Raw genomic sequence first — 44211 nt, 5'->3', positions numbered from 1 at the left:
CGAGAGCGGTGTTGCTATCAGCAATATGCTGACCTACATCAACAAATGGCCCCACATCCGTTGGCTGCTTACCGTTGCCAATGACGTTGCAAACTCCATCTTCAAAGCACTGCGCGACAATACGGACGGCGCACAGGATAAATTCTGCTCCGAACTCGTCCGCATCATGGAAAAGTACCCTTGGTGCAGCGGTGTGGATATCGACTTGGAAAAAGGCGATGATTACTCCACCCGCGAAGCATCCACCGCCATGTTCGCCCATATCTACATCACCGTGAAAGCCTATGATCCTACCAAGGAAATGAATATCTGTCTGCCGGGTATGACTTCGGTCAACGGCTCGGTCGGCGGTGAGAACTGGTGCGTTTACGGTGACCTTGATAAATACTGCGATATCCAATATTTTCTTTCGCCTCTTCCGCAGCGTACACTCCCTGTTGTGTTTTCTTTGAAATCGAGTAGGAGGCTAATCATTAGTTGATTAGCCGACCTCTCACACCACCGTGCGTACCGTTCGGTACACGGCGGTTCAATCAACTTAACATTTAACAAACCTCTCGGTATAGTAGTCATACATTGAGACCAAGCCAAATGAGGCTAGTCTCTTATTGGTAATTACATAGTTTAGCGCACCTTCACTTAATCGAGCTACCCGTGCACCACTGTATGCTATTGCATAAGCCTTCTTACTATACATTCCTAACTTCATTAGGTTTTTCGCACGATTTTGTGGGGTTTTCCAATGCACCCAGATACACATACGCAATCTTCTACGAATTAGCGCATCCATATCTTTGCATAACCACTTCATATAACCAATTCCGAAATAATTGATCCATCCACGGGTTAGCTGGTTAATCTTTTCAATCTTATAGCGATTGCTGACACTCCAGTTTCTTCTCGTGAGCCATTTCATTTTCGTTTTGAGCTTAGCTATTGATTTTGCATGTGGTCTTGCCTTGTATTGTTGTGCTTGCGTGTCGAAAAAGAATCCAAAACCAAGATATTTAAGTCCATCTGGTCTGTCTACTTTGCTTTTAGTCATGTTGACCTTAAGTCCTAGTTTTTCTTCAATAAATCGTGAGATATTCCTCATAACTCGATTGGCAGACATTTCACTTCTGACCATAATGATACAGTCGTCTGCGTAACGTACAAAGTTTAGCCCTCTGGTCTCCATTTCCATATCTAGTTCATTCAGCATAATATTCGCCAGAAGAGGCGAAAGGTTTCCACCTTGTGGTGTTCCCACTATAGAATCCTCATACTCATCGTCAATCACGATTCCACTGACAAGATATTTTCTAACGATAGAGATGACATCTCCATCTTTGATAGTTCTACCGATAATGGTCATAAGTTTGTCATGATTCACTGTGTCAAAGAACTTTTCCAAGTCAATGTCTACAATCCAATCATTACCATCATTCATCATGTCTAACGCTGTTAGGATTGCTTGCTGTGCACATCTATTTGGTCTAAATCCATAACTGTGGGCATGGAATTGTTCCTCGTAGATTGGTGTAAGTACCTGTGCAATGGCCTGTTGTACGAATCTGTCTGTTACTGTTGGTACTCCTAGGTTTCTGACACCGCCATCAGGCTTTGGTATCTCCACTCTTCGTACTGGCTGAGGCTTATACTTTCTTGTCCTCAACTGTTCCTTGATGATTTCGCCGTTCTTTACAAGGTGTTCTTTAAGTTCTGTGTATTTCATTCCGTCCACACCCTCTGCACCTTTATTTCGTACGACTTGCAGATATGCTCTGTTGAGGTTATCGCTAGAAAGTATCTGCTCTATTAGACTACTTGTGTTCATGCATTCTTTCCTTTCCGTCTCGCTTGATTTGACCACCTTTTACCCGATTGGTTACGGCAGATGTTGCCATTTCTGCAATACGAGATATACTCAAACTTATTGATTGTTCGCCCCTTTGCTCCATTTCCATTACAGAAACTTCTTCACTACTATGGGCTCTGCTGACTTCTCACAGTTCGTTGTTACTAGGCAAATGAAACCTCTGTGAGACCTCCACGCTTAAGGTTCACGCTCTTTCTCCTCATAAATCCGCCGCATTTACTCTGCTTCTACAAATGTGGTAGTTATTAGACTTTGCTGTCTTTCGCCAGCTTATCTCTCGAAGCCTAGCCTCATATGCGATTTCTGTCCGTCGGACCAAGGATTTGCCTACAGCTTCCTTCAGATTCCACCTCACGATGGACACCCTTGCTGTTCAGCTATACATTTCCCACTACCTGGGCATGTTCAGGACTTTCACCTGCGAGAGCGCGCCCATGGCGCGCAAACGAAAAGACGGGCATACATGCCCGCCTTCTCCATGGTTATTTTTTCGTTTCATTTTTTAACGATCGTTTCTATGAATTCAAATTTTCTCTGCGTTTCTTTACGGTAATAATCAATCCCGTTCCGGAAAGAATTGACAGTATAAACAGCCATACAATCGGTGTGTTGTCCCCGGTTTTAGGTGCAGTCACATCCTTCTTATCAGTTCCACTCGATGGCTTGTCATCAGAGGAATCGCTATTGTTGTTATCATTCTGGTTGTTATTACTGTTATCAGAGGTATTTGCTTTGATGGTAAATGTGGTGCTTGCAGAATCATCCGTCCACAGGATTTCAACTGTATGGGTTCCTGCCGAAAGTGTATTCAGGTAGGAAGCTTTCAGTGTGATAATGGTAGAGCCTTCCTTTGCAGTGTAGTTGCTCTTGTCTATCAAATTTCCGTCCACCTTAACTCCGGTAAACTTGGAGAAGTCTCCGTTACCCCGGATGGTGATATTACCATCACTGTCATGCGTCCAACTACTGTTTGCTCCATCAATAATCTGATAGGTGTTATTCGGTGTGTCAGGATTATCGGAACCGCCCGCATCCTGTACGGTCAATGTTGCAGAATTACTCTCTACGTTTCCTGCGTTGTTTGAAACAACACACTTATACTTAAATCCGTTGCAGCTTATATTGACTGTGGATGTGGTATAGCTCGTTGCCGTTGCACCGTCAATGTTTACCCATCCTTTCCCATCATTTCTGTCTATCTGCCACTGATAGGTAAGATCTGTACCGCTTGCTGCTATGGTAAAGGACGCAGTCTCACCTACCTTCACTGTCGCATTGCCAGGCTGTGTGGTTATGCTTGGTGCAATCACATCCGGCACATCCGGTGTCTGGCTTTCCTGTTTAAAGGTAACTTCTATGGTGTGATCAGTATTCACATCACTAAAGGTGTAGCTTGTGGTTGCTGTCACTTCCGAACCATCCACCTTTACGTCCGCAATATAATATCCTTCGTTCGCCTTGATTGTATATGTAAGCTGACCTGCGGCAGATACCGTTGTCGTGCCACCGGGAGAGATTGTTCCACCGATACCTGCCGTTGCGGTAATCTTGTAGCTTGCTGTACCGCTCGGAGGCGTTATCGGCGCTGTATCCGCCGTAAAACTCCAACTTCCACGGAATACCACGGTTGTGCCGTTTAGGTTGCCGGCATCCCAGCCCGAAAAAGCCCATGTGCCGTTTTTACCATCCTTTTGTGCCTGAATGCGTGTTGTGGAGGTATATTTCTTATCCACAGCCGCCTTCGCCTGTTGCACACTCGAATAGGAGCTGCTATTTAGCGGCAGCGTTGCGCCTGTCGGGAATACAGAGCCCCAATTGTATTGCACCGTATAATTTTTTGTCACCGGCGGCTCGGGGCGTTCCTCAGACCTTTTATAAATATAACGAATCGTCATACCACTGTTCGGGACAGCATTTTCCATCCCCTCCGCTTTAACAAAAGTGTAGCCGTGCAGTTCCTGCGGCGGCTGCCAATCAACCTTTTTGCCTACCGGAACAGTAAAGGTAGTCGGCATGGTGTTTGGAACATCTGTGCCATCCTCCAGCTGATATTGGATGGTGACATTGACATAGCGCTGCTGCTCCGTATCATCATCAGCCAATACCTCGCCTGTCGCATGATCTACAATCTCAAAGCCGATGGTATCGCCGGATTGCAGAATGGCATTCTCCGGAATCGTGTAAACCAGAGAGCAGTTGACAAGGCCGGAATTAAAGTCGCTGCCCTCGTAATCCAACGCACCCTTTGTCCAGAATTTGCTTTTCTCTTTCCAAACAGGGATGTCAAACTCCTGCGTAGTGAAAACCTGCTCCCCATCTGTCGTGACCGCTTTTTCGCCGTTGGAATGTTCCACCCACAGGCGCAGGGTCACAGTCTTCGCTTGGGTATTCGAAAGATTTTGTATAATGGTGCGCAGCTCAACCTGCTGCCCCTTCATGCTGCTATAATCAAAGCTGTTTTTACTGCCGCCGCTTAATAGACGGCTATTCCTGTCATTTTGATAGCTCGCATATGCGGAGGAATTCGCTGCCTCAAAGGCAGAAGGATCTTTTGTGGGATTTCTGTAATCGCCGATATACTTTTTCACCTCAGGAACAGCCACATAAAGCGCAGGGGGATTTGTAATGAGCTGACTCATGACCTTTATGCCCTGTAGCTTGCACACATCGCAAAAATCATTCTGAAAGGTCTCTCGCATCAGACAATCCCTGCTGGAATTATAGGTATAAGGATAGTAGTCAAGATGCGGGCAGGTATAGGTATTACGGAAGCCAAGCAGCTGCTTCCACTTCACTTTCTTGGGATCTTTTGTTGCAGTCATATTCAGTGATGTAGTGTAATTCCACTCATCTACAGGAACAGTGCTATAATTATATTCATCTCCCAGATGGAACAGACCGTGTCCCAGTTCATGCCGCTGGGTAAACGCAGAATATGCGTTTCTCGCTGACGCAACAATATAGTGAATACCATATTGTTTATTATCATGAGAGCCACCGAAATACTCACCGCTATTCGCCAACACAACGAATTGGTTGATATTTTCATACACATAATCATACTGTCTATAATTATGATCCATCGTGTTTTCGTTTGGATGCGTTTCATTAGGAATATGTGCGTCATGAATCTTCTCGATAAACGCAGGGCCTATGATGCGCTCCAAAACATGGTTGCGCCAGTTCCCTTTGTTAGTAGAAATTCCTCCTTTGGCGGTCGCAGCAAAAAATGTGCTGGTACCGCCATAGCCATCCACCGATGCCGTGCAGAGTGCATAGACATTAAAGCGATCCGCCATGCTGCGATATGGCTCTATCTGCAATACCTCCCCCCACAGCTTTTTTACATCCTCGACAAACTGCTTTTGCTGGCTTTTGGTGTAGCCCTCGGCGCAGTACACAATCACCATGTTCTCCTTATCGCTGCGAGGCTTCTGGATTGTATACACCGGTACGGTTACATTTGCATATGCAGGATCCTCAGTGTAGAGGGTACTCATCTCCAGCTGTAGATACTCATCCGTGTTCACATTCCAGTCACCATTCACATCCTCTCGCACAGCGCCGGATATGCCAATGCTGTCATCCGGCGCATCCGGTGCGGAAACAACATAGGGGTCCTGTGCGCTCTGTCCTGTGCCGGATGATACGGTGTAATTTTCCGTATTCAGATAGAAGGCAGGACGAACGCCGTAATATCCCTTATAGGGTGCGTCACGCAAAATATTCCCTTGAGGGGTCACAAATCGCATATCATGGTTACAGGTTGTAATCGGTGTACGCAGCCAATAGTTCCATGCTACACCGCTTCTGTTTTTTGCGATATGGTAGCCGTTCAGGTTATCATTAACCGTTTTGAGCTGCTGAACATCCAGCAGAAAAACTCTATCCCAAATATATTCATAATGGGCACTGTCATACCCATCCGCTACCGTATCAATTGTGGTGTTATAGGGAAGATCAACACCGGCTGCGTCGATATAACCTGCCGTATACTCCGGATGGGAAACGATAGAACGCTGCTTCACCGTTCGAATCGCTCCCAGCTCATCCGAACGAAAGCTGCGAAGGAAACCCTCCTTTTGGTCATATGCTGCCGTTTTAGGATAGACAGAATCCTCTGTTGGCGGATTTCCGCAAAGCCATTTCACTTTTCCTGCTTCAGCGTTGGAATTGAGCCAAGAACGTATGTTGCTGTCTCTCCAGTGGTTAGAACCAAAATTATCTCTCCAGCTATTGCGCCGGTGCGAGCCTGTTTCGGCATTTTTGTTGGTTTTTGCATCATAGGGCATGTAATCACACAATACTCTATCCGAAAGCATCAATGGCCCATTGCTATCCTTCGCTACACAACGCCATACAATTGGCACTCCCCCATAAGTACCCATCTGAATGTAGTTACCAATTTCGATGGTTGGCTTGTTATCTGCCTCGATGGTTGGCTTGTTATCTGCCGCCCTAACCTGCAAAGGGCATAGCACCAAAATTACCGCAAGCAGCAGAGATACCGTTCGTTTGCCATATTTATGTTTGATAATATTCATAAAGTCCTCCTTTTGTCATTCTCTCCTGAGCGTCATTCACGGTCAGTAGGCTTCTACCCCCCATTTTTGACATATGTCAATTTATACAATTGCTGCATCATCGATATTCACCTCATTTCTACTTGAGTTATTGCAAAAAATAGGTCTTTCTGCGATAACCCCTTGTGCCAAATGCTGAAACACCTTCATAAAGATGTAATAGCTTATTTATTTTAGAAAAGTATCCGACAAAAAACTCTACACTTCCGACAAAAAATATATATATTTCTCGAATCATATCATGGCGATGTACATTTGTCAATGATGTGACACCTCAAGATCACCACAGTCCTGATACTTCTTATACATGTCATTGATATAAATCGTAGGCGAAATATTCCTGCCTTCCTCTCTTAAGATGATGCCATCAAGAGTCACATTCACCTTTTCCACGGGTTCTGCCACAAGCTCCATTCCTTTGAACTTCTCAGGCATATAATCCATAAACTTTTCTTTTACTACTTCCTTAAAAATCTCGTAATTCATCATATTACGGTTCCTCCTTAATCTAAATTGTCATACAAAATCCCTTCATCCTCGGGATTTTTGTGTTCTCTGTAACTGTTGTCTTCTTCGATTCCCATATCAAAAGTGGTATGAGATTTTCTTTTCTTTCTGTAATAATTCTTGAGAAACATGCACTTTCTACAGTCCTCACAGAATAATTCTTCCGGCGAAATGCCAAGTGCCTTTGCAATCCTGTTCAACGTTCCCGTCCTTGGAACTCTTGAACCATTTTCGTATTGGGCAATTCTTACATCACCTCTATTTTCAAAACCACTTTTCTCGCCCAGTTCCCTGAGTGTCATTTTTTGTCGTTTTCTGTAATATCTGATTCTTTCTCCTACCACTGTTTGTCCTCCAAATCAAAAAAAGCAGGGAACATAAGTCACTGGCTTACATTCCCCGCAAGGTTAATTGTTACTGTTTATTCTTTTTCTTTCTTCCACGAAGTCCTACTCCAACACCTTGATAAGCTGGAATGGCTGCTTGATAACCTGCTCTGCTGATGTTGTGCTTCTTGATACCTCTGCTACAAGGTCTCCCTCATAGTCGCATACTACATCGTGCTCCTCTTCGTCTAAAAGATACCCCTCTGATGGAGTGATTTCCTTTACATAATAATTTCCAAGGTAAAGGTTATTGACCTCAGTTTCGCCATTCTTATCTGTTGTAAGCGTTGCTACAAGATCTCCTGCCTTGAATACGACTCCTGTTGCTCCATCAGGATGCACGATATCGTTTCTCGCATAAAGACCATAAACTGCACCTTCAAGACTTGCATCTCCCTGGGCAACTGCCTTGCCTGATTCCTTGTCTACCTTGTAGATATGAATCTTTGCTGTAGTTCTGTCATTTACAAATGTGTGGCTGAATGATGCCTTTGCCTGTGTTTCAGGTAATACATTGAAATTGAAGCTGTACACATCTTTGCTGTTTCTGATATATGCATATGGTGCCTGTGTCTCTGAAACATAATATCCGTTAGAAATTGGCAGATCCACGCTGTAGCCTTTCCTTTTTTACTAAATGAATACGGGTAAGCTTGTATACAGAACCTGCCGCCTTAGCAATATATTCAGTTTCTTCAACACTTAATTCATATTCCTGAGTTACATCTTCGACCCTTATGTATCTTTTTATTACCTCTGCACCATGTAGGTAAGCCCTAACATCCGGCTGTAATTGTGTTACCATACTTTTCACCTACTTATAAAATTCATCATCAACTATGTGGAATGTCTCAATGTACTCATCAAATATCTTCAAATTCACAAGTACTAACTGACCTAACTTATAGATTGCCTTGGCGTCCTTAGCCATTTGCATAAACTTTGATACGCTCATATGATACATTTCTGCTCCTTCGCTATACCTTACAAATTTTGTATTACAATTCTTCTTAAATTCCTGATATGTCTTTGTGTGCTCCATATTAATCTCCTTTCGCTATTTCAGTTGCTCCTATAACGCAAAAAGAGGACATCTTCTAAATTTCTTTAGAAAATGTCCTCTAAGTAATACAATCTTTAATTTTTCAGACTAAGCAATCTGTACTAACCTGTACTAATCTTTTTTTGACTATGCCAAAAATTGGTCAAATCTTGGTCAAAACGCCTTGACCAACTATATATTTTCGTACATCCAAGTGCTGAAACCCTTGATTTTCCTGCATTCTTACTTATCAAGTGACTTCATTGTCGGGAATTTTTTTGATTGCTAAGCTAACTCTTGTATATTCTTGCAAACCCTTGGAAAATGGGCTTTCCCGGATTCTATATACTTGGATACTCTTGGACGTTTTTTTGACTTTTGTGCGTCCAAAAGATGTCATTCGCCTTAAAATACGTCTTTTTATTTTATGCATGTACTGCTGTGTCAAACACAACAATACTTAGCAAGTATAACATATTTGCCACAGTATGAATAGGTATATTTTTCAATCTTCAAAGAGTTCAATCGCAGGACTCTTTTCTAAAAAATATCCATATTTTTTGATAATTTCTCAATTACTGATTTTGTAACATCTGGGTTTGCTTCTGCATATATGTTCATGGTAGTCGATACATCAGCATGTCCCATTACCTCTTGAATTACTTTGATGTTGGTTTCATTCTCGCAAAATCTTGATGCAAACGTATGTCTGAAGATATGGCAGGAGAATCTCGGAATCATTACAGGTTCTCTCTTCTCCTTTTTAGCAGCCACCTCTTCTTCTGAATTATGTGTATCCACAATTCTCTTGATTGCCCGGTTTACTGCTGCTGGGTTATGTGGCATCCCAAATCGGTTTGTAAATACAAAATTGGTCATTCCATCCACATTCTCAACACAAAAGCCTTCCTGCTTCTGTCTCTCATATTCTTCCTGAAGCACATCATATACCTGCTGCATCATAGGTATTCTACGATTACCTGCCTCCGTCTTTGGCAAAGATACTCTAAACTCACATTTATATGAATCATCCACTCTCTGGTAATATGTTAAGCTATGATTGATATCAATGATTCGATTTTCCAAATCAATATCATCCCAGCGTATCCCAATTGCTTCTCCTATTCTGCATCCAGTTCCTAACAAAAATACAAAGAATGGATACCAGTGATAAAAGAACGGATTCTTTGCTACATACTCCATGAATTTTCTCTGCTGATCCACAGTCAACGCTCGCCTTGTTTTTCTGGCACCACCATTACGCTTTTTTACTTCACAGTATGCTCCGTCTACCGGATTCTTCCTTATGATATCATCTCTGACAGCAAGTTGAAATGTAGGTCTTAATACTGTGTTAATTGTCTCAAGCGTATTAATCTGTAATCCCTGAGTATTAATCAAGTCTGTATAAAAGAACAACACGTCTGAGTATTTCACATCTCTTACTTTCTTCTTGCCAAATGTATCACGAATAAAATGATTCCATGTATACAAATAATTACTGTAAGTAGTGCTACGCAATTCTGTTTTAGTTGATATGTACCTGTCAAACAAAAAGTTCACATCAGCCTTTCCTGCGACATATATATCAAGTCCATCCAACTGGTCTTTTTGTAACTGTTCTTCTCTTTCTCGAAGTTTTACCAAAGACTTTGCATAAATGGTTCTTTTCTTGCCTAATGGATCAATATATACATATGAGTATCTTCCGTCGCCTTTTCTGTAACCCTCACCCTTTCTTAATACTCTGCCTTTACCATCTTTTCTACAAGCCATTATTCTCTCCTTTCTGGAGAAAAGAGCCTGTTCTACTGATTAGCCTGTTGCTTCATTTGTAATTCAACACCCATTCTAATCAATTGCGAAATGGATAGATTATGAGTCTCAGCATACTCAACCATTATCTGGTATTCCTCTTCTTTGAATTTAACAGTCACCTTATGATCAAAAGGTTTATCTGCTTTTGGTCTTCCAGTTCTAGCCATCTGTATGCCTCCTTCATATCTTAATCATATTATACTTTTGGTCTGACCGAAAGTCAATACATTTTTTCTATCGTGGCTCATTTTTCTCCATACTTGTTTGTATTTCTTCTATACTAATGCGTCATTTCTCATAATTACTTATAAAACTCGTCATCTACAATGTGGAAAGTTTCAAGATATTCGTCAATAATATCCAGATTAACCAACACCAGCTGATTCACTTTGTAACATGCCTTTGCATCCTTCGCTAACTGCATAAACTTTGACACACTCATTGAATACATCTCTGCTCCTTCTGAATATCTGACAAATCTTTTATTATTAGTCTTTTTAGTTCTGCTGTCCATTTGCCAACTCCTCCATTACCATTTTGCGAGCTACAGGTAACAGATCAAACTGTCGTATCAATGCTCTGTCTATTTCTTCTCTCACGCCTGAATCCTCAATGACAGTTCCACTTTTTGCTCTAATGCAGCCTTTTGAAATTGTCTGTGCATCTTCAGGCATAAAATCAGAGATCTTACTTAATCCAAATCCACTCACATCCTTCGGATTTAAAATTACATGTACCGGGATATCCTTTAACTTACTGCTCAAAGGGACTACTGACACCTGCGGTGCACCATCATGATTGCTTGCATCACATGAAATAATTATTCCTGGTCTGATTCCGCCCTGAATGCCATGTGGATTTTTTCCAAAATCCGCATACACAACATCAAATTTATTATATTTACCATATCTTCTTTTTTCTGTTCGTCTACTCATATCTATGCTCCCTTCTTGATGTGCATATCCAATCTGCCCTCATCTACAGTCACCACAATGCCGCCTGCTTCAATAACCAATCCTACCTTAAAATAAGCATCTGCAACACTGCTGGATATAGCTGCCATATTCGCAACAACTACTCCACTGATTTGCTTTTTACGGATCATATTCACAATCTGATTCCACTGGCGATCAACATCTCTCTGCGAAAAGCCATTGCGTCTCATCTTTCCCACGATTGTATATTCTTTTCTCTTTACAAATTCATGTATATATTTGCTCTGCTTGTCTTCAAGCATATTTACTTTTTCCAATGGAGCCTGCACTGAAAGATATTCTATGCAATCCATCTTTTTAATCTTTCTTCTCATTCTCTGCCTCCTATGCTGACTTCAAAGCCTGCTCTATCATAAAATCAAATGTCTTTTTCAAATAATCCTGCTTATCTGCAGGTAACCGCTTTAGCCTCGAATCTAATGAATCCGGTGTACAGTCTATTGCAAGTAAGCTATTTGCGTCTGTTTCATAAACTTCCATAAGCATATACAAATTTTTCATGCTCAAGTTTCTTCCTCCTTGCTCCACCTGTCCAAGTGTCGAAACACTTATTCCAGTTTTAGCAGCAACCTCTTCAATGAGAAGTCCTTTGTCCTTACGGATATCACGAATCACCGGACCAATTTTATATCCTTCATATTTCATCGTCGTACCCTCCAATGTCCTGTGCCATTTCCCTAATCATCTCTACAGCTGCATCTTCTGTCTCGTACTGACCAAGCCACTTCCCACTTGAATCATGTACAACTGTTCCGAATGCAGTCTGTGTAAATCTGCAATCCTTCACAGCCGAGACTTGTTTGTCCCGACCGGAATGATTTTCTGTTGTCGCTCTACCAAAGGACTCCGTTAGCATCCAAAATCCTCTGCATGAGATACAATAATTGGCACCGGACCGACTTCAAGAGAATAGAGCCATATGCCCATATCTGTGATGGTCTTAACAAATTCTTCCAAATCATAAATGTCATCTGTGATCTCATTCAGGCTTCTGACTACTACAACCTCAAAGTCTTCCTCTTTAAGTGTTGCAAAGAAAGCATTCAGACCTTCTCTGTCATAGTCCCTTGTCATTGAACGATCACAATACGCATCATTGATTATTACTCCATTAGGCATTGCCTGATCACGCATATTCTCGACCATCTGGACTACATTAAGTTCTGCTCTGCGTGACTTTACAAATGCAATACCCTTTGCAAGCTCCTGATTATCTGTACCTTCGTTTCCTACTACGTTAAAATCTCTTTTATTCATTTTGTTGTCTCCTTTACGATTTCGTATTGGAGAGTTTTGGCGCCTCCACTCTCGTGGTGTGCTGTATCTCAAGCACATGATTATTGTATCCTGCCAGCCTTTAATTGCCGACCGTGTGTAGGCGACACTTATGTCGTGTAAACACGACAATTACTTTTCTACTGACACGCTTTTCATTGCCTTAATCATTGCAAGGCATTGCCTAACCTGCAATTCATCCATATCTGAAAGAACATCCATTGCCTCAGATAATAGTTCTGAATTTTCTTCATTCTTCCCATACATTATGAAATCAACAGATACACCAAGTACGATTGCCAGATTATCTAATGTCTGTGTCTTAAAATCTCCACCGTTTTCAATCGCAGATAATGCTTGTCTGCCTATACCTACTCTATGAGCTAACTCATCCTGTGATAATCCCATCACCTTTCTCCTATCAGCAATTCGTAATCCTCTCTCATAATCCTTTTCTCTTGTCTGTGCTTTACTGCTCATAAATCCTCCTTGCTGCCATTGGAAACGAACAAGTCGGATTACCTTTACCACACTAAAAAAGACGCACGAGGAAACCAGTATCATAAATACTGTTCGTTTCCCCTGCGTCTCTGGTGCTTCCATCTTTCGATGTGCCCTTATCAGGTGGGCTGTAATTTAATTTTCAATCGTTATATTCTGAAAGTCCCATTCTCAGAATGTTCCTTCATCATTCCCTCGGAATACTTCTTGAGTATCATCACTCGCTTGCATCTGTCACACTTAATTCCAATATTCTGAAGTGCCACAGCGGAATCATCACCGCATACAAAGTATTCCATCATTAACCTATTGCATTTTTTACATCTAATTTCTATAACATTTCCTTTGTTCAATTCAGTTCGCTCCTTATTCATACAAAATCATCAATCTACAATTCTGTACTCGTAAAGGAAAGGGAAATCACCTTTGCAAGCCTTTTGCCGGGAGTTCCGATGAATGTCTGCACATTCCCCGGCTTTGCTGATCTAAAGCCAACTGATATGAATTGTGCTGTCAGCACACATTCACATCAGGCTCCGGCTCTTTCCATAAACCACATATTTTTATCTTCATAGAAAAGGAATATTTCCTTTCCATCTACCACACAGGTATAACGCTCTCCAACACCGCCAGCCCTTGTACTGGCTGCTCTGCGCTTGTCTTTTACTTGTGTAATCTCATACTTTCTGCCATCTTCCCATGTTATCTCTTTGGGAATGAGCAGTCCGTCCTTTGAAAACTCTGCAAGTACATCAACATATACCTTATTGCTCAATGTAATCACCTTCCTTACAAGATTGCTATTGCTCTGGAAGCATCCATCTTCCTTGCTATATAGCCTTTTTCTTCTAATATTTTCAGATGTGCATAAACACTTGAAGTCGATGCCACCCCTACCATCCTGCATATCTCCCTGATAGTAGGAGCATAACCATTCACACGCTGATATTGCATAATGCTTTCATACACATTCTGCTGCTTCTCCGTCAATGGTGCTCTGTCTACCAGATCAATTCTTGCTGCTTCGCTCATGTTCCGCCTCCCTCTTTATCCAAAATACCCATGTGGATGTACTGTGTGTTCTTCTTTTGCATTGACTGCCGACAGAATCCTGTCCCGGTACATGAGTCCCCTCTGGATACTGTAAAATCCAAATCTTCTGCGTATCTCATCCACCGCCGAATCCATCTTCATCTGCTTTTCACGCTTCTCCACACTTGAGAACAAATCAATCTGTTCCCAATAATTATCTGTTACTAAGTCTGCACCTCGGACACCAACACTGCGGATTGGTTTGCTCCAGTTATAGTTTTCCTTAAATATCTGATAAGCATATGCAGCTATCTCTCCGGTGATATTAGTTGCATGGTCAATCTTTTTCTGACGGGTAAAAGAGAATAACTCATTATCCCTGACACTTATCTCAACCACTCTGCACCGGAATCCATTCTCACGAAGTCTTGCTGCAACACTCTCAGCCAGAATATAAAGAACAATCTTTACATCCTCATCGCATACTAAATCCTTTGGTGTCGTTGTGCTGTTTCCCACCGATTTGATTGGAGCGTGGGTATTCTCCAGCTTGACAGGTGAATCATCATAGCCATTAGCAAACGACCATAAGATACTGCCCATCTTTCCAAGGTGACTGTTAATCACTTCTTCATCTGTCCTTGCAAGATCACCTATGGTTTTGATACCAAATAATGCAAGCTTTCTGTTCGTACTTTTGCCAACGTATAGAAGATCTGCCACCGGAAGTGACCAAGCCTTCTGCTTAAACTCACTCTTATACATGGTTGTGATTGCATCAGGCTTCTTATAGTCTGAACCAAGCTTTGCAAATATCTTATTGAAAGAAACACCAACACTGACTGTAATTCCAAGCTCTGACTTCATTCTCCTGCTGATTTCCTGTGCAATGAGCAATCCATCTCCTTTAAGGGAGCTGCTCCCTGTCACATCAAGCCAGCACTCATCAATCCCATATGGCTCCTGTCTGTCCGTATATTCTGCATATATCTCATGTGCCATTCTTGAGAAACGAAGATATAAGTCCATTCTTGGTGAAACAAATGTTATGTCCGGACAGACCTCCTTTGCCTGCCAGAGTGCCATTCCTGTTTTCACACCGTACTTCTTGGCAATATAGTCAGCTGTTAAGACAATCCCATGTCTTGCCTCCGGATCACCGCCTACTGCCAGTGGCTTTCCTGCAAGCTCCGGATGATGCAGATGCTCAATCGAGGCATAACAACAGTTGATATCTGAATGAAGTATTACCCTGTCTCCCATCTGCATCACCTCCTGCATTTAATCTGTCACTACCATAACCTTTAGTCCAAGTATATGAGTAATGTTTCTTACAGGGCATAGTATAACCCCAAGAATAATCGACTGTCAACGGACACATGTGTCCTTTTTCTCATTATATTGGATTTTTAACTTGAATAATTGCTACTATTGCTATATACTATGGAGTGAAAAGAGACATTTGAAATCAACAAAATGAAAGAAAAGAGGCGTATGTATGTACTCAATCGGAGAAATCATTTCATCATATAGAAAAAAGAAAGGCTTGCTCCAGCAGGATCTCGCTGATGAACTGGCAAAGGAAGGCATCACTATTTCCTATAAAGCCATATCCAACTGGGAGAGAAATCTTGCTGAACCAAGCGTTACCATATTTTACAAAGTGTGTAGAATCCTTGGTATTACTAACATGTATGAAGCATATTTTGGAGTAAATCCTGCTGATCCCTTCTCATCGCTTACTGATGAGGGCAGGGAAAAAGCTATGGATTATATCAATCTGCTTCACGCATCCGGAATGTATGAAAAGCAGACTGCTAAGATAATTCCATTCCGAAGCATTGATATTTTTGAAAATGCAGTATCAGCCGGAACCGGTAACTTCCTTGTAGACGGACCGAAAGAGACTGTACGCATAGATGAATCTATCCTGCCGGAAGATACTACTTTCGGTGTCCGCATTAGTGGTGACAGTATGGAACCTGAATTCCATGATGGTCAGATTGCATGGGTATTACAACAGGAATCTGTTGCTAATGGAGAAATCGGCATATTCGCTCTAAACGGAGAAGCCTATATTAAGAAATTACAAAACGATAAAGACGGAATTTTTCTTATCTCTCTTAATGAAAAGTATGCACCTATCAAGGTTAGTGAAAATGACCGCTTAGACATATTTGGAAAAGTTCTTGGAAAATCTGATGCTTCTGCTATTACAGGACATTGCCGATAAAATTGCAAGTCCTTTTTATCGGACACATTATTTTGCATAATTGACAATAAGAAAATATCTATAGCCTAGATTGAAAAACTTAACGCAACAAAAAAGTTAGTAAACAGAAAAATTTGTTGCATTAACTTTTGCAGAAGGGAGGTATTTTATGTGATATGATTCGAGGTGATTACTATCTGCGGTTAGGAGTTAAATGAGTAATTACAATCGAATAACATTTAAGGAAAGAGTAAGAATTGAAGCTGGTATTTATGCCAAGGAATCTTTTAGTCAGATAGCGAAAGAGATTGGTAGAAGCACATCAAGTGTTACCAGAGAAGTGAAGCAAAACAGAATAATGGTCAAGACACCGTATTCTTGTGGAACGGATTGCATTTATCCGCCAAGTTGTAGAAAGACAGGCCTTTGCGGTGATGAGTACTGCAGCAAGAGATGTTGGACTTGTATGGACCATGATTGCACACAGTATTGTGACAGGTGTGTTACACATACTTGTAAAAAAACAGAAAGGGCACCATTTGTATGTGATTCATGCAACGAAAAGAATAAGAAAGCATGTAAGTATAACAAGTACTATTATCTTGCAGAAAAGGCAGATGCAAAGGCAAAAAAGGTACGTTCAGAGTCACGTGAAGGAATAAGACTTAGTCAGGGTGAACTTCAGACATTGGATGAAATTTTGTCGCCACTTATTCTTCAAGGACAGCCATTATCACACATATGTAATACACATAGTGATGAAATAAAGGTATCTGAAAGAAGTATCTACAACTATATCGATGCTGGAGAATTGACCATAAGCAACCTGGACCTTAGACGTAAAGTAAAATATAAAAAGCGTCGAAAAAAGCAGACGGAAATTAAGTGTAATAAGTTCAATTACAGACAGGGAAGAACGTACGAAGATTTTCAAAAGTATATGGAGGAACATCCTGATACAGCTGTGGTTGAAATGGACACTGTTAGAGGACTAAGAACAAAAGAACAGGTGCTACTTACCATCATGTTTAACAATAATTCAGTCATGTTAATGATACTGATTGAAGAAGAAGCGATGGATCCGGTAATAGAGGTATTTGATAAGCTTACAAAGGTATTAGGGGTTAAAAGATTTAGAAAACTGTTTCCGGTGATACTTACTGATAACGGACGATGCTTCAAGAATGCATTAGCTCTCGAATATACAAAGAGTGGTTCACCAAGAACCAAAATCTTTTATTGTGATCCACAGGCATCATGGCAGAAACCTCACATAGAAAAGAATCACGAATTTATAAGATATGTCATTCCGAGAGGTAAGACCTTTAAGGGATATACCCAGGAAGATATGACGCTGATCGCAAATCATATCAACAGTACAACGAGACCGGGACTGGAATATAAAAGCCCATATGATCTCGTAGAGACTGAAGAAATGAAAAAACTGTTGGAAGTGCTTAAAATGTCCCCAGTCGCCGCAGACGAGATATGTTTAAGTCCAAAGTTACTTAGTAAAGAATAAGAATGAAAAGCAGATAGTTAATCATCCATAATCAGTACGAAGTGGGTTGCATTAACTTTTGCAGAAGAAAATGCGAGCCGCTATTTTGGCATGTAAACAATTAAGCTTTTTTCAACAGTTTTAATCGAATTATATCACATAAAATACCAGAAAAACAGAAAATACAATGTTGAATGTATTAGAAAACCTTTTGATTTTGCACTGAGTTTTTCATTTAAAGAAATATCTATAGAACTGAAAGAAGGGATTTTTATGGCGGTTACTAATAATATCAGAGAAATCCGGGAACAGCGTGGCATTTACCAGGATGACCTTGCCGCTGCTATCGGATACAGCACCAAAACGGTCGGCAGGATAGAACGTGGGGACAGCACCCCATCTGCCGAATTTATGCTGCGGATATCAAAGTACTTTAATATGCTGGTCGAAGATGTATTCCATGTGGAAGATTGAGCTGGGTATTTTATCCAGCTCAATCTTCCGCTCCCTGTAAATGAGAATTTGTCCGCTCCTTTATATAAAATAATTCCATTTTTCAGAACTACTAACTATTTTTCTTATCTAAATGACATTGATTATCTAATTAACTACATTATTTTCTGTCTAAAATATCCATAAATTCGTCACCTGTAATTGTTTCCTTCTCATACAGGTACATAGCCAGTTCGTCCAGTTTTTCCCTGTTTTCAGCAAGGATTTTTCTTGCTTTTTCATGCTCTGCTTTTACGAGCTGCACGACTTTTTCATCAATTTCCTTCTGTGTATCTGCAGAACAGGAAAGAGACGTATCGCCGCCAAGATACTGGTTGGTCACGTTTTCCATTGCCACCATGTCGAATTCATCTGTCATGCCGTAGCGGGTGATCATCGCTCTTGCAATTTTTGTTGCCTGTTCGATATCATTGGAGGCTCCGGTCGTGATCTCACCAAATACGATCTCCTCTGCCGCACGTCCGCCTGTAAATGTAGCAATCTTATTCTCAAGTTCTTTTTTCGTCATCAGATATTTATCACCCTGCTCAACCTGCATAGTGTAGCCGAGTGCACCTGAGGTACGCGGGATGATCGTAATCTTCTGGACCGGAGCTGAATGACTCTGTAATGCAGCTACCAGAGCGTGTCCGATCTCATGATATGCAACAACCTTCTTCTCTTGATCTGAAAGAACCGCATTCTTCTTCTGATATCCTGCAATAACCACTTCTATACTTTCTTCGAGATCAGATTCATTTACAACGGTCCTTCCACTACGGACAGCACGTAATGCTGCTTCATTTATAATATTGGCAAGCTCCGCACCGGATGCCCCCGATGCCATACGTGCAATCGTATGCAGGTCAACATCATCAGATGCTTTTATCTTCTTTGCATGAACCTTTAAAATTGCTTCACGGCCTGCAAGATCCGGCAGTTCAACCGGCACACGTCTGTCAAAACGTCCCGGACGTGTCAGTGCCGGATCTAACGACTCCGGACGGTTCGTTGCAGCAAGAATGATGACACCATTATTTCCTTCAAATCCGTCCATCTCTGTAAGAAGCTGGTTTAAGGTCTGCTCCCTCTCATCATTTCCGCCCATTTGTCCGTCACGCTTTTTACCAATGGCATCAATTTCATCAATAAACACGATACATGGTGCCTTTTCCTTTGCCTGTCCGAAAAGATCTCGAACTTTGGAAGCTCCCATACCGACAAACATCTCAACAAATTCTGATCCGGACATTGAGAAAAATGGTACATTTGATTCACCCGCCACTGCTTTTGCAAGCATTGTTTTGCCGGTTCCCGGAGGTCCTACAAGAAGGACACCTTTTGGCATAGACGCACCTACATCGGTATACTTCTTCGGATTGTGAAGATAATCAACGATCTCTGAAAGGTTTTCTTTCGCCTCATCTTCTCCTGCAACGTTTGAAAAACGGATTCCCTCACTGGATTGCACATAAATCTTCGCATTGCTTTTTCCCATTCCAAAAGCCATCGAATTTTTTCCTCCGGCATGCTCCATCAGTTTCTTCGCCATATAATTTCCCAGTGCGATAAAAAGGATCAATGGCAAAACCCCGGTCAGCAGGAAGCTGATGATCGGTGACATCTGCTTATCGATATCTTTTGCGAATACTGCTCCACATTCATATAGCCTGTCCGTCAGGTTCGGATCGTTCATCAGACCTGTTTTATAAATATTTTTTTGATCTTTATCTGTAAAGATGATCTGATTGTCATTAACTTCTACTTCACCAATATTCTTCTTCTCGATCATGCTCATAAAAGTTCCATAATCCGTTTCCTTTACCTGATGCTCCATAAGGATTGGTGTGACAACCAGATTAAATACGATCAGCACTATTAACACAATCCCATAATAATATGCCAGTGGTTTTTTCGGTGTTTTAACTTCTTTCATGGTCTTTCCTCCTGTTGTTCTGCGTTATGCTTTCTCCGTGCATTTTCGTATTATTTATTCTGCCATCTGACTTCGCCCTTGGACAGAAGCGGATAACAGATCAGCTGATCTGAATCCAGATTTTCCGCATGCATGTCAACCGCTGTGATCTGATGATTATCATAAGTCGTATAATAATAAATACCTTTTGCTGTATTACAACAGGACGTGTATATCGTGATCTCATATTTGCCTTCTGTCACCTCACAGCATCCACGCTGCTGATCTACGGATCCTAAGATATGGAAGAACTGGCTTACACTCTCATCCTCTTCTTCACCGGAGTTCGAATTTAATTTTGTAAAGGCAACTTTCACAAATCTTGACTGGCTGGAAAGATCTCCAGGTATTCCCATTCCACCCATTCCTCTGCTATATGCATCAAGCTGTAATACTCCTGCAAAAGTACTCTCCGGCTGTTTTCTGGATACTCCGGCATAATTATTCAATGCAAACATCTGACTCGGGAATGGTGGATTATTGGTAAGCACTCCTACCGGATTATCATATACATGCAGCCCATCCTTCATAGACTCAACAACGATACAGGAGTCTTTGTCTGCAATGATCCAGTGAAGCTGTGCTGTCGGCAGCTGTTCACTGAATGCTGTACCTGTCAGTCTCATTGCTGCCAGCTTCTCTCTCGCCTCTGCTACAGTAGCACACTGTGTAAGGATCCATGGGATGAACTCGAACTGTGCCACCTGGCTGACTTCTGTTTCATCTTCCGGCAAAGCCTCTTCATATGCCGCATTGCCGACAAAATTAAGACCTGCCATTCCAAGGCCTTTTTCATTAACAGCATCATAATAAAGCGGATAACCTTCTGCAACAAATGCCATTCCGATCAAAGCATAATGGCTTTTTATCTTCCCGGCAAACCGGAAATCAAATTCGTAATTTCTTGGCGTTATCGTGATCTGTTCCCCATAGGAAAATTCATAATCAAGCGTTCTGCCCATATAAAAATCTTTTGTTTTGTAAGTTGCTGCTGTACACATATCGAACACCTCTTCTTTCTGCTATAATAGTCCTGCAAACAATCTCATAAACAACTGTACGAGCCGTAAATATGCACTCCGTCCTGTGCGGTACTTTTCGGTCACTTCCCTGCATTCATTCATGGTTGCTCCCAGATCATCTCTTATATCCAAAACTGTCTGACTATCCGCCATAAAACAACCATTTTCAAAGTGGTGATAAAGCAATGCCATTCAGTTAAGCATCATTTTAGTGGTTTTCTGTCATAGAAAGCCACTGTTTTTATACCTAAAAACTTTAAAAATATTACAAAAAACAGTTGATAAGTAAGCCAATATATGTTGCGTAAGCCTTGATTATAAACATATTTCAAGGAGGCTCATTATGGCTGATTTTTTCTTATCTAATTTAAAATCCACACTCGACAACTGCATCACAGAACTCGATGAAATTCACTCCATGTTCTGCCGTAATCCGGAAAGTGATTTTACTAGGAACCGCAAACTTTCTTTCCGCGAGTATATTCAGTTTATGCTCCAGATGCAGAGTAAATCCGTTTCAAATGCAGTAAACATATGCAGGGCATATCTCAAACACGATGGTAACGAAACAGAGTCCATGCTTCTCATACAAAAGTATCTGACACCTGTCAAGTACAATCGAAAATATCCTATCCACCTCCGTCCAAAGAGAAATAGGGATTTCATGTATCGGGTTGCATAAATCTCGTTACCATTATACTGCATTATAAGGCAGATAAGCAATCTGTCTTTTTGTCATAAAAAACCTTATCTAAATGACATTGAATGATTTATTTTCTATCTAAAATTTTATTAAACCGACTAAAGACTCCATAGTTTGTGTGTTTGACTTACTGTTTATATCTATCTTCTCCTAAATATTTTTCTAGTCATTGCAATATAAAATTGCTTATACAGTCTCTCCCTTAAGAGTCCTGGTATTCTGGATAATATACAGAGCGACCGATATGACCATCATTATAGCGCACAAACCAATCAACAGATCTGATACCATCGGTGTAATTTGGAACCATATAATATGCACCGCTGCAGTTCCATATAATAAAAAGGTTACTATCTTTCCATGCCAGTCTGCACCATGTACTTTTCCTGTCTTTCGTATCACAAGACATCCACTGACTACCATATACAGCTCCTTACCTGCCATTATTACGATTAAAAGAAGCATATGCGGAAAACGAGTAAACAGACAGATTAACATCGCTGCCTGTGTCAGCTTATCAGCCACCGGATCAAGTATTTTTCCTAAATTACTAATCCTATGGAATCTTCTTGCGATATATCCATCAGCAAGATCCGTAAGACCAGACAGCAATAAGATTTCACCAGCTAACAGAGGATTTTTCTTTACACAATAACTCCATATAATTACCGGAATCAGACAAAGCCGAAAAAAAGAAAGAAGATTAGGAACCGTAATAATTCTATTCAAATTTTCTTCCTGATTCACTTCACTCTGCATGTACGGTCACATCACTTTCCTTTTTTTTAGACATAAACCAATAAAATATAACACAAAATGCTAAAGCAAACACAACACCAAAAACATTTTGAATCACTCTAAGACTAACCGCTCCTTGTAGTCCATAAGTCTCTGCAGCAATGGCTAAAGCACCAAATGTGTTAAATACTGCCTGCCAGCCATATTGTGCTGAAAATCCTACACCGATTCCACCAAGAATTCCTATATATGCATAGATTGACGAAGGAAGCAGAAAATATAATACTGTAAAACATATAACACCTGCAATATTTCCGACAATCCTTTTACGGACTCTGTAGTGCATATCTTCCATAAACGGCAAAATCGCGGACATGGCCGCAATACCAGCCCACATTGCACGTGGCATATTACAAAGTTCTGCAATGCAAAGGACAATCGGTACGCATAAAATCTGACATATCTGCCATTTTGTTCTGGAAGAAGTGATATCAAATTCTTGTATCAGATCTTTCAGATTTCTTTTATAAGTTCTGTTTTTATGATTTCGATAAAATACGAAGCAGGTAAGTGCTGCACCTAAAGCCATTCCGACTAATCGCATCTGATAGCTTTTTCCCGTAACATCATAACCATATAGCAGCAGATACCCAAGAACCAATGTAGATTGATTAAACATGAATGGATTATGGCATCCGAACAGAATCAACACAGCCAGTGCCGCAATATTTAACAGCATTCCCAATACCGGTGAAAACTGATTTGCTAAATGCGGACATACAGTCATAATTACAAAGAACAAAGCCAAAAGCATCGTAGATTGTCCGGTGTGGATCCCCAAATCTGCATTCCGAAATACCATAAGGCATAATAAAACTACTACACCCACAATACTATTCTCATTTCCAAATAAGATACTGAAAATAGTAACAAATAAAAAACAAAATGCCATTGTAACAGCTATCTTTACCAAATATACCAGTATATGATATGATTTTTCTTTCACTGTTTCACTCTTTTTCAACAGATTTTTAGAACCTGCCTGATTTAACTGCAATTCCTGATAAAATGTCATGTAATTCCTCCTCTATCTGTTTTTCTTAAACTTATATGGCCTCATCTTTCTGTATTGGAAGCTCTACAACAAATCTGCATCCACCATATTCACGGTTTTCTGCTTTGATTGTTCCTCCGGCACTATCTACAATCCGTTTTACAAGTGCAAGACCTAGGCCATTTCCTTCTGCTTTATGAGATCCATCTACCTGATAGAACTTGTCAAATATTCTGGATTTTACATCATCCTCTATTCCTGGTCCTTCATCTTCCAGAATGAACTTAACAGAATCCTGTTCTTGTTTCAGAAACATCGTAATTGTCCCCTTTGAAGGGCTGAACTTAATCGCATTATCCAAAAGATTTATCCAGATATGCATAAAAAGTCCTTCATTCCCAGTATATTTAACTTCCTCCAATTCTACCTGAAAACCAATTTCTTTTTCTGTCCATTTTGTTTCCAATGAAAGAAATGCCTGGCGGATCTGTTCATCCAGACGATATTCTGTTTTTTTCATTGGTATATTCTGATTCTCTAACTTGGATAACAGCAAAATATTACCAACCAATCCGGAAAGCCTTTGGGTGTTAAATAAGATTTTTTCTACATATTCCTCTTGATCCGGAGACAGTTCTTCTCCCTGAAGCAGCATTGTATATCCTTCAATGGCATTAATCGGGGTCTTAAACTCATGAGAAACATCAGATACAAAATCCATCTGCAGCACCTCTGTTGCACGAAGTTCTTTTGTCATAACGTTAAAACTTTGATAAGATTCTCCAACTTCTGCTATACGGCTGTTCGTTTCCAAATGCTGTTCAAAATCTCCCTGAGAAACTTCCTTCATTGCTTTACTAAGTCTGGTAATTGGTTCCAGCAACTTTGCATTAATAAAGGAAGTGATCAGCCCTGCAATCAATGTATTGAAAATCAAAAGCCAGCCAAGCACAGGTATGCTGCCTGGCAGATTAAAAAAATGATTCAAAAAAGCAAATAATAAAGCAGATATGACTGTTGAAAATACAAGTGCCAGCCAGATTGCACCAGTCAGACAGGATCGGATCCGCAATCCTTTTTCTTTCTTTTGTTCCATTATTTTTTCACCACCTTGTATCCAATTCCACGCATTGTTACGATTTCAAAATCAGGGTTATCTTTAAAACGCTCTCTGATTCTTCCTATATGTACCTCTATCGTATGTGGGTCTGCCTCCGTCTCGTATCCCCATACTTCATCCATCAACTGTTGTTTTGTAAATGTTCTGCCTGGCGAAGTTGCAAGCTTATATAAAAGCAGGAATTCTTTTTTAGGCAAAACAAGACTTTCCTTATCAGTTGTAACCGTCATTGCATCATAATCAAACTCTGTTGAACCGATCACAATTTTGTGTTCATTCAGTATCTGTGCACGGCGAAGCAGTGCTCCGACTCTTAAAACCATTTCATTCACATTTACTGGTTTTACCATATAATCGTCACTTCCCGAAAGAAATCCCTGGCGCATATCATCAAAGGAACCTTTCGCAGTGATCATAAGTACCGGTATCTGATATCCTGCTGAACGGAGTTCTGACACCAGTTCATAACCATCCATAACCGGCATCATAATATCGGAAATGATCAGATCAATATACTCTTTATCCAATATTTCTAATGCCAGTGCTCCATCCGATGCACTTTTGACCTGATATCCATTCTTCTCAAGCACTTTTTGGAATAGCTGGCTTAATTCTTTATCATCTTCTACAATTAATATTTGAAACACGATCTTCTTCCTCCTTTATCAGAACAGATATCTTGCCCATCCAAGCAGATGCTGTACCAAAAGTATGTTTCTCTGACGCTTCTTTGTCAATTCAATTGGCTCTACATGATACGGATCACGATAGGTTCCATCTTCCAATACCTGTCGGGACACTCTTTCATATTCCATCATGCCTTCTTCCAACTGTTTATTAATCTCTTTGCTACGTATTACAAGCATCAGTTCCGTATCCAGATACGTGCTTCTCATATCCATGTTAAAGGAACCTATTACGGATAGATCATCATCAATCAGGATGCTTTTTCCGTGGTAAGAATAGCCGCCTTCATACTCCCAGATATCAATTCCTGTATTTAAAATTCTGTTTCTGTTTCTCGCATAATCAGCAGAACCAAACGGATTTCCATTGTTGGCAACCGAATTGGTCATGATAGAAAAATCCGGAACTCTCTCCGCAATCTCTTTCCATGTATTATACATCATATCATTGCAGATAATATATGGTGTATGAATTTTCACGCGCTCTTTTGCATTTTTCATTAGTTCTCCCAGTTGATACCAGACTACTGGTTCCTTGGAACCTGTGTGGATAGGATTTGACACTAATGCAATCTTTTCTGTCTCAAAAGTTTCGTCCGTGTAATCGGTATCGCAGATTCTTTCCTTATTCTCTTCAAAATATTTCTGATAGCCGTTCTGCAGCTCTAAAACTGCGTTCTTTACAGATTTTCTATTTGCCAGTTTTTTATTGTCATGAAAATAACCACTGTCTTCTTGTTCCCATATCGTTTCAAAATACTCTAACAACTGGTTAACTGAATTTTCTTTCTCAGGTTCATCGCAAACCACTAACACGTCTCTGTCATAGTTCTTATGTCCCGGAAAATCACCCAGGAAATAGTTGTATGTATTTCTTCCTCCAAGAATATATCTCTTTCCATCTGCAATCAAATATTTATCATGCATTCTGCCCATCATTTTCCACGGTTTCAACGGATTGGCCTTATTATACAGTTTAATTTCAACATTCTCATGGGAAGATAATCCATAGAAATACGGATTTCCTTCCATATCAATCCAACTCTCCATTCCATCTACTAACAGACGAATATGTACACCTCTGTCTGCCGCATCATACAGTGCTCCTAAAATCAATTTTCCACTTTCATCGGATTGAAATGCAAAAGTAGAAAGAATAATTTCCTTTTTTGCATTCTTGATCAAACGCACTCTTTGTAAAAGCGCTTCTGGATTCTTTTCTATGATTACTGCCCGTTCTATATTTTCACTGCATTCGTTCCATGACCCATTTTTTGTTTCTTTTTTGGTTGTATTGGACACTTCCGGCTGCTTTTTATATGCAACGCAGATTCCGAGCAATTCATAAAAAGCCACACATAAAAAAATTGCCAGTATAACAAGAAGGATTTTACATATTTTATGCTTTTTCATTGTACATCACCTGATTCCTTTTTATTTCATACTTATACAATACAAAGTCAATCTCAATTTAACCTCAACAAGGTTTGTTTTTTCATCCATGCAAAATCTTCTTTGTACAACAGACTGTTAGATATAGCAAAAACGGCCTTTCAAAAACAGTTAACTTCTAAATCAACTGTTTTTTGAAAGGTCGTTTCATCAGATTCTTATAGCAATCCAGCAAATAATCTCATAAATAATTGTCCCAGTCGCAAATATGCACTTCGTCCGGTTTGATATTGGTCTGTCACATCACGACATTCTCCCATCGTTCTTATCAGATCATTTTTTATTTCCACAACTGCCTGACAATCTGCCATAAAACAGCCGTTTTCAAAATGGTGATATAAACTTCGATAATCCAGATTAATTGTTCCACAAGTTGCCATACAGTCATCTGCTACACTCATTTTTGCATGACAGAAACCAGGAGTCCACTCATAAACACGAACACCATGTTTAACTAATCCATGATAAAAAGAACGAGTTATATTATAAATAAATTTTTTATCAGGGATACCAGGTGTGATAATTCTTACGTCTACCCCTCGCTTAGCAGCCAGACATAACGCATGCGTCATTTCATCTGTTATGATTAGATATGGAGTCATAAACCAACAGTATTTTTCAGCTTTATTTATCATACTGATATAAACTTCTTCTCCTACTTGCTCATTATCCATAGGGCTGTCTGCATAAGGTTGAACAAACCCAGTTTGCTGTGCCGCATAATCATAGTGGAAAAGGTATTTACTAAAATCAGAATCATTAGCATCCTTATCACTTACTGCATTCCACATTTCCAAAAATGTCACCGTAAGCGACTGAACAGCATCTCCTTCTAAACGAATACCTGTATCTTTCCACTGTCCATACGGGTGTGTGTAATTAAAATATTCGTTTGCTAGATTATATCCACCTGTAAATCCGACTTTTCCATCAATAACTGTTATTTTTCTATGATCACGATTGTTCAAAAACAGATTTAAACCTGGCATAAACGGATTGAATACACGGCAATGAATTCCTATTGCCTCCATCTTTTTCACAAAATCTGTGTTAATAAAGCCTATAGAACCCATATCATCGTAGAATACTCTAACTTCTACACCTGCTTTTACTCGCTCTTCCAGAACATCTTGAATCTTATGCCATGCTTCAGCGTCTTCTATCGCATGATATTCCATAAAGATAAACTTCTGTGCTTTCTCCAAATCCTTAAGCTGTGCCTCTAATCCTTTCACTGCTTCATCAAAATACACAATATCCGTATTCTGATAGATTGGATACTGCGAATTTCTTTGTATGTAACTTGCTATATTTCCTGCTTTCGGAATTGTTTCTTTTATTCTGCTCAAACACTCCTGACTGTCCGGAAGCATTGGTAACAATTTGCTATCAATTTCTGCATATCGCTCACGCATTTTATGTGTGCCACCATTCAAACCAATCAACAAATACAGGCCTACACCCATAATTGGGAAAATTAGAATTAAGATGACCCAAGGCATTTTCATAGAGGATGTCTTATTTGATGCGTACAATCCCAAAACCAAGATCCCACTCAAAATCCTTGTAAATAAATTTATGATTTCTGCATATTCATTCAAGCGTGTTACGATAGTAATAATAAAAATCACTTCCAGAAGAATGCAGATTATGGAAAAACACAGCCGTTTTACCCCATTTTTTGTTTTTGCTTTGCCCTCTAAAGTATCTTGTTTCATATATATATTCCACCTTCCTAATAAAATACTAATAATTTATTCTACTCAATCATTCTTTCACTAATATCTGCAACCTCATTTGTATGTAACATAACCAATGATATATGCTACTTTATCATCAAAGTCACATAATAACCTTATATGTTTTACCTCTCTCCGTAGTTCCTCCCGCTTTTCACATTCTTATCAACAACAACGATAAAATGCCACACAGTTATTAACAACCATGTGACATTTATACTCTTAATACAATTTTGCACCTGCTGGAATTGAATCGTCTAACATTACAAGATTCAACTTTTCTTCTCCATTTACATTGTGAATAGCTGAAAGTAACATACCACAAGAGTCAATTCCCATCATAGAACGTGGTGGAAGATTTACGATTGCCAATAATGTCTTTCCAACAAGTTCCTCTGGCTCATAAAAAGCATGTACTCCTGAAAGAATCGTTCTCTCATTCTCAGTTCCATCATCAAGTGTAAATCTAAGAAGCTTCTTACTCTTAGGTACTGCCTCACAATTTTTTACCTTTACAACACGGAAGTCTGACTTTGAGAATGTATCAAAATCAACCTGCTCCTCAAATAAAGGCTCTATATCAATACCTGTATTATTTTCAACAACTACTGCCACTTCTTCTGTTACTACTTCATTGTTATCCATTTGATTGTAACTCCTTTGCATTAATTTCTCATAATAATATGTAATGTCGGTTGAAACTGCATTACTATTAGCTAGTATACCATATACATACTATTTTTAGGAAGAAATGTCCTATTTCATCCATAAACAGCCTTCAGTTTTTTTAATCGAACAAAAAGTCTCTTGTCCTTCGGGCACATCTTTTCAAGTTCCTCAAGACTGTATCTTCTCAAATCATCTTTGCTTTTTATTCCCATTCTAAACGCATCCATACATAGGAAGTCATCAAATCTGACTCCATGCTCCCGATCATTCAAATCTTCTACACTGCGCAGCTTTATACCTTGCTCTTCGCAAATCTGATATAATTCCTGTAGTGTTGCCTGCCCCATATTACGAAACTTTATAAAATATTCCTTTGGATATTCTCTCAATCCTTCCAATGACTCAAATCCATTTCTTCTGAGAATATTCCGTAACCTGCTCGACATTTCAATATCATCGTAATCTGTTTTTTCAGCGTACATAAAAGCTTCCTTTTGTCATTTTATTTGTTTTGTTAAAATCTATTAGCATTCTCGATTCTGTTTTTACCATATGGATTCATCGGCAATCATTTCTATTACATCCCAATGCTCAGCTATCTTGTCGCTTTCTACTCTCCAAAGTCATAGTAAGCAGTTGGTTTATCACCAAAGATACCTCCTCTTACTGCCAGCACAACGTTTCGCTTAGCAAGCACTTGATGCGTTTCCTCTACGTATGCATATTATCAAGTGTATGTGTCATATTTTATATTTAAAATAAAAAAAGCTGCTACTCTCTAAAAAATAACAGTCTTTCTTACTATATTAGCCTTTTGGAATTTGACCATCGACATACAGAATGTGATTAACTAACCACTCTGTAAGATATTTTAAAATTCCCAAAATCTGTTCATCTTGATCTTCTACCTCATCATCGTGATGTTCCATAAATTCATCAAGTTTATGTATAAATTCCTGATGTTGAACTTTCTGTGTAAATATCTTCTTATAATTAATAGATTCCATATACTGCTCTTCATCACTAAAGTGTTTTACTGTATAATTTCGGAGATTTTCTAATATTATATCAATCCTATCATATTTATCCGGTGTAAACTCATCATGAAGCAGTTCATATGCCTCATCTGCATATTTAAATAACTGCTTGTGTTCTTCGTCTATCATATCTATACCGATATAATATTCTGGTTTCATTTCATACATAAATTAATCCTACTTTCAGTTTTATTTGTTTTATGAACCTGTTCAATACTATTCATAATAGGCAAATGCATTTATCATGAATTTCCTATATTTTCTCGTTTTTAATGTTAGATTCCGCCAAAACATTCCCTAATTTTCTTGGAAATATCAGAATCAACAAAACCTTTCTGCGCCATGTCATCGAGCATCTCACACGTTTTTTCGTGCGATAAACCTTTCTTATATGGTCTATCCTCGGTTAATGCCTGATAAATATCAATACATGCCATAATACGTTCCGGCTCATTTAATTCAGCTGCGGTTTTTCCAAAAGGATAGCCTTTTCCATTTAGTTTTTCATGATGAAAAGCCGCCCAATCTCGTATTTCTTCAAAATCATTAACCTCTGATAATATAAGGTATGTATAGCCAGCATGATTCTTCATTTTGGAAAATTCATCATCCGTAAGCTTATCCGGTTTTTCCAAAATTTCATTGCCTACTGCCATCTTCCCAATATCATGCAGTGCACCAGCCAGATACATTTTTTGCACATTAATAGAATCATATCCGATATATTGAGCAAAAAAAGCCGCTTTTTCAGCCACTCCTATAGAATGTCTGCTTGTAAAAGAAGATTTATAATCTACAATCTTTGCAAAAAAATCTGCGACATTTTTACACGTTTTCCAATCAAAAACTTGTTTTTGTCTTGGGATAATCTCCCATAGCTTCGTTTCAAAAGAACCATCACTTAAACACATAAAAGATTCGGAATGTGTGAATGCATGAAGAAAAGCATTCACACATTCCGAATCAAATAATCCGTCCTTATTTTTTAAAAGATACTGACATATAAAATTCCAACTGTTATTTCCAGATCCCGTGTTATTTTCTATAATATCAATGGTATCTGCAAAATGAATAATCCTTGCAAACAATGGAATTTCATTCCACTTTTTTTGAAAAGGACCAGTTCCATCGGCATGTTCATGATGATACAAAATCACATTTGACACATCTGTTTTAAATGGAATTTTAGTAATATTTTTTTCACCATAAATACAATGAAGATTTGTTTTTTTCTCGGATAAATCTTTTTTACAATTAATGGCGGAATCCTTTTTCAGTTCTTCCGAAATATATTGTGTCAAAGCATTATCATGCAGTAAAGCACACATGGCTAAATCTTGTAATTCATCACCTTGAATTTCCCAATATTCAGCCATGCGTATACTTATATAAGCCACTCTTTTTCCATGCTTGTTTTTGATATTTACCAACTCTGCTTCTATACAGTCCAAAGCATAAGAACAGGCTCCTGCAAGTCCGATAATATCTATACTTAGTTCTTCTTTCATTGGTATAATCCTATCATAATACATTTATGCTTCTGAGAACTGGTCTTTTCCTACAGAGCATAACGGACATTCAAAATCTTCTGGAATATCCTCCCACTTTGTACCAGGTGCAATACCACCTTCTGGATAGCCCTTCTCCTCATCGTATTCCCATCCGCAAACATCACATACGTATTTCATTCGTTGTTCCTCCTTGTAAATATATTAATACACAGCCTATATTACTGTTATATTTGTGTTGTTCTGTAACCCTAATATGTATAAATGCTTTTAGCATTTCCATAATCCATGTAGGTTACAATATGCATATACTTCTTCTACCTGTTCACCATCGCAAAGACAAAAATCTGCTACCGGCTCCTGCCCTGGCTTTAGCTGTTTTCTGTATATTCCCTGGTTTGTATTTAATGTAATCCACTCAATGAAATGCTCTTCAAGCATTGGATGTTTTGTCTCTCCGACCACGACATGAACATGACTGCCTTCTATCGTATATACAGGTACATGCTTCTCGACAGCAGCATCTGTCACTCCGGCTTTTAATTCCTGCATAGGATCTCCGCAACAAATTACAGGTACACCCTTATCCTTTACCTTTTCAACGATGTTTCCACAATGCTTACAAATATAATACCTTACTTCCATGCCTTTTTCTCCTTCCATGTGTAAAATTTATAATTCAATTGTCTCCATAATCTTTTTCAATGAATCTGCAGATTCCTTAAGCTTTAACGCTTCCTCGCCACTTAAATTAATAGGTATATCAGACTCAATACCATCTGCACCTACAATAGCTGGCATACTTAACGATACTCCGTCAATATCATATACTCCATGAATCATGTGTGATACAGGAAGTATTGATTTTTCATCTCTCATAATCACTTCGCAGATTCTTTTTACAGACATTGCAATTCCATAATATGTAGCGTGCTTTTTGTTTATAATCTCATAAGCACTGTTCTTGACTGCTGTAGCTATTTCTGCCGTGTTTTCCTTGTGCTTGTAATGTCCACGCATTTCACACATTTCACTTAATGGAACACCAGATACATTGGCTGATGACCATGCTACAACTTCGCTGTCTCCATGCTCACCTACTATAAATGCATGAACACTCCTGCTGTCCACAGATAAATGCTCACCAAGCTTATATCTTAATCTGGCACTATCTAACACAGTACCTGATCCAATAACCCTGTTTTCTGGAAGTCCTGATAACTTTATGGCTACCTGAGTCAGGATATCTACCGGATTCGCAACTACAAGCATGATACCTGCAAAATTTCTCTTTGCTATTTCAGGAATGATTGACTTAAATATTGCTACATTTTTATTTACGAGATCAAGCCTTGTCTCTCCCGGTTTCTGTCCCGCTCCGGCAGATATGACAACAATTGCAGCATCAGCCACATCATCATAATCTCCGGCATATATTTTCATCGGACTCGCAAATGGAATACCATGACTGATATCCATCGCTTCTCCTTCTGCCTTGTTCTTATCTGCATCGATAAGGACAATCTCTGTAAACAAGCCACTCTGCATCAGAGCAAATACCGATGCAGAACCAACAAAGCCACAGCCTATCATTACTGCTTTTTTTGAATTAATCACTTTCTTCTTCGTAATAATCTCATCTCCTTAATAATTCTCTTCATGTACTTCAAAATAGCTCTGTGGATGATTACATACCGGACATACTTCAGGCGCCTTAGTTCCTACCACAATATGTCCGCAGTTACGGCATTCCCATACCTTAACTTCGCTCTTTTCAAATACCTGTGCAGTTTCAATATTCTTAAGAAGTGCACGATATCTTTCCTCATGGTGCTTCTCAATCTCACCTACTGCCCTGAATTTTGCTGCAAGCTCAGGGAATCCTTCTTCCTCAGCTGTTTTAGCAAAGCCATCATACATATCTGTCCACTCATAATTTTCGCCTTCTGCCGCTGCCGCCAGGTTTTCCTTTGTATCACCAATTCCTGCTAATTCCTTGAACCACATCTTTGCATGTTCTTTCTCATTATCTGCAGTCTTTAAAAACAATGCTGACATCTGCTCGTAACCTTCCTTTTTCGCTACAGAAGCAAAATAGGTATACTTATTTCTTGCCTGTGATTCCCCTGCAAATGCCTCCTGTAAATTCTTCTCTGTCTGTGTTCCTGCATATTTGTTTTCTGCCATCTCTTTTACCTCCGTTTTCTTTACTACTTTTTCAAAATCTGATGCCGGGTGCTTGCACAAAGGACATATAAAGTCATCCGGTAATTCCTCGCCTACATATTCATATCCGCAAATTCTGCAACGCCATATTGTCTGACCGTCCTCTGTTTTTCCAACCTCCTGTGGCTTAGGCTTAATATTATTCTGATAATAATCATATGTTACTGAAGGAACATTGCTTAAAACTTCCATATCGGTTATCTCACCGATAAACATCGTATGTGAACCCAAGTCCTCTTTTTTAGTAACTGTCACAGAAATGTATGCATTTGTACCTTCTGTAATATAATAAATACCATTCGTGCCCCTGGCACACTGCTCAAATGCTTCAAACTTATTGGTATCTCTTCCTGATTGGAAGCCAAAATGTTTGAACAATTCAAATTGTGCCTTCTGACTTAAGACTGATACAGTAAATTTTCCGGTTCTTTGAATCATATCATGCGTATAATTTGCCTTATTTACACATACACTTAACTGGTTTGGTTCCGAAGCTGCCTGAATGGCTGTATTAATGATGCATCCGTTATCTTTTTCTGCTTCTTTAGCGGTCAATATAAACAGTCCATAACTCAACTTATACATTGCTTTCCTATCCATGCTGTTCCTCCTTTACCTTCTCCCTGCATTTCGGGCAAATGCCTTTAAATGAAATATCGTAATCCACAAATTCAATTCCATGAGTGTTATGAATTCTTTCCAGCAAATTCGGTATTTGATCCATATCCACATCAAAAATTTCACCGCACTTTATACATCTTACATGGTAATGATTTTTCAATGTAAAATCAAATCGGTTCGGTCCATTCGGAACTTCAACCTTTCTTAATGCACCTTCCTCTACCAATATATCAAGATTTCTATATACAGTTCCTTTTCCAATTGATGGATATGCTTCTTTTATAAATTCATACACTTCATTTGCCGTAACGTGTCTTCTCATTTCGTATACGGTATTTCTTATGAGATCTTTTTGAATGGTATTTCTCCTACTTGTCATTCATCCTCCTTATTAGGATTGGTTCTTAATAAGGATTATATACCGCTATCATCCTGTTGTCAATAAAAATAGTAATAATTCTCATTATTATATAGCTGCCAAACTGAGCACCTTTTACCTGAATAACTATTTTATTTTGCGTTCAAATACATATTCTGAATCTGAAGATAAATCAGACCTAAACGAATATCCGAGTCTGTCAAATTTCTGAATCTCCACCGGATTTTCAATATTATTTTCCGCTATGAATCTGACCATTTCACCACGAGCCATCTTGGCATAGGTACCTTTTGTTACCAACTTGTCTCCGGATAACTCACAAAATACAATCATAATATATCTGTCCTGTGATGTCAGATACTTTTCTATACATTTTGAGTATTCTTTTGATGCAAGATTAATGATAATCCTGCTATCATCGATTACTGAGCGGTATAACAATTCTCCCCAGTACTCATACAGATTTTTTGCATCTCCAATTCCAACCTTTGCCTGCATTTCAAGACGATAAGGAGTCACACCATCCATTGGTTTTAAAATGCCATAAAACGCAGACAAGATTCTTAAATGATTTTGCAAATACTCAAACTGCTGGATTTCAAACACAGATGGTGCCATATATTGAAATGCAATCCCTTCATATGCTAAAACAGCCGGAGTAAGCCTGTTATAAAGATCCATATTTTCCAATCTGTTAAAGTTCTGTTCTGCAATCTTGTCATTACATTTCCAGATAGCTTTCAGTTCTTCTTTTGATTTGCTTTTCATCCAGTTTAATACTTCTGCTGTCTTATCAATATAGACAGGCAGTTCAACCGGTGCTAAGTTATCGGTATCTACAATCATCTTTTTTGCAGGTGATAAAATAATCTTCATTATGCCAATTCCTTAAGCATATTTTCAGGATCATCTGCCGCCTTGACTTTATCATTTGCCTTTATAATGATTCCCTGCTCATCAATAAGATATGTAGTTCTTACTACACCCATAGATACTTTTCCATAATTTTTCTTTTCTTTCCAGACATCATATGCTTCAATAACTTTACGCTCCGGATCTGCTAATAGCGTAAATGCCAGTCCGTATTTTTCTTCAAATCTCTTATGAGACGCTACAGAGTCCTTGCTTACTCCGAGAATAACAGCGCCCTTCTCGGTAAACTGTGGATAACGCTCAGAAAAGCCACATGCCTGCTTCGTACATCCTGGTGTATTATCCTTTGGATAAAAATATAAGATTACTTTTTTCCCTGCATAATCGCTTAATTTATGCATTTCGCCGTTCTGATCCGGCAATTCAAAATCCGGTGCTTTTATTCCTAACTCTAACATTTACTATTCCTCCGCTTTTGTATTTTCCACTTGTTTTCTTGTTCTTTTATTACCTGAAATCATTTTATGACCAGAATAGACTGCCATAGTCATGCATATCAGAGAGCCAAATGCAAAGTATTTGTGTGCTGCTTTTAACCCTTTATATCCTGTATAAAAAGTTCCAACCATTGTAACTATTGCTCCGATTGACCAATATTTATGTGCCTTCATTTTATACCTCCAAATTGATTAAGCTGTTTCCAAAATAAATATCTCTGGATCATTAACAATATTATACATTCCATCCATTACTTTCGACAAGTAGGGAAAGAAAAATAATCATTCCAAATACAAAAAGATGTATCCCGATAATTCTGGCATTACCTTGACGCATCCTTTCGTGTTGTATTTTTTTATTCTTCTTAATGACAGCTATGACTTCCGCATCCATGCTCACCACACGTATGTCCTTCCCCATGGTTGTGCTCATGGTGAGAACACTTCACATCCGGATTATAATCAAGCGTATCATTGATAAAAGCTTCTACTGCTTTATCCGCATCTCCTGAAACTCCGCCCAAAAGCTTAATGCCCGCTGCCGCTAACGCAGTCTGAGCACCTCCTCCGATTCCGCCGCAGATCAAAACATCGGCATTTAATGCATTAAGAACTCCTGCCAATGCACCATGTCCGCTTCCATTCGTATCTACTACTTCTGAATGTAGCACTTTTCCTTCCTCTACATCGTAAATCTTAAATGTCTCTGTGTGTCCAAAGTGTTGGAAAATCTGTCCATTTTCATATGTTACTGCTATTCTCATGATACCTTCTCCTTTTTTTACTGCATATTTTTGATAAATCTCATGTTTGTAACATCCTCCAAAGCTGCAGTCGCTGCTCTGACCATCACATATTATGAAATCCCCACCCTCAATTTTAAGCGGATGTCCATCAATGAGAGCATCTGCTATTTTCTTTCTGGCAATCTCGTAAATCCGTTGGACCGTCGTTCTTGCGATCTGCATAGATTCTGCACACTGCTCCTGACTGTAACCTTTCTTGTCCAAAAGACGGATTGTCTCGTACTCATCTACCGTCAGAACAATGGGCATTTTTTTCTCAGTATCATCTGCCGGAAGAAATTCTAAAACATTTGGGAAATGGCAGACTTTTCTGCATTTTACTGGTCTCGGCATGAAATTGCTCCTTTCTCGCTTTTCTCATATAATAGTCCTATAAAGGGCATATGTCAATTATTCGATTGACGCATCTTAAAAAAGCAAGTATACTATGTTCATAAAGGAGATAACTATTATGAGCTTCGAAAATTATTTTCCACTATGGAATGACTTAAATACAGCACAGAAAAAACTAATTTCAGACAATTTGATCACACAGCATGTGAAAAAAGGAACAATCATTCACAACGGGAACATGGATTGTACCGGATTATTACTGGTTAAATCCGGGCAGCTTCGAACTTATATATTATCAGATGAAGGACGAGAGATTACACTTTACCGTCTGTTCGATATGGATATGTGTCTTTTATCCGCCTCATGTATCATGCGGTCTATTCAATTCGAAGTAACCATTGAAGCAGAAAAAGATACGGAACTTTGGATCATCCCTGCTGAAATCTATAAGGGCATCATGAAAGAATCTGCTCCTGTCGCAAACTATACCAATGAGTTAATGGCTACCCGTTTTTCTGATGTCATGTGGCTGATTGAACAAATCATGTGGAAGAGTTTGGATAAGCGTGTTGCTTCATTTCTTTTAGAAGAGACCTCTATCAAAGAAACAAATGAATTGAAAATCACTCACGAAACTATCGCCAACCATCTTGGTTCCCACAGGGAAGTTATCACTCGAATGCTTCGATACTTTCAAGGCGAGGGTCTCGTCAAACTCTCCCGCGGCAAAATCACAATCCTTGATCCAAAAAGACTGGAAACACTCCAAAGGTCATAAAACTGTTTTTCTGTAACATATAAAGAAGAATCCTCCATCTATCAGAATTATGAAAGTCATTCTAATAAATGGGGGATCTTTTTATGCTATAAGAAAATTATAAAAATATCGTGATTATTTTTTAATAATCCATACCACATGCATATGCCCTTTCAATCAGCGCACGGTCATTGACCACTGCATCATAGAATCGGAATCCGCCAGAGAAATTATACGTTTCATAACCGTTTCCTTCCAAAATACGGCTCGCAATATAACTGCGCAGACCACTCTGGCATATCAGATACACAGGCTTCCCTATCTCAATTTCACTAATTCGTTCTCTCAGTTCATCTACAGGTATGTTTTTGAATCCATCCATATGCCCCCTGTTAAATTCACCTACAGTTCTCACATCCAGCAACACAACACTTTTATCTCTAGAAATCTTATCCATATCTTCCAGATGCCATTGTTTTAAGGTACCTTTTGCTATATTGTCTATCATGAATCCTGCCATATTTACAGGATCCTTGGCAGAGGAATAAGGCGGTGCATATGCGAGATCCAAATCCTTCAGCTGGGTTGCCTTCAGCCCTGCATGAATTGCTGTTGCCAGCATATCAATACGTTTATCAACTCCTTCATATCCAATAATCTGAGCACCAAGCAAACGATAGCTCTCTTTTTCAAAAACCACCTTCATGGTCATCACTTTTCCGCCAGGATAGTAACCGGCATGACTCATAGGAGAAAGAATTACTGTATCTACCTCTAATCCTGATTTTTTGGCATTGGTTTCATTGATACCTGTAGTGGCTGCTGTCATATCAAACACTTTTATAACGGAGCTTCCCTGACTGCCCAAGTAACGACTATCACCGCCACAAATATTATCAGCGATGATTCTGCCCTGTTTATTGGCTGGTCCTGCCAAAGAAATCAGCGCTTCATTACCCGTAACATAATGTTTTACCTGAACTGCATCACCTGCAGCATAAATATCCGGTACAGAGGTTTCCATTCTGTCATTCACTACAATACTTTCCTTGATGCCAAGTTCCAGACCGGCTTCTTTTGCTAATACTGTGTCTGGTGTGACTCCGATTGCCAGAACTACCATATCAGCCTGAAGGGATGGATTATCTTTCAACAGAACCTCCACTCCGTTGTCTTTTTCTTTAAATCCTTCTACTGTATAGCCCAGTACCAGTTTTATCCCATGCTTTCTCATTTCATTATGGATCATGGATGCCATATCCGGGTCAAAAGGGTTCATCAGCTGCTTAGGCCGCTGGACAATCGTAACATCCATGCCAAGCTCCCTCAAATTTTCTGCCAGCTCCAGACCAATAAAACCGCCACCTGCCAATACAGCCGATCCAGATGAAGTTCCATTGATACAAACATCTTTTTTACTGCTTTCATAGGTGCAAGCACCGCCTTTGTAATGGGATGTTTCTGCTCTTTCTGAGAATAATCCACCTCCGGCTTGTCAGCAAAAGTACGGAATGCATTGGCTGCTGTCTGCCTAGCTTCACGAAATCCTTTTGCAAGAAGTGCTGTCTTTGCTATATCCTTATCTGTAGTCTTGATTGCCCCTATTACATTTTCCCGGATATCAAGAATTCTTTTCTTAATTCCTAAGAACTCCGACACCCTATATAATGCAGCTCTTCCCTTTTCCTTTGCTTCTTCGACTATGCTCTTAGCAGTTGATTTGACCTGTGCTTTCACTTCAATTACCTGCGACTTTATCTGCTCACATCTGGTATTAAGTCGCTCCTTTGCTTCTGACAATGCCTTTTTTGCATTATTGACAAAAGTATCTTCCTGCATTTCTTTAATCTGGTTCTGCATATTAGTGAGTTCTTCCGTCATGGAGTCAATCTTTTTCTCCAGTCCGTCCACATAGCTACATATCTCAAATACATCGTTTGCCTGCTCTTTCATGGCATTTTTCTTTAATAAGTCGAGAAGTTCTCTTATGACCTCCTCATTGGTAAGTGTTTTTCCTGCTTCCATATCCATTCTGTTTCCTCCATTCTGTAAATGGGGCAGCCTTGGCCGCCCCTGTACTCTGATTACTGATTATCGAAAGGGTGTTGCCTCTTTGTCCTTCTCTTTATCGGGATTGCCATGATGTTTCTCTGCACTCTCCCTCGCCTTTTCGTTGCTCTTATCCTTTGCTTTCTCATATTCCGAGATAATCTCATTATAGAGTTTTTCCCTGAAATCCTTTGTAACCGGATAGCAGACATCCTGATAGATTGGCTTGCCGTGCTCGTCCACCTGCTTTGTCTTATAAGAAGGCATTGATACAAAAATTTTTTCTTTGCCTTGCACGATATTGATGTTATTAACAATGAAACTGTTTTCAAAGTAAATTCGGGCAAGTCCTTTGATGTTACTGCCTTCCCTCTCATAAGGTGTCACAGTTACGGAAAACTCTGGCATTTCCTGTGTTCTGTCCTGCTTCTGTGTCTCCTCTTTCTCCGGTTCCTTGATTCTTGCATAGGCATCAAGGATATTGGTATAGAGTTCCTCTCGAAACTCTGCTGTGATAGGATTGCACACATCCTTATAGATCACGCCATTGCTTTCATCACGCTCATTGGAGCGGTATCTTGGCATTGATACGAAAAGTTCACCCTTGTCCTTATTCTCAAGAATTGCAATATTGGTGATCTTAAATGAATCACCAAATACTACTGTTGCAAATCCTTTTATATGCGCCTACAAGCTGACAGGTGCCACCTGTCATGGTGGCAGGAGAAAGTGAACTACCCAACTGAAAAGCTATAACAAGCAGAAAGAAAAACAATAACCGAGGATATCTCGATATACAGAAAAGACCGCTGTGATCATAAAAAACGCACAGCAGTCTTTTTCTTCCTGCCGTATTGTTCAGTTGAAAGACGCTCTTGTTTAATTTAACATTTTTACTTCTGATATCTCACTTTTGAAATGCATCAATTCTTGCTTGTGGGTTTGCGAAGCCGATCCTTGACCTGTAATGCGCGACCGATATGCCGTCTTGGTTGCAATCTGCTCGAAAATATGATATAATTAAACAAAATAATTCCGAATTTGCAGGTGAGAAAATGAGCGCATACCGAATTGCAGTTTGCGATGATGACAATATAATACGAGAAAATTTATGTTCTCTTTGCAGTGATATTTTAACCAATGACAGTGTTGAATATAGGCTTGAACCTTTCCGTTCGGCCTGTGAACTTGAAAAACGGTTGGATACCGAAAGCTGTCCTTTTGATCTGCTGATACTTGACATTCAAATGGAAGGTATGACGGGTATGGAGCTTGCCCGTTCTTTAAGAGAGAAAGGCAATCGTGTGTCCATTATTTTTGTGACAGCCTGTGAGAATTACCTCGGCGAAGGGTACGGCGTTCAGCCTATCCATTTTCTCTTAAAGCCCGTGCGCCGAGAGGCTTTGGCGAGCGCGATCCACACTGATCTTAAATTGAATTACATACCTAAAACGGTTGTGGTGCATATCGGGAAGAAGCTGGTGCATTTATCACTTTCGGATATTTGGTACATTGAGAGCTACAACCACAGCATCGTAATTCATCAAAGCAACGGTAACAGCACCTATTATTTTTCGCTTTCGGATTTTGAAAAGCAGCTTCCGATGGGGCAATTTGCACGCTGTCACAACAGTTATCTTGTGAATTTGGATGAGGTACGGGAAATCGGGCGGACTGAGCTTTCCCTGCAAAGCGGCGAAACGCTCCCGATGGGGAGAACCTATTATAAAGCCTTTCAAAGTGCATTTGTGCGCTATATAAATCAATAGCTATTTAATCGAGTAGGAGGCGGTGGCTAACCGCCGTCCTCTCACAGCACCGTACGTACCGTTCGGTATACGGCGCTTTCAATAGTTGACGTGCACTGACTGATAGGCTGTGGCTAAATCATAAAAGCCACTGTTTATCAGTCTTTCTTTTGTCATTGCCATGTTTACTGCAACTGTATGCGTTGCGAACCAATGTCCCCGCCGGGTATTACCCGCTTGCATTGCCAAGTCTTTGGGTACTCCCATCTTGATAAGGTTACGTACCTTCGTCCTTGGTTTCTTCCACTGTTTCCATATACACATACGTATTCTGTGATAGAGCCATCCGTTGATTTCATCTATGTTGTTCTTCATGCTTGCAATTCCGTAGTAGTTAAGCCATCCCCTCGCATACACCTTGATTTTCTCAAGGTTTGGCTTGATTGACTGACATCGCTTACGGGAAGACAGCTCCTTCAGTCTGGACTTGAACTTCTTCCATGACTTCGGATGAACTCGGACATAAATGCCTTTTCCGTTCCTTCCCAATGCAAAGCCAAGGAATTTAAAATTTCGGATTGCAAACACGCTGACAGTACGGCTCTTTTCTCGGTTGACTGTAAGTTTCAGCCTCTCCTCAAGATATTTTGTACTGCTTTCCAAGAGTCTCTCTGATGCCCGCTTGCTCTTTGCAAGAAGCACGATGTCATCTGCATACCTTATGCATGTAACACCTCTTTTCAGGTATTCCTGGTCGAACTCATTGAGGTAGATGTTTGCCAGCAATGGTGATAGATTTCCACCTTGTGGTGAGCCTTCCTCTGTGTCAATAACCACTCCGTTTTCCATTACACCGCTTTTCAGATAGCGCTTTATCAACTGTACTACACGTTCATCTTTTACATTCTTCCGCAGAAGATTGATGAGAATTTCGTGATTAAGAGTATCGAAGTACCTTGATAAGTCAAGGACTACAGCAAATGTATAGCCTTGTTCTGCATACTCCTTAATCTTAAGTATTGCATCTTTTGCACTTCTGTTCGGACGATAGCCATAGCTACCATCTGCAAACAGCGGTTCATAGATTGGCACTAACTGTTGGGTTATTGCCTGTTGAAGTGTACGGTCTACCACTGTTGGTATGCCAAGCTTTCGCACACCACCATCTGCTTTGGGAATCTCAACTCGTCTTACTGGAGACGGAGTGTACTTTCCACGATAAATGCGGTCGGTTATCTCTTGTTGATGTTCCTTTAGATATGGAAGAGCCTCCTCAATGGTCATGCCATCAATTCCCGGCGCTCCCTTGTTTGCCTTAACTCTCTTGTACGCTCTGTTAAAGTTGTCTTTATACAGTATCGCTTCCAAAAGTCTCGGCTGTGCACTGTCTCTTTCTTTCCATATCCGATTGAATGACCTAGACGCTTTCACATACCCTTCATGTTCCGCATTATCTCTTTGCGAACAGCCATTGTTTTCAATGTTTTCTGCCATAGACGGTCATTCCTCCTTTCTCGGTCATACTCAAGACTCCTACTGATTCGGTCCTTCACCTCGAACGGAACTTGTTCCGTTTGGCTACTATGACCTCTGCTGACTTCTGTGCGTTCAGCATCGCTTTATGCAATGGTTACCTCTTTCAAGGCGTACCGCACAGACCTCCCTAGGTACCACACGTTTCTTCCTCTCCATCCATCTGCCTCATTTATCATGCTTGATTCCGTGTAGTTATCGGGCTTCAACATGGCTTGCTGCCTTACCCACATGCATGACCTCATATGAGATTTCTGTTCGTCAGACCAGAGATTTGCCCGTGAGTTAGTATATTCCTCACATCCAGCTTCCTTCAGATTCCATCTCACGATGGACACCCTTGCTTTCGGCTATATCCTTCCCACTACCGGGCGGATTCGGGACTTTAACCCGTTAATCGAGTAGGAGGCTAATCATTAGTTGATTAGCCGACCTCTCACACCACCGTGCGTACCGTTCGGTACACGGCGGTTCAATCAAC

The 44211-nt window shown here is 39.8% G+C and carries 50 protein-coding genes and 4 pseudogenes; 7 read left to right on the top strand and 47 right to left on the bottom strand.

The features are described 5' to 3' along the window. Nucleotides 1–412: pseudogene (locus OCV48_RS13545) on the top strand (glycosyl hydrolase family 18 protein); the annotation flags it as partial. A 126-nt stretch (nt 413–538) separates the two neighbouring features. On the opposite strand, the gene ltrA (OCV48_RS13540) reads toward OCV48_RS13545, so the two are convergent. The 20 genes and pseudogenes from ltrA (OCV48_RS13540) to dinB form a co-directional block, all read right to left on the bottom strand. Continuing rightward, the gene (gene ltrA, locus OCV48_RS13540; RefSeq protein ID WP_147592224.1) at nt 539–1819 is read right to left on the bottom strand and encodes a group II intron reverse transcriptase/maturase; all 1281 of its coding nucleotides are present in this window, start codon (nt 1817–1819) and stop codon (nt 539–541) included. A 557-nt stretch (nt 1820–2376) separates the two neighbouring features. Beyond that, complete coding sequence (locus OCV48_RS13535; RefSeq protein WP_147592223.1) at nt 2377–6405, bottom strand: M64 family metallopeptidase; 4029 nt, start codon at nt 6403–6405, stop codon at nt 2377–2379. Nucleotides 6406–6717: 312 nt separating this feature from the next. Continuing rightward, nucleotides 6718–6933: pseudogene (locus OCV48_RS13530) on the bottom strand (DUF5688 family protein); the annotation flags it as partial. Nucleotides 6934–6947: 14 nt separating this feature from the next. Further along, entirely contained in the window at nt 6948–7295 is a 348-nt protein-coding gene (locus OCV48_RS13525) for a helix-turn-helix domain-containing protein (RefSeq protein WP_147592222.1), read from the bottom strand. A gap of 105 nt (nt 7296–7400) precedes the next feature. Then, the gene (locus tag OCV48_RS13520) at nt 7401–7949 is read right to left on the bottom strand and encodes a prealbumin-like fold domain-containing protein (protein ID WP_449495048.1); all 549 of its coding nucleotides are present in this window, start codon (nt 7947–7949) and stop codon (nt 7401–7403) included. Next, a complete protein-coding gene (locus tag OCV48_RS13515; protein WP_262559936.1) occupies nt 7930–8142 on the bottom strand; it encodes a DUF6462 family protein in 213 nt (70 codons plus the stop codon). Before OCV48_RS13515 ends, OCV48_RS13520 begins: the two co-directional genes overlap by 20 nt. Before the next feature lie 9 nt (nt 8143–8151). Continuing rightward, nucleotides 8152–8379, bottom strand: coding sequence for a DUF6462 family protein (locus OCV48_RS13510; RefSeq protein WP_147592221.1), 228 nt, complete (start codon nt 8377–8379; stop codon nt 8152–8154). A gap of 540 nt (nt 8380–8919) precedes the next feature. Beyond that, nucleotides 8920–10155 (bottom strand): site-specific integrase, encoded by a 1236-nt coding sequence (locus tag OCV48_RS13505; RefSeq protein WP_147592220.1) that lies wholly within the window; start codon nt 10153–10155, stop codon nt 8920–8922. Nucleotides 10156–10187: 32 nt separating this feature from the next. Continuing rightward, a complete protein-coding gene (locus OCV48_RS13500) occupies nt 10188–10364 on the bottom strand; it encodes a DUF6290 family protein (RefSeq protein ID WP_004611640.1) in 177 nt (58 codons plus the stop codon). 134 nt (nt 10365–10498) lie between these two features. After that, nucleotides 10499–10711: a DUF6462 family protein gene (locus tag OCV48_RS13495; RefSeq protein WP_004611639.1), complete on the bottom strand. Its 213-nt coding sequence runs from the start codon at nt 10709–10711 to the stop codon at nt 10499–10501. Continuing rightward, nucleotides 10695–11132: a type II toxin-antitoxin system PemK/MazF family toxin gene (locus OCV48_RS13490; RefSeq protein ID WP_004611638.1), complete on the bottom strand. Its 438-nt coding sequence runs from the start codon at nt 11130–11132 to the stop codon at nt 10695–10697. The genes OCV48_RS13495 and OCV48_RS13490 overlap by 17 nt, the downstream gene beginning before the upstream one ends. Before the next feature lie 2 nt (nt 11133–11134). Then, nucleotides 11135–11506 carry a recombinase family protein gene (locus OCV48_RS13485; RefSeq protein WP_005342349.1) on the bottom strand — a complete coding sequence of 124 codons (372 nt, stop codon included), beginning with the start codon at nt 11504–11506 and terminating at the stop codon, nt 11135–11137. 10 nt (nt 11507–11516) lie between these two features. Next, complete coding sequence (locus OCV48_RS13480; RefSeq protein ID WP_004611636.1) at nt 11517–11837, bottom strand: helix-turn-helix domain-containing protein; 321 nt, start codon at nt 11835–11837, stop codon at nt 11517–11519. Beyond that, complete coding sequence (locus tag OCV48_RS13475; RefSeq protein WP_242994293.1) at nt 11827–11979, bottom strand: hypothetical protein; 153 nt, start codon at nt 11977–11979, stop codon at nt 11827–11829. The genes OCV48_RS13480 and OCV48_RS13475 overlap by 11 nt, the downstream gene beginning before the upstream one ends. Nucleotides 11980–12041: 62 nt before the next feature. Further along, nucleotides 12042–12449, bottom strand: coding sequence for a recombinase family protein (locus OCV48_RS13470; protein WP_077326070.1), 408 nt, complete (start codon nt 12447–12449; stop codon nt 12042–12044). A gap of 150 nt (nt 12450–12599) precedes the next feature. After that, nucleotides 12600–12947 (bottom strand): helix-turn-helix domain-containing protein, encoded by a 348-nt coding sequence (locus OCV48_RS13465; RefSeq protein WP_005342344.1) that lies wholly within the window; start codon nt 12945–12947, stop codon nt 12600–12602. A 170-nt stretch (nt 12948–13117) separates the two neighbouring features. Further along, on the bottom strand, nt 13118–13321 hold the full coding sequence (locus OCV48_RS13460) for a hypothetical protein (RefSeq protein ID WP_005342342.1): 204 nt from the start codon (nt 13319–13321) through the stop codon (nt 13118–13120). A gap of 176 nt (nt 13322–13497) precedes the next feature. Next, nucleotides 13498–13752, bottom strand: coding sequence for a hypothetical protein (locus OCV48_RS13455; RefSeq protein ID WP_044912392.1), 255 nt, complete (start codon nt 13750–13752; stop codon nt 13498–13500). Between the two features lie 5 nt (nt 13753–13757). Beyond that, nucleotides 13758–14000: a LexA family protein gene (locus OCV48_RS13450; protein WP_005342338.1), complete on the bottom strand. Its 243-nt coding sequence runs from the start codon at nt 13998–14000 to the stop codon at nt 13758–13760. Between the two features lie 15 nt (nt 14001–14015). Beyond that, entirely contained in the window at nt 14016–15263 is a 1248-nt protein-coding gene (gene dinB / locus OCV48_RS13445; RefSeq protein WP_147592219.1) for a DNA polymerase IV, read from the bottom strand. 235 nt (nt 15264–15498) lie between these two features. On the opposite strand from dinB, the gene OCV48_RS13440 reads away from it, so the two are divergent. The 3 genes from OCV48_RS13440 to OCV48_RS13430 all read left to right on the top strand — a co-directional run bounded on the left by OCV48_RS13440 (nt 15499) and on the right by OCV48_RS13430 (nt 18187). Further along, entirely contained in the window at nt 15499–16233 is a 735-nt protein-coding gene (locus tag OCV48_RS13440) for a helix-turn-helix domain-containing protein (RefSeq protein WP_015517002.1), read from the top strand. 193 nt (nt 16234–16426) lie between these two features. Further along, entirely contained in the window at nt 16427–17734 is a 1308-nt protein-coding gene (locus OCV48_RS13435) for an IS30 family transposase (protein ID WP_147592218.1), read from the top strand. A 252-nt stretch (nt 17735–17986) separates the two neighbouring features. Next, nucleotides 17987–18187, top strand: coding sequence for a helix-turn-helix transcriptional regulator (locus tag OCV48_RS13430; RefSeq protein WP_004611564.1), 201 nt, complete (start codon nt 17987–17989; stop codon nt 18185–18187). 139 nt (nt 18188–18326) lie between these two features. Here the strand turns inward: OCV48_RS13430 and ftsH are convergent, their stop codons facing one another. Genes ftsH through OCV48_RS13415 form a run of 3 tightly spaced genes read right to left on the bottom strand, consistent with a single transcriptional unit; the run spans nt 18327 to nt 21394 of the window. After that, nucleotides 18327–20141, bottom strand: coding sequence for an ATP-dependent zinc metalloprotease FtsH (gene ftsH, locus OCV48_RS13425; RefSeq protein WP_147592217.1), 1815 nt, complete (start codon nt 20139–20141; stop codon nt 18327–18329). A gap of 50 nt (nt 20142–20191) precedes the next feature. Further along, a complete protein-coding gene (gene bsh, locus OCV48_RS13420; RefSeq protein ID WP_147592216.1) occupies nt 20192–21181 on the bottom strand; it encodes a choloylglycine hydrolase in 990 nt (329 codons plus the stop codon). Between the two features lie 21 nt (nt 21182–21202). Further along, a complete protein-coding gene (locus OCV48_RS13415) occupies nt 21203–21394 on the bottom strand; it encodes a phospholipase D-like domain-containing protein (RefSeq protein ID WP_015521938.1) in 192 nt (63 codons plus the stop codon). A 151-nt stretch (nt 21395–21545) separates the two neighbouring features. Here OCV48_RS13415 and OCV48_RS13410 point away from each other — a divergent pair, with 151 nt between their 5' ends. Further along, nucleotides 21546–21884: a hypothetical protein gene (locus tag OCV48_RS13410; protein ID WP_007887600.1), complete on the top strand. Its 339-nt coding sequence runs from the start codon at nt 21546–21548 to the stop codon at nt 21882–21884. Between the two features lie 207 nt (nt 21885–22091). Here OCV48_RS13410 and OCV48_RS13405 read toward each other — a convergent pair whose 3' ends face one another. The 20 genes and pseudogenes from OCV48_RS13405 to OCV48_RS13310 form a co-directional block, all read right to left on the bottom strand. Next, complete coding sequence (locus tag OCV48_RS13405; RefSeq protein ID WP_006858451.1) at nt 22092–22664, bottom strand: CDP-alcohol phosphatidyltransferase family protein; 573 nt, start codon at nt 22662–22664, stop codon at nt 22092–22094. Further along, nucleotides 22654–23718 carry an FUSC family protein gene (locus tag OCV48_RS13400; protein ID WP_006858452.1) on the bottom strand — a complete coding sequence of 355 codons (1065 nt, stop codon included), beginning with the start codon at nt 23716–23718 and terminating at the stop codon, nt 22654–22656. Before OCV48_RS13400 ends, OCV48_RS13405 begins: the two co-directional genes overlap by 11 nt. Before the next feature lie 31 nt (nt 23719–23749). After that, on the bottom strand, nt 23750–24793 hold the full coding sequence (locus OCV48_RS13395) for a HAMP domain-containing sensor histidine kinase (RefSeq protein WP_117502258.1): 1044 nt from the start codon (nt 24791–24793) through the stop codon (nt 23750–23752). Then, on the bottom strand, nt 24793–25464 hold the full coding sequence (locus OCV48_RS13390; RefSeq protein ID WP_147592215.1) for a response regulator transcription factor: 672 nt from the start codon (nt 25462–25464) through the stop codon (nt 24793–24795). Before OCV48_RS13390 ends, OCV48_RS13395 begins: the two co-directional genes overlap by 1 nt. Nucleotides 25465–25482: 18 nt before the next feature. Further along, nucleotides 25483–26916: a phospholipase D family protein gene (locus OCV48_RS13385; protein ID WP_147592214.1), complete on the bottom strand. Its 1434-nt coding sequence runs from the start codon at nt 26914–26916 to the stop codon at nt 25483–25485. Between the two features lie 197 nt (nt 26917–27113). Beyond that, complete coding sequence (gene cls / locus OCV48_RS13380; RefSeq protein WP_014080824.1) at nt 27114–28673, bottom strand: cardiolipin synthase; 1560 nt, start codon at nt 28671–28673, stop codon at nt 27114–27116. Nucleotides 28674–28916: 243 nt separating this feature from the next. After that, a pseudogene (locus OCV48_RS13375) lies at nt 28917–29279 on the bottom strand (hypothetical protein); the annotation flags it as partial. Between the two features lie 176 nt (nt 29280–29455). Then, a complete protein-coding gene (locus OCV48_RS13370; protein ID WP_262559910.1) occupies nt 29456–29845 on the bottom strand; it encodes a DNA-directed RNA polymerase subunit alpha C-terminal domain-containing protein in 390 nt (129 codons plus the stop codon). 324 nt (nt 29846–30169) lie between these two features. Then, nucleotides 30170–30568: a bacteriohemerythrin gene (locus OCV48_RS13365; RefSeq protein WP_147592212.1), complete on the bottom strand. Its 399-nt coding sequence runs from the start codon at nt 30566–30568 to the stop codon at nt 30170–30172. A gap of 107 nt (nt 30569–30675) precedes the next feature. Continuing rightward, complete coding sequence (locus OCV48_RS13360) at nt 30676–31908, bottom strand: HD-GYP domain-containing protein (protein ID WP_147592211.1); 1233 nt, start codon at nt 31906–31908, stop codon at nt 30676–30678. Nucleotides 31909–31932: 24 nt separating this feature from the next. After that, on the bottom strand, nt 31933–32088 hold the full coding sequence (locus OCV48_RS13355; RefSeq protein ID WP_012740305.1) for a rubredoxin: 156 nt from the start codon (nt 32086–32088) through the stop codon (nt 31933–31935). A 90-nt stretch (nt 32089–32178) separates the two neighbouring features. Further along, complete coding sequence (locus OCV48_RS13350; RefSeq protein ID WP_147592210.1) at nt 32179–32553, bottom strand: desulfoferrodoxin family protein; 375 nt, start codon at nt 32551–32553, stop codon at nt 32179–32181. Between the two features lie 27 nt (nt 32554–32580). Then, nucleotides 32581–33525 carry an L-lactate dehydrogenase gene (locus tag OCV48_RS13345; RefSeq protein ID WP_021739968.1) on the bottom strand — a complete coding sequence of 315 codons (945 nt, stop codon included), beginning with the start codon at nt 33523–33525 and terminating at the stop codon, nt 32581–32583. Between the two features lie 27 nt (nt 33526–33552). Then, nucleotides 33553–34224, bottom strand: coding sequence for a rubrerythrin (rbr, locus tag OCV48_RS14145; RefSeq protein WP_333780955.1), 672 nt, complete (start codon nt 34222–34224; stop codon nt 33553–33555). 57 nt (nt 34225–34281) lie between these two features. Next, nucleotides 34282–34719 (bottom strand): annotated as a pseudogene (locus tag OCV48_RS14140) (flavin reductase family protein); the annotation flags it as partial. A gap of 7 nt (nt 34720–34726) precedes the next feature. After that, complete coding sequence (locus OCV48_RS13330; RefSeq protein WP_147592208.1) at nt 34727–35134, bottom strand: Fur family transcriptional regulator; 408 nt, start codon at nt 35132–35134, stop codon at nt 34727–34729. 126 nt (nt 35135–35260) lie between these two features. Further along, the gene (yaaA, locus tag OCV48_RS13325; RefSeq protein ID WP_147592207.1) at nt 35261–36010 is read right to left on the bottom strand and encodes a peroxide stress protein YaaA; all 750 of its coding nucleotides are present in this window, start codon (nt 36008–36010) and stop codon (nt 35261–35263) included. Then, nucleotides 36010–36465: a thioredoxin-dependent thiol peroxidase gene (bcp, locus tag OCV48_RS13320; RefSeq protein WP_015516635.1), complete on the bottom strand. Its 456-nt coding sequence runs from the start codon at nt 36463–36465 to the stop codon at nt 36010–36012. The genes yaaA and bcp overlap by 1 nt, the downstream gene beginning before the upstream one ends. A 3-nt stretch (nt 36466–36468) precedes the next feature. After that, complete coding sequence (locus tag OCV48_RS13315; protein WP_118548170.1) at nt 36469–36678, bottom strand: DUF6219 family protein; 210 nt, start codon at nt 36676–36678, stop codon at nt 36469–36471. 191 nt (nt 36679–36869) lie between these two features. After that, nucleotides 36870–37643 (bottom strand): DUF134 domain-containing protein, encoded by a 774-nt coding sequence (locus OCV48_RS13310; RefSeq protein WP_147592206.1) that lies wholly within the window; start codon nt 37641–37643, stop codon nt 36870–36872. 118 nt (nt 37644–37761) lie between these two features. Between OCV48_RS13310 and OCV48_RS13305 the strand changes: the two genes are divergently transcribed. Further along, nucleotides 37762–38421 carry a Crp/Fnr family transcriptional regulator gene (locus tag OCV48_RS13305; protein WP_262559902.1) on the top strand — a complete coding sequence of 220 codons (660 nt, stop codon included), beginning with the start codon at nt 37762–37764 and terminating at the stop codon, nt 38419–38421. A 121-nt stretch (nt 38422–38542) separates the two neighbouring features. On the opposite strand, the gene OCV48_RS13300 is transcribed toward OCV48_RS13305, so the two are convergent. The 3 genes from OCV48_RS13300 to OCV48_RS13290 are packed head-to-tail and all read right to left on the bottom strand — an operon-like array spanning nt 38543 to nt 41130. Next, nucleotides 38543–39772, bottom strand: a complete 1230-nt coding sequence (locus OCV48_RS13300; protein WP_449495047.1) for an FAD-dependent oxidoreductase — start codon at nt 39770–39772, stop codon at nt 38543–38545. Then, the gene (locus OCV48_RS13295; protein ID WP_449495046.1) at nt 39727–40431 is read right to left on the bottom strand and encodes a DUF6674 family protein; all 705 of its coding nucleotides are present in this window, start codon (nt 40429–40431) and stop codon (nt 39727–39729) included. Before OCV48_RS13295 ends, OCV48_RS13300 begins: the two co-directional genes overlap by 46 nt. 60 nt (nt 40432–40491) lie before the next feature. Then, the gene (locus OCV48_RS13290) at nt 40492–41130 is read right to left on the bottom strand and encodes a SpoVG family protein (protein ID WP_147592204.1); all 639 of its coding nucleotides are present in this window, start codon (nt 41128–41130) and stop codon (nt 40492–40494) included. Between the two features lie 374 nt (nt 41131–41504). Here OCV48_RS13290 and OCV48_RS13285 point away from each other — a divergent pair, with 374 nt between their 5' ends. After that, nucleotides 41505–42218, top strand: a complete 714-nt coding sequence (locus tag OCV48_RS13285) for a LytR/AlgR family response regulator transcription factor (protein ID WP_262559901.1) — start codon at nt 41505–41507, stop codon at nt 42216–42218. Between the two features lie 78 nt (nt 42219–42296). Here the strand turns inward: OCV48_RS13285 and ltrA (OCV48_RS13280) are convergent, their stop codons facing one another. Next, nucleotides 42297–43691, bottom strand: a complete 1395-nt coding sequence (ltrA, locus tag OCV48_RS13280) for a group II intron reverse transcriptase/maturase (RefSeq protein ID WP_147592202.1) — start codon at nt 43689–43691, stop codon at nt 42297–42299. Nucleotides 43692–44211: the final 520 nt, after the last annotated feature.

This window comes from Bovifimicola ammoniilytica, from assembly GCF_025567085.1.
Lineage (GTDB): Bacteria > Bacillota > Clostridia > Lachnospirales > Lachnospiraceae > Bovifimicola > Bovifimicola ammoniilytica.
Note: the sequence above shows the minus strand (reverse complement) of the source record. Positions and strands in the feature narration are given on the sequence as shown.

Excerpts from the sequence above, each read along its gene's own strand:
- ltrA (WP_147592224.1), bottom strand. The coding sequence starts at position 1,819 with ATGAACACAAGTAGTCTAATAGAGCAGATACTTTCTAGCGATAACCTC.
- OCV48_RS13535 (WP_147592223.1), bottom strand. The coding sequence starts at position 6,405 with ATGAATATTATCAAACATAAATATGGCAAACGAACGGTATCTCTGCTG.
- OCV48_RS13515 (WP_262559936.1), bottom strand. The coding sequence starts at position 8,142 with ATGGTAACACAATTACAGCCGGATGTTAGGGCTTACCTACATGGTGCA.
- OCV48_RS13510 (WP_147592221.1), bottom strand. The coding sequence starts at position 8,379 with ATGGAGCACACAAAGACATATCAGGAATTTAAGAAGAATTGTAATACA.
- OCV48_RS13505 (WP_147592220.1), bottom strand. The coding sequence starts at position 10,155 with ATGGCTTGTAGAAAAGATGGTAAAGGCAGAGTATTAAGAAAGGGTGAG.
- OCV48_RS13500 (WP_004611640.1), bottom strand. The coding sequence starts at position 10,364 with ATGGCTAGAACTGGAAGACCAAAAGCAGATAAACCTTTTGATCATAAG.
- OCV48_RS13495 (WP_004611639.1), bottom strand. The coding sequence starts at position 10,711 with ATGGACAGCAGAACTAAAAAGACTAATAATAAAAGATTTGTCAGATAT.
- OCV48_RS13490 (WP_004611638.1), bottom strand. The coding sequence starts at position 11,132 with ATGAGTAGACGAACAGAAAAAAGAAGATATGGTAAATATAATAAATTT.
- OCV48_RS13485 (WP_005342349.1), bottom strand. The coding sequence starts at position 11,506 with ATGAGAAGAAAGATTAAAAAGATGGATTGCATAGAATATCTTTCAGTG.
- OCV48_RS13480 (WP_004611636.1), bottom strand. The coding sequence starts at position 11,837 with ATGAAATATGAAGGATATAAAATTGGTCCGGTGATTCGTGATATCCGT.
- OCV48_RS13470 (WP_077326070.1), bottom strand. The coding sequence starts at position 12,449 with ATGAATAAAAGAGATTTTAACGTAGTAGGAAACGAAGGTACAGATAAT.
- OCV48_RS13465 (WP_005342344.1), bottom strand. The coding sequence starts at position 12,947 with ATGAGCAGTAAAGCACAGACAAGAGAAAAGGATTATGAGAGAGGATTA.
- OCV48_RS13450 (WP_005342338.1), bottom strand. The coding sequence starts at position 14,000 with ATGAGCGAAGCAGCAAGAATTGATCTGGTAGACAGAGCACCATTGACG.
- dinB (WP_147592219.1), bottom strand. The coding sequence starts at position 15,263 with ATGGGAGACAGGGTAATACTTCATTCAGATATCAACTGTTGTTATGCC.
- OCV48_RS13440 (WP_015517002.1), top strand. The coding sequence starts at position 15,499 with ATGTACTCAATCGGAGAAATCATTTCATCATATAGAAAAAAGAAAGGC.
- OCV48_RS13435 (WP_147592218.1), top strand. The coding sequence starts at position 16,427 with ATGAGTAATTACAATCGAATAACATTTAAGGAAAGAGTAAGAATTGAA.
- OCV48_RS13430 (WP_004611564.1), top strand. The coding sequence starts at position 17,987 with ATGGCGGTTACTAATAATATCAGAGAAATCCGGGAACAGCGTGGCATT.
- ftsH (WP_147592217.1), bottom strand. The coding sequence starts at position 20,141 with ATGAAAGAAGTTAAAACACCGAAAAAACCACTGGCATATTATTATGGG.
- bsh (WP_147592216.1), bottom strand. The coding sequence starts at position 21,181 with ATGTGTACAGCAGCAACTTACAAAACAAAAGATTTTTATATGGGCAGA.
- OCV48_RS13415 (WP_015521938.1), bottom strand. The coding sequence starts at position 21,394 with ATGGCATTGCTTTATCACCACTTTGAAAATGGTTGTTTTATGGCGGAT.
- OCV48_RS13410 (WP_007887600.1), top strand. The coding sequence starts at position 21,546 with ATGGCTGATTTTTTCTTATCTAATTTAAAATCCACACTCGACAACTGC.
- OCV48_RS13405 (WP_006858451.1), bottom strand. The coding sequence starts at position 22,664 with ATGCAGAGTGAAGTGAATCAGGAAGAAAATTTGAATAGAATTATTACG.
- OCV48_RS13400 (WP_006858452.1), bottom strand. The coding sequence starts at position 23,718 with ATGACATTTTATCAGGAATTGCAGTTAAATCAGGCAGGTTCTAAAAAT.
- OCV48_RS13395 (WP_117502258.1), bottom strand. The coding sequence starts at position 24,793 with ATGGAACAAAAGAAAGAAAAAGGATTGCGGATCCGATCCTGTCTGACT.
- OCV48_RS13385 (WP_147592214.1), bottom strand. The coding sequence starts at position 26,916 with ATGAAAAAGCATAAAATATGTAAAATCCTTCTTGTTATACTGGCAATT.
- cls (WP_014080824.1), bottom strand. The coding sequence starts at position 28,673 with ATGAAACAAGATACTTTAGAGGGCAAAGCAAAAACAAAAAATGGGGTA.
- OCV48_RS13370 (WP_262559910.1), bottom strand. The coding sequence starts at position 29,845 with ATGTACGCTGAAAAAACAGATTACGATGATATTGAAATGTCGAGCAGG.
- OCV48_RS13365 (WP_147592212.1), bottom strand. The coding sequence starts at position 30,568 with ATGTATGAAATGAAACCAGAATATTATATCGGTATAGATATGATAGAC.
- OCV48_RS13360 (WP_147592211.1), bottom strand. The coding sequence starts at position 31,908 with ATGAAAGAAGAACTAAGTATAGATATTATCGGACTTGCAGGAGCCTGT.
- OCV48_RS13355 (WP_012740305.1), bottom strand. The coding sequence starts at position 32,088 with ATGAAATACGTATGTGATGTTTGCGGATGGGAATACGATGAGGAGAAG.
- OCV48_RS13350 (WP_147592210.1), bottom strand. The coding sequence starts at position 32,553 with ATGGAAGTAAGGTATTATATTTGTAAGCATTGTGGAAACATCGTTGAA.
- OCV48_RS13330 (WP_147592208.1), bottom strand. The coding sequence starts at position 35,134 with ATGACAAGTAGGAGAAATACCATTCAAAAAGATCTCATAAGAAATACC.
- yaaA (WP_147592207.1), bottom strand. The coding sequence starts at position 36,010 with ATGAAGATTATTTTATCACCTGCAAAAAAGATGATTGTAGATACCGAT.
- bcp (WP_015516635.1), bottom strand. The coding sequence starts at position 36,465 with ATGTTAGAGTTAGGAATAAAAGCACCGGATTTTGAATTGCCGGATCAG.
- OCV48_RS13315 (WP_118548170.1), bottom strand. The coding sequence starts at position 36,678 with ATGAAGGCACATAAATATTGGTCAATCGGAGCAATAGTTACAATGGTT.
- OCV48_RS13310 (WP_147592206.1), bottom strand. The coding sequence starts at position 37,643 with ATGCCGAGACCAGTAAAATGCAGAAAAGTCTGCCATTTCCCAAATGTT.
- OCV48_RS13305 (WP_262559902.1), top strand. The coding sequence starts at position 37,762 with ATGAGCTTCGAAAATTATTTTCCACTATGGAATGACTTAAATACAGCA.
- OCV48_RS13295 (WP_449495046.1), bottom strand. The coding sequence starts at position 40,431 with ATGGATATGGAAGCAGGAAAAACACTTACCAATGAGGAGGTCATAAGA.
- OCV48_RS13285 (WP_262559901.1), top strand. The coding sequence starts at position 41,505 with ATGAGCGCATACCGAATTGCAGTTTGCGATGATGACAATATAATACGA.
- ltrA (WP_147592202.1), bottom strand. The coding sequence starts at position 43,691 with ATGGCAGAAAACATTGAAAACAATGGCTGTTCGCAAAGAGATAATGCG.